Source organism: Paenibacillus sp. FSL R5-0470 (genome assembly GCF_037975205.1).
GTDB lineage: Bacteria > Bacillota > Bacilli > Paenibacillales > Paenibacillaceae > Paenibacillus_AQ.
The window spans coordinates 4,786,167-4,843,837 of the sequence record NZ_CP150238.1 but is presented as its reverse complement, the minus strand read 5'-3'; the positions used below and the strand labels follow the sequence as shown (position 1 = coordinate 4,843,837).

The following is a 57,671-nucleotide window of genomic DNA, read 5'->3' as shown; positions in this document are numbered from 1 at the left end:
CATCCTTTAGCTTTGTTCTCATGAAACTGGTCTCGTTATTTGTTCTCGTATGCGGAACATATTTTGTAATCCAGAAGCAAATGACCTACGGTGAATTTATTGCTTTTGTGATGTTGTCCAATGTATTTTTAGGACCATTACAACAGATTAACTCGGTCATTGAGACCTATCCCAAAGGCATTGCAGGTTTCAAACGTTATCTCGAACTGCTGGAGACGGAGCCGGATGTTGATGATGCGATTGACGCTAAGACAGTTCATGATCTTAAGGGGAATATAACCTTCCATGATGTGGCTTTCGCCTACAGCGATAAAGAGAACGTACTCCAAAATGTGAATCTATCGATTCAAGCAGGAGAGACCGTTGCTCTGGTCGGTCCATCTGGTGCGGGTAAGACAACGCTTTGCAGTCTACTACCTCGCTTCTATGATGTAAGTGAGGGTAACATTAGCATTGATGGAATTGATATTCGTTCCATGAAGCTTGAATCTCTTCGTTCACACATCGGGATTGTACAGCAAGATGTATTTCTGTTTGACGGAACCATCCGTGAGAATATCGCTTACGGGCGGTTGGGTGCCTCCGATGAAGAAATCTGGGAGGCAGCACGGCGCGCCCAATTGGAAGAGCTGATCAAATCCCAGCCTGCTGGACTGGATACTATGATCGGGGAGCGGGGCGTTAAGCTCTCTGGAGGTCAGAAGCAGCGGCTGTCCATTGCCCGGATGTTCCTGAAGAATCCAACGATTCTCATTCTAGACGAAGCCACATCGGCGTTGGATACCGAGACGGAGTCCGCAATTCAGGAAGCACTTGCAGAGTTGTCACAAGGTCGTACGACGCTTGTTATTGCTCATCGATTGGCAACGATCAAGAATGCCGACCGTATTGTTGTTGTTGCGGAAGGTGGTATCGCTGAACAAGGCAGACATGAAGAACTGTTACAGACTACCGGAATATACAGTCGACTACATGAGGCACAATTTGGAGCGTAAGAAGCTAAGGGCATCAATAGAATATACTTTTGGAGGGACATAATGAACAATCAACTGGAATTATACGATGTAACGATTATTGGCGGCGGACCTGCTGGGATGTATACAGCTTTTTATAGTGGAATGAGAGACCTCAAGACGAAGTTGATTGAAGCGAAGGATGAGCTCGGAGGAAGAATGCTTATTTATCCTGAAAAAATGATCTGGGACGTAGGCGGAGTAACGCCGACTCTCTGTCATCAGCTGATCGGGCAGCTCAAGGAGCAGGCGCAGACCTTTGAACCCACCATTGTGCTGGGACAGCAAATCATGAATCAAGAGAGACAGGAAGACGGGACATATATCTTAACCTCGTCTACCGGGGAACAACACTGGACACGAACCGTTATTCTGGCAATTGGCTACGGAATCCTACAAATGGCTAAGCTCGAAATCGAAGGTGCGGATCGCTATGAGGTGACGAATCTTCATTATACCGTTCAGGAGCTAGAGCCATTCCGTGGCAAAAGAGTGCTGATCTCCGGCGGAGGAGACTCTGCAGTAGATTGGGCAAATGAACTGGAGTCCATTGCAGCAAGTGTAACGATTGTGCACCGTCGTGAACAGTTTGGAGGTCATGAGAAAAATATTGTGCGGATGAAGGAATCTTCGGTCAATGTCCGCGTGCCCTATGCAGTAAGCCAATTACACAGCAGTAATGGGGAAACGATAGATCAGGTGACGATCAACCACATAGAGACAGGTGAATCAGAGCAATTTGAAGTGGATGCAGTGATCGTAAACCATGGTCTTAAGAGCGATTTTGGTCCGTTAAAAGAGTGGGGCCTTGATATGGGCGAATGGTGTGCGAATGTATCTGATAAGCTGGAGACCAATCTCCCAGGCATATTTGCAGCTGGTGACTTTGTGGATTATACAAGTAAGGTACGTTTAATTGCCGGTGCTTTCACGGATGCAGTTCTGGCGCTTAATAGTGCCAAGCTGTTCATAGATCCAACTGCGGCTAAAGTTGCTTATGTGTCTTCTCACAATGAGCGGTTCAAAGAGAAGAATAAGGCGCTTGGTGTCGTTGACGACCATTAATAGCGGTAAATTCTTAAGGAATAGGTTTGATTTTAATGTTGTGCGTATAGGGCTTCTTATCCATTTCGAGCGGAGAGAAGCCTTATGCGCCTTCTTTATATTTCAAGGTTTAATAGCCTGATGATCTGGAAGGGAGCAGGAATGAAGCTATCTAATAATAACCTGGTACACAGAATTTATATGTTAAAAGAGGCTGGGAAACGCCAATGCGGCGGTGGTCACATCAGTAATCTCCAGATGGCCCAGTCCCCACTCTTCCTGACACCAAAAGAAGCTACCGTTCTAATAACCATTGAAGGAGAGACAGTAGCTCTTAAAATAGGTGAAATTCTTTTTTTAAGTGCAGGTACGATTTATCATATTAATGCTCCATTAGAGACCGTTATCTCTGTTCTAGCAATCTCCTATGAGGTATATGGGCTAAGCAATAGCACTGAGCAAGAATTGGTTTATGGACTTTGCCGTGAATTTTTTCCGGTCAATGGGATTTTACCAGTACGTACGACGAATAAAATAACCCGCTTATTCAGCGAATTGGAAGATGTTGCTGCCAATAATTTAGAAGTACAGGCAGATAGAATTCAATCCTTGCTGTATCAGCTGCATCAACTGGTCGTAGAGGCTGACACTGAAGCAGACATTACGGATAGTTCATATTTCAGAATGCTCTCTTATATTCACCAGAACATCCAAAAGGAGATTACGCGAGAGATGATGTCTAGAATGATGGGATTTAATCCTCGCTATTTCTCAGTATGGTTCCGCAAGCAGACGGGGTGGAGCTTCACCGAATATGTAGCTCATTTAAGAGTGAATAAAGCGAAAAAATATTTGATGTCCAGCCAAGCAACAATCCAGCAAATTTCTCAAAAAGTAGGCTATTCAGATGGACTATATCTGAGTCGGAAATTCAAGCAAATCACCGGGATGACTCCAACAGATTTCCGTTTGCGTCCCAAACCGAAGCGGATAGTAGCGTTGCAATTTTTCGGGGATTTACTTGCGCTGGGAGTGAAGCCTGTCGCGGTTGAAAAAGATGTGATGAACTACTCATTGCTTTTACAGCCGGAACTGGCGGATGTACGATCGTTTGAGTTGCAGGGATGTCCGGCGGAAGCGGACTTGTCTGGACTGGAAGCTGATATAGTCATTGCACCGACCTATCTGAGCCCCCGTCAGCTTAAATGGATGGAAAAGTTGGGTCCACTAGTTACGGTGGAATGTGATGAAATGGACCGCTTAGAACAGATTCGTTTATTCGGCAGACTGCTGGGAGAAGAGGAGAGGGCAGAAGCATGGATAAGACACTATCATTTGAAAATAGATTTGGCCAAGCAGCGCTTGTCCTCACTAATTGAATCTGGTGAAACGGTAGCGGTGTATGAGATTAGGCAAGATAACAGTATTTATATCTGGAATCATACAGCCCGAGGTGTGTACAATCTGTATCCAATGCTAGGGTTAGCTCCGCCGGACAAGGTAAGGTCAGATGTTCTGGAGCGGAATGATCATCTATGCATCTCACTATCGGAATTGCCAATATACGCGGCTGACCATATGTTTGTGGTTGTATCAGGACGAGAGGACTGGATGTCGAGAACACGTAAACGCATTAGCAAGAGTGTGGTTTGGCGCAATCTTCCAGCATTCAGGAATGAACGCATATATTACCTCAAGCTTGAGGAATTTTGGGGCAGCGAAGGGCTTGCACTCGAACGTCAGTTGGAGATACAGACAGATTTGTTAATCGGCCATAAGTTAAGCTGACAATCGTCCATAGCCAAATTGATGTATTAGCGTGTATATATGTTTTCCCACGGAGACGTTATATTAAACATGGATCTAAATGATATTGATTATCAATATCACAATAATATAAAGTCTCAAGGGGGATTTACATTGTACAGAGTAATATCGTTAGGAAAAACAAGTATGATAGCCGTTGTACTTACGCTGGTGCTAATGTTGAGCGCATGCGGACAAGCTGCTAATCAGGGGAATGCTCCAGCTAGCACGTCTGCTGAAGTGGCTAAAAGCACTAATGATTCTGTAGTTGCCAGCACGGAGCCGGCTGCTGATGCAGAGTACTGGACATACGAAAGCGATAAAGGTCCGGTGCAGATCCCACGCAATCCACAAAGAATTGTAATTCCGGTACAAGACTTTATCGGTGATCTTCTGACGCTGGGGGTGACGCCCATTGCCGTAGCTGGGAATGACATCTTGAATCATCCATATTTCAAAGAGGCGCTTACAGGTGTAGAAGTAGTGGGTGATGACATGACGGTGTCCCTGGAGAAAATAACGAGCCTGGAACCGGATTTGATTATCACTTATCAGGAAGATACCTATGAGCAAATCTCCAAGATTGCTCCGACTGTCTTTATTCCTTGGGGCAAATACGATTATAAGGAACGATTGATCGAGATCGGGAAAATCTTGAACAAGGAGCAGCAGGCTGTAAAATGGGTGGCGGATTTCAATCAGAAGCTGGAAGCGAAGAAAGCGGAATTGGCCGATCTGATCGCAGCTGATAAAAAGGTGGCAATCTTTGAAATTGCCGGTAAAGAGCTGTATCTATACGGTTCGTCATATGGGCGTGGTGGAGAGATTATATACAACGGATTGGGGCTGCATGCACCTGATCTTGTCGAAGAGGTAGCCTTTAAGGAAGGCTGGGCTTCCCTTTCTCTCGAAACGCTGCCCGAGTATCTAGAAGAAGCTGATTATATATTCCAAGGCTTCAGCCGTGGTGTGGAGCAGGATAAACTGGACATTCTGGACAGCGTCTTCTGGCAAAGTCTACCTGCTGTTAAGGCGGGTCATGTGTTCACTTACGATCTCAAAACTTATTATCTCTCTGATGCTTATGCGCTGGACAAGCAGCTGGATGAGATAGTCACGTTGTTGAAGTCTCTACAATAAGTTAAATTTGAAGCGTGAGAAGGGATGTCCGCTTAGCCGCTATGGCTTCGGACATCCCTTTTTCTCATGCATTATTTATTATTTATTAGCCAATCGGCCAGCTCTTCGGTCTGGGTTAATACCGCGATAGGGTCATAATACCAGGAACGTTCTTCTTTCCAAACATAGAGGTGTCCATTTTTGACTGCAGGAAGGTTGCCCCAAAATGAATCAGCCTTGTAATCAGCTTCTGTAAGGTTATTTGAGGTTAAGATAATATAATCTCCGGCATATTTAGTTAACGCTTCTTTAGAAATTTCCGCCCATTGTTTCTCCATAATCTCCGCTGCTACTTCTGTAGGCGGCTTGCGACCAAGCGCTTGATAGATGGGCTGTCCGCCTCGGCCAAAGTTATCGCCATAGACCCAGATGGATTTTCCACCGTCTTCCATGATGGAGAAGGTTGCATCTGCCGGGAGGACCTTGTCCACTTTTGCTTTAGCTTCGGCTATCCGTTTGTCATAATCTGCAAGCCAATTCTTTGCTTCTTGTTCCTTTCCAAGGAGTTCTCCGAAATAGGTTAATTCTGCATGAGCATCTTTTAAATCCCCGTAAGGCACAATGATGGTAGGAGCAATTTTGCTAAGCGTTTCATAGCTTTCTGCTTGTCCCGAAATAATCAAGTCAGGATTTAGTGCGATGATTTTTTCAGGTGACATTTTACCGTACGCCCCTGTGTCTGTAACACCGGTAAGAGCCTCCTTATAATACATATTCTCTAAGGTCAAGCCTGGAGCTCCTATAGGAATGGTATCAAGAGCTATTAGACTTCCCAAGTATTCCTCAGCGACAATTCGTTTAGGATGAACAGGGATTTCAACATCACCTTTTACGGTACTTACTGTCTTGACAGTAGGGGTTTCAGCACTTTCTGCTTCTTGATTAGTTTCGGTTGGTGCTTGTGTTGCTGCTGTTGTATTACTGGTACCACCTGTATTCTCCACCGTAGTATTGGAATTTCCACAAGCTGATAAGACTAGAATTAACGTCAGCATGAAGGGAAATAGAAGCCAATGATTCTGTTTCGAAGTATTCTTTTGTAGATTATGCAATTTGTTGTTCCTCCTATGGTAATTGATTATCATTCTCAATAAGAACTTTACAATCTTCTCTGATTATTTACTATGGACGAATATGATCTTCGTTTGTGCATATTTATGATGTCATCACTTGCAGCAATTCTTTAAGCTGTGCTTGAGAAGACAGCGGATCAAATCCATAGAACATGTCACCCTGGTTCAGGATGTATACCCGATTGTTACGGACTGCATCTAACTGCTTCCAATCACGAGAATGCAGAAGGTGAGAGAGGCGTTTTCTTCCCTCAGAAGATGATGGGATGCTAGTGATAATAATATAGTCTGCAGGATAGGTTCCGATTTCCTCAATAGATGACACTAGATACCCTGAATCCATTATTCCGTTCTCCATAATGATGGATGGTGGCTTGAATCCAAGATCTCCGTACAAAATCTGACACCCCCTACCGTAACTGCTACTGAAACAATAAGCTGCTCGGGAACTAAGCTCCCAAACGATAGCTGTCCCTCTTTCCGATCCTATCGAATGATTCAGTTTCTTATTGGCAGTATGGCAGAGCCCATCGTAATGACCTAACCATTCTTCTGCTCGCTGTCGCCGGTTGACTACATCAGCGATCAAACCAAATTGCTCTCGCCAGCTCATTTGCATAAAGGGTAATTCAATGACCGGAGCAACTGGAGTCAGTATCTTATTCTCAGGAATATTGTAGCTGATAATGATATCCGGCTCTGCTAAAGCTATCGAATCAAATAGAAGGGAAGAGTTACCTTCGTTCATCGTAAGTTGTTTGGAGGCTGGCACTTGCTCTAAGCTCCGATGCCAATCCGAATAAACACCGAGTTGAGGCATAATTTCCAGTACCCGTAGGATAGCTGTGTGATTGTAGTTTAAAGCAACAATTTTTTTGTTCTTATTCTGATAGGCTGTAGGTGAAAGACCCACAAGCTGCTTGAATTTACGGCTCAGATAAGTTCCTTCTTCATAACCAACCTCATGCGCCAGTGTTGTTAGATTTGGGGAACTGGTGAGGATTCGCTGCTGTGCTCTGCGGATTCTTAACAGTGTAATATAAGCGCTGAAAGTTTGGCCCATAATTTTACGAAAGGTACGTGAGAAGTGTTCAGGGCTTACCCCAGCTAACGTAGCCATCTGCTCCCGAGTAATATCTTCGTTGTAATGAGCTTCTATGTATTCAAACACATTTTCAATCCAGCTTCCTGACGTCTCCTTTTTTGCAGCCAATTCATGATGAAGATCCACGATGAATTGAGTGAATAATTGCTGGACCTTAAACGGTTTCCGATCATCAGGTTCTATCCAAGCACTGTAAAGCTCACCAGACAATGCGATCAATTGTGTGGAGGCGTGGTGTGAGGCTGGGCTACTATTTAGAAAATAATGCTCCTGCCTATGGTTGGGCATACTGGTGTACTCTATCCACATCCCCTGTAACTGTTGCTCATTCTCTAGCTTCAAATTTGAAGTTGCAGCAAAGATCATGATGCTTCCGGATTCGAGGTTATGAAGTTCGCCATCTATCTCAAGCTGACCTTTACCTTCCCAGACAAACATAATACAGGAATTCGTAGCTGGGATGTTATCGGTTGCGTAGTGGGAAAGACTTGTTAGGCTACTAATCTTAACAGGCATATAAAAAGGATGGGAATGATGTGGCATCCCGCCGGATTGGATGGGCATGGTAGAAGTCGCTCCCTTTTTTCAGTGATAATCATTCTCAATTATAGTATACCAGTCTTTCTTTCTATTGACTATAACGGCTCTTATGATAGTGTTTAGAATAATCCGCTAACGAATATTTTTAGGTATGAAAGGAATGGGGATTTCATGACAACTTGGAATTTACAAGGAACCGTAAGTCACTTGTTGATATGTAATGGTAGCAGCTGCAAGAAACATAAAGGTGAAGAGGTAGCTGAAGCGATAGAAGATGAGATTGAAAAGCAAGGTGCACAGAGTCTTATACATACGACGGTAACCCGTTGTAATGGTAGATGTTCAGATTCCTGCGTCGTGATCGCATACCCTGAAGGCGTGTGGTATAAAGAGATCACACCTAAATCAGCGAAATCGCTAGTACGGAAGCATTTACAGGGCGAGAGACTTGAAGATCATCTGCTGTACACATATGATGGTCAGCTGATGGCTGCAAATGACAAGGGAGCTAAAGGGAAGAAGAAAAAATAGCTGTCCACTGATCGAAGGTTCGCAGCTAAGTGAAATCTAAGTAGAAATGATTGAAGTACCGTCAATGCGCTGGCGGTATTTTTTTGTCTTTTCAGGAAAGCAACTTCGTTTCTTTTTGTTTAGTAGAGGATTATGATTGAATGAAAGGAAGATCTGGGGGGAATAGACATGTTTAAGAGGTTTACAGTGGATGATCATGCAGAAACGGCGCAGTTGTTTGCGGAATCTTTTTGTGAATTACATGAAGAAACTTTTCATACATATATGATGCTTGCGACTGAAGAATACAGTACTACGATTGCAGAATTCATGGCGTAGCAGATGCCAAAAACCCGGATTCTAACAAAGTATATCAATCGATTGGTTTTGTGAAGGCGGGCAGAATTGCAGATATCAAATTTGACTTGCGCCCCTAACGTTGACTATGCTATTAAAAAGTGAATAAAATAACACTTCATATAAGGTGGCGCATGGGGGAGAGGGTTCGATGGAGAGGCTGCAGGTGTGGCCGGGAAAGTTTAAGAAGTTTTTTCTGAACAATAAATTTGTGGTAACCTTACTTATTTTATTGTTAACTGGGGTAACTATCCTGGTGTTCTCAAAGATACCGTTTATTTTTACGCCTATATCTGTATTGCTGCACACGGTGGCTGCACCATTGTTACTATCCGGCATCGCTTATTACTTGCTGAATCCGTTAGTAGACCTAATGGGAAAAAGATTCAGGATGAAACGTGTGTATGCAATCATCATTCTTTATCTGTTAATTGCGGGTATTATTACGTTGATTCTGGTGATGGTGATTCCGATTCTTCGAACGCAATTATCTGGTTTGATTGACGATTTTCCAAGGTATAGTGACTTGATCCAGGAACGATTTATGAATCTGACGGGAAGCGAATTCTTTGGTCAGGTTCAAGATAGTATAGGAACTAACCTAAGTGAAATCACCAGTAAAATTACGGCTTGGGGCACTTCTTTTCTGAATAATGCGCTAACAGGTGTAGGAAGCTTCGTCGGAGCCGTTACGGAGATTGTGCTGGCGGTGGTGACGACACCGTTTATTCTATTCTACTTGCTTCGTGATGGAAAAAGATTGCCAGATTACATTTTGAAATTTGTACCTACCGCGCTGCAGCCGCAGACTCGGATGGTAATGTCGGAGATGAACGCCCAGGTATCTTCCTATATTAGAGGGCAAATTATAGTAAGCTGCTGCATTGGTGCGCTGCTCTATATTGGCTACTTGATTATTGGTCTGGAGTATTCACTTGTCCTTGCCATTGCTGCTGCATGTACAGCAGTTGTTCCCTATTTGGGTCCGGCAATTGCTATTACACCAGCCTTAATTGTGGCCATGGTCACTTCGCCATTTATGCTGCTGAAGATGATCATCGTTTGGACGGCTGTACAGCTGATTGAAGGGAAGTTTATCTCTCCGCAGATTATGGGCAAGACACTGAAGATTCATCCGATCACGATCATTTTTGTGATTATTTTTGCCGGCAAAATGTTCGGCGTTCTTGGCATTATCCTTGCAGTTCCTGGTTACGCGGTGCTCAAGGTTGTATTTACACATATTTTTCAATGGTTCCGGTTCCAGTCCGGATTGTATAAGCAGTTTGAAGAGAATAAGGAATAATGTGGAAGGGTGAAATGTAATGGTAGGACCGATAGCAGTAACCTCTTACGGTAAGCTTCAAGGACGAGAGGAGGATGGCGTGAACGTTTGGCGTGGAATCCCTTTTGCCGCTCCACCAGTTGGAGAGCTTCGATTTCGTGCGCCGCAGCCACCAGAAGCTTGGAGCGGAATTAGAGATGCTTCTGAATTTGGTCCAGTTAGCCATCAGCCAGCGGATACGAGAGGTACGCGTTTCGGTGGCTTAACACCTCGTCATTCTGAAGATTGTTTATATTTAAATGTATGGTCACCTGCATCCCCAGGCGAGGCACTTCCTGTAATGTTCTGGATCCACGGGGGTACATTTGTGACTGGTGCTGGAAGTCAGCCACAGTTTGATGGCACTAGTTTCGCGAAGAACGGTAATGTAATCTTGGTGACGATTAATTATCGACTGGGACCGTTTGGTTTTATGCATCTGTCTTCGCTTGGTGATGGATTTGCGTCTAATCAAGGCTTGCTGGATCAAATTGCCGCGCTGGAATGGGTAAAGCTTAATATTGCCGCCTTTGGAGGCGACCCTCAGCGAGTTACAGTATTTGGAGAATCAGCTGGCAGCATGAGTATCGCTGCCCTTCTGGCTATGCCTGCTGCAAAGGGATTATTTGCTGGAGCGATCATGCAAAGTGGGGCTGCTCAAACCTTGCCAAATCAACAAGGAAAAGATATTGCTGTAGCATTACTTACTGAACTAGGCATTTCTCCCGATGGAGATACTAGCCTACTTAATACGTTCTCAGCGGAACAAATTATAGAAGCAGCCACAAGAATGACCATTAAATTAACGGGTGGTTCAATAGGCATGTTATTTCAGCCTGTCATTGATGGGGATACGCTTCCTGTAGATCCTGCACAGGCTGTGGCAGAAGGATCGGCCCAGGGGATTCCTTTGTTGATTGGAACCAATCGAGATGAGGGAAATTTATTTTTTAGGGGAGAAACACCAGGTGCAGACTTTGATGAATCGCTCAAGGCGCTGGAGCAGATGATGGGAACTGGAAGTCTGGCGGAGGTTGCCAGCCACTATTCTTCTACATGGGAAGGCCAGGCGGAGATTCTAACGGATCTATATTTCTGGGGAACCTCTATATCCTTAGCTGAGAATCAATTGGCCTATGCGCCTGTGTGGATGTATCGTTTTGATGGGACGGTCCCTGGCCATCCATTGTTAAACAAAGCTGTACATGGTGCGGAAATTGTCTATGCTTTTAACAATTTGTCTCATGTAACTCGCTTGGGTGCGGAAATTACACCGGCGATGCAAAAATTGGCTGAAAGTATGCATACGGCATGGATTGCCTTTGCTCATCGAGGAAACCCAGCTACATCTGAGCTATTATGGCCTGAGTATAATCTGGAGGAACGTCCTACACTGATCTTTGATGAAGAGATGCGAGTAACTCAAGATCCCGATTCAGAGAAACGCAAGAGAATTGTCTCTATTCTGGTTTGAGAAGTCTGAGGAGATGAACGGGGATGAAGGTCCAAGGATTTAATCATGTGACGGTAAATGTGAGTGATTTATCACGTTCATTGAATTTTTATACTGGTATTTTGGGTCTTCAGCTAATACACAAAGGCAATACAGATGCCTATCTGGAATGGGGAAGCGCATGGATTTGCCTCATTGAAAAGCCAGAATACACTGAATTAATGGGCAGTGTAATTGGGATAGACCACGTTGCTTTTAGTATAGCGGAAGAACATTTCGAGGAGGCTGTACAGGTACTCCGTACCCACGAAGTACGAATCATTAGAGGACCTGTTAAAAGGGGAGTAGGCTGGACCGTCAACTTTCTCGATCCAGATGGGATTCAGTTAGAGCTACACACTTCTAATCTAAGAGAACGAATGAGTGTTTGGAATAACAAACAAGAATAAAATAGAAAGGGGAGCTTCTTAGCCAATTGGCTAAGAAGCTCCCCTTTTTTCTATCGACCTAAATATTCCTTAATCCCTAGAACTACTGCTTCGGCTATCCTATTCTGAACATCTACCGTAAAGAGTAATGCTTCGTCCTTGGTATTACTTAAGTAACCACATTCTAATAAAATGGCTGGCATTTTAGTTTCTCTTGTTACATGATAATTTGCTTGACGAACCCCTCGATCCTGAAGACCTGTAGCAACAGTAAGATATTTATGAACGGTTTGCGCGAATAATAAACTATCTTTACGTGTGTAATAGGTCTCTGTACCACTAGGATTGCTCTTACTGCCCACTGGGATACTATTGGCATGAACAGAGATAAACAAATCTGCTTTCACCTTATTGGCGAGGTTGGATCTGTCCTGCAGGGTCGGGTATGTATCATCACTTCGAGTGAGCACAACCTCAATATTTGGCTCTTTCTTTAGTAATTCTGCAATTTTTAGTGCTGTTGGCAAGGTGAAATCCTTCTCTTTGCGGTTACTTCCTGTGCCAGGATCTTTCCCACCATGTCCTGCATCAATAACGATTATCTTCTTGTCTGTGTTGCCAGTAGAAGGTGGAGGCGTTGTGACCGGTACTTCAGGTACAGTGGTTGCAGGAGGCGTTGTGCTTGTCCCATTTAGATCCACTATAATAAGTCCATCGTTAGCATTCGTTACACTGTAGTTATTCGCGCTGTTCAGATCAATCACAATCCGGATCGTAGAGGGAGAACTACTGAATAATGAATAACGAATGGTTGAGACGTTAGGATATTCGGTAATCGTCAACTGCCCACTTTGGTTTTTTCCGACAGAAAGGTTCTGATGAAAGCTGTCGCCAAAGCTGGTATTCGGTAAATCTACGACAATTCGGTCTTTATCTGTCATTGTGAATACATTTGGTGTTACACTGCCGTTCATCGCGATGATGAGCTTGTTATCGATGAAGCTAAGATTTGTGACTGCTGCCGTCGAGGTGTTTCCATCAGTTGTTGTGTTACCATTCGATCCATTATCAGAGGGTGCGGTTACAGATGTGTCTGGAACTGTAATTTCTGGTTCGCTTCCGCCAATCTCTGGTACTGGAGAAGTTAAGTATACCGTTTTGGTCACATTATCCCAACCGACAGTAGTTCCTGTCTGTTCACCAACAAATCTCAAAGGAACGAGGGTCGTGTTGCCACTGAGAAAAGGAGGGTTGTCCAGTTTTACCTGTTTCCCCGAAGCCTCTGCCATCGCATTATTCACGATAAGCTTTAATGTCGTTCCCTTTTGCTCAATGGTTGCAGTCTTGGTCACATTATCCCATTTCACGGTATAACCAAGCTGCTCCGTAACGAGGCGAAGTGGAACCATCACGCTTCCATTTACAATTTGAACTTGTGCTTCTTTTGAAATCTTAAGATCATTGCCGTCTAGATTGATGTGTGTCTCTGCAGAGCCGGCATAACCAGTTCCTGGATGAACCAGCACCAACAAAAGCAGCAGTAACGCCAAAAAACCAAACTTCTTCATCTGCAATCCCTACCATCCCCGTTTCTTGGTTTCTAGCAATTCTTACTTTTTCTTCCTATGATGCAGTTTCGGCTTATATAAATCTTAAACGACAATAGTTTCCAAAAGTTGCGCTCTTTTAGAGTGAAAAAGGAAAAATTTCGGTATAAAAAGCGAAAAGAGAGCTTTCCCAAACATTTGGGTTAGCTCTCTTTCCCTAACAATATTTTATTGCAAAGAAGTATAACCCGTTTTTTCTACCAATTCCTGACCTTGAGCAGATTGCATCCAATCTAGAAAGGGCTGAATATTGGGGTTGTCACTTCCAGCAGTCACAGCATAAAATTCTGTAGCCAAAGGGTACTGTCCACTGCGAATACTCTCTTTGTCGGGCTTAACACCATCGATGGCGAGTAGTGCAATTTCCCCACTTTGATTCATTTCTGAGGCGTAAAATAAGAAGCTGTACCCGAGTGCATTTTTATAATTGCGATAACTGGAGGTTTGTTTAATAATTCCGCTCATAATATCCGCCACGTCTTCCTTAGGAGGTGTCATGAGTGTAGTGTCTCCCATAAACTTTTGCAGCATCGTCTGGCTCCCACTATCCTCTGGGCGTTGAAAAGCGCGAATACGGTTATTAGCTCCGCCTACATCTTTCCAATTGGTGATCTTGCCTGCGTAGATATCTTTAAGCTGGGCGGTGGAAAGTCCAGTTACTTCATTTCGTTTATTCACAAAAAATACGAAAGCCTCGCGGCCGATGGGTGTGAGCTTCAGCTCGACGCCTTTTCGCTTCGCATGTTTCTGTTGGGCAAGAGAAGGAGCAGCGACAAAGATAATATCAGTTTCACCTTCGATTAGTCTTTTGTAAGCTTCCGGTGTGCTACTGCAAATCACTTGACTTGTTTGAAAATCATATGGATTATAACTTGCCGCAGGATAAGCAGATTGCACGAAAGCTGAATACAGTGGGTATAGTGCGGTAGCGCCATCCAATTTTGGTAAGTTGTTATCGATATGATATGAAGAAGGTTTATCCAAATTCACTGCTTTGGTATTCTCAGCAAAAGGTTCGTATTGTACCAAATTAACTTCCCGATCATCGACCGTGGCAATGCTGTTGATATATGCTTGTTTGATCTCATATCCTGCGGTTACGAGCACACTAAGTCCGAGGATGGATAGCAATATAATATTGCTTGTTTTTCGGGACAACACATTAAATATAAGGAGTACAACATAAATAGCTATCACAACAGATAAAATCGCCACAAGTGGAGTATAAAACATTAGTCCCCCGAAAAGCGCGGTAATTATCGAACCTATGAATCCTAAAAAAGCTATGACTCCGACAGCAAAAAAGGAGAACAATAACTTCGTCCAGAATGACTCCTTCATCCAAAATGATTCCTTCATAACAACCTCCTTAGAAAAATTCCTAAACTATGGAAAAATAAACATAATTTCATTATACAGATTTTTTTGGATGAGACAGTAGAACAATAACGAATAAAATATGTAAGAAAAGCTGTGATACATGAAAATTTTATGTATATTTTCATAAAGTACTGGACGAATGGCAAGAAGAGGTTTATTCTGAGATTGTGAAAAAAACAACGGAATACAAGATTCTCGGGGTAGGGTGAAATTCCCAACCGGCGGTAATGTTCAAAGCGAACTGAGCCCGCGACTCACTTGTTCTGCTTGCAGAGAAGTGACTGATCTGGTGTGAATCCAGAGCCGACGGTAAAGTCCGGATGGGAGAGGATCATAAGATAAAGGCGCTAGGAGTCTATCCTGTACGTCTTTATTGATAATGCCCCCGAATCGACCTTTTATGGTGATTCGGGGGTTTTTGGTCTCTTATCGAGGGTTTGTATCGACAAGGAGAATGGAATTATGAGTAATGTAACAGCTTCATCATCAGCTAATAAGGTAAGCAGCACGTCGCCGTTACGCAGTGGGTTTTGGCTCGTTGTGTTCGGTGCAGCACTATGGGGCGTTGATCCGCTCTTTCGTATTATCCTCTTAAAATCTTTGACCTCATCGCAAATTGTTCTTTTGGAGCATGTGGTGCTTTTCTTGGCTGCTTCCCCTGTTCTTTGGCGTCACCGGGCGGAGCTAAAAGGTATTGGATTTCGCCAGATTGGAGCTTTGCTAATTGTTTCCTGGGGAGGTTCTGCCGGGGCGACAATTCTATTTACGATGGCACTCTCCAGTGGGGATTTAAATGCTGTGCTGTTGCTGCAAAAGCTTCAGCCGATATTCGCTATCGGTCTTGCAGCCTTAATTCTTAAAGAACGTCTGCCTAAAAATTTCGGAATCCTCATTATTGTGGCACTGGTAGGAACCTATCTCCTGACCTTTGGCTGGAGTATTCCATTCGGACATGTGAACAACTTTATCGGTGTTAGCAGTCTGATGGCCTTAGGAGCGGCCGCATTGTGGGGTGGCTCAACAGTAATGGGACGTTATCTGCTTGGGTCTATGAAATATGAGACAGTGACTTCCCTAAGATTTATATTGGCGCTGCCGTTGCTTTTCGTTATCACCACATTAGAAGGTGCTCCTTGGCAGATTAATGGTGGGTTTGGTGCATCTGCTGCCATAGCCATTAATTTGTTGCTGCAGGCTCTGCTGCCAGGACTACTCAGTATGCTGATGTATTACAAAGGACTAAGCACTACTAAAGCTTCCTTCGCTACATTGGCTGAACTAAGCTTTCCTATGACGGGAGTAATCATTAACTGGATCGTATTCCAGCAGCTCGTCACGCTACCGCAAATTATCGGGTTCGCGTTGATCTGGACCGCTTTATTCTTCATATCGAGTCAACAATCTAAAGCACAAACGCTCTGAACAGACTCTGATTGTATAGATTGAACTAAATAAAGTATAAAGGGATGACTGGAATGCCTAGCGGCTTTCGGATCATCCCTTTTTGTATGTCTCTACAATACATTAGACTGCAAAAACTGCAGAAATGTTTCGTACGTAGCATATAGCGCAATAATTTAAGCCTTTACAATAGAGAAGACGATAACAGTGCTTGAACAAGCTATCACCTGTCTACCTCATTTTGCAGGCAGAAATTATCTATGCGTTAATGAAGATTATTTGTACAATAGAGGCTATGACATTTGAGTCGGAGTGTGAAGGAAAGTGTATAGATATAATTTATTTACCAAAATCGTAAGTATCATGGTCATCATGCTGATTCCTATTACGATCCTCTATTTCTATTCCAATAAGACGACCACGGATGTGCTACGTACGGAGTTAAATACTTCGAACAGCAATCAGCTCAGTTTTTTTCAGAATCAAGTAGAGAGTAATATGGAGCTGTTGTCCTCCTGGCCGATCCTGCTCATTCATGATCCTGATATTTTGAGCTTGAAGGATACTTATTTGAAGGGAACACATTTGAACCTGGATGCGATTAACCTGATTAAGCGGATTCAGACCAAAATCAGTATTCAGGAAAGCTCCTCCAACTGGAAGAGTAAGTTGTACCTCTATTCACCGTCCATCCACCGAATGGTGTCAGAGAATGATGCTATACCGTATTCGGATGAGGATTTGAAGCGGGAAGTTAAGTCAGGCTGGCATGTAGAAAAGATCGTTGAGCAAGATGGCGACCATTTTGTGTTCTCTTGGTTTTCTTTTACCCCCTTCATGTCAGAGTTCACTCCTGAAAAGGTCAATACGATTATGAAAGTGGAGTTTGACAGCCGAAACATTGAAGATATGCTGGATAAATTCAAAAGTGATGGCAGGAGAGATCCTTTTTATTATAAACAGGGTACTGGACTTATCTTTAACCGTAGTGCTGACAAGCTGCTAGCTAATGAATTGGTAAAAAGGCTGGAGCAAGAGCAGCTGAAGCAAAGTGAAAATCGTACAGTGAACATTAATGGTGAGTCCTACAGTGTAAACATAGTCTATTCGGATAAAATGGGCTGGTATTTGATCGACTATATGCCGCTGTCAGAAATACTACATCCGATCCAAACCTCCAATCGCTTATTTTATTTTGCTATTGGTGCATTGTTATTAATGAGCTGTCTCGTAGCCTATCTACTATATGTTCAGGTGCAGGTCCCCGTTCGATTATTGGTTGGAGGCTTCCAGAGATTGAAGCAAGGAGACTACTCTGCTCGGGTGGAGATCAAAGGTAAGAATGAGTTCAGCTTCCTGTCCGGAAGGTTTAATAGCATGGTGGAACAGATTCAGAAGCTGATTGAGAATGTGTTAATGGAAAAGATCCATGTCCGAGAAGCTAGATTAAAGCAGCTTCAATCCCAGATCAATCCGCATTTCTTTTATAATTGTTTCTCATTTATTACGAGTATGGCGAAGCTCGATAATATGGGTGCTGTCGTCGGTATGTCGCATAATTTATCCCGGTATTACAGATATACGACCCGCCAAGAACGCGATCTTGTCGCTTTATCTGAAGAAACGGAATTTGTGACTCACTATCTGGAGATCCAAAAAATGAGGATGAGCAGACTTCAATATGATGTTCATATCCCGCCGCAAATGCGGAAAAGAGATCTTCCTCCGTTGGTTCTTCAGCCTTTGGTCGAGAATGCGGTTATCCATGGGATTGAACCTGTCTCTAAAGAGGGGCTGGTGCGAATTACGGGCACATGCAACGGAAGAGTTATGACATTAACGGTTGAGGATGACGGAAAAGGCATGACCCCGGAGGAAATTATCGTATTGGAAAATAAGCTAGGCAAAGCGATGGATGAAGAAATGGGCTGCGGGCTTTGGAATGTGCATCAGAGAATGCGGCTGCGTTTTGGTGAGGATGCAGGATTGACGATTGCACCATCATCACTCGGAGGATTGCAGGTTAAACTTCAGTGGTTGTTACCGCTAACTGACAATAATATGGATGACATCTAGGAGGGTATATGATGATAGAGATATTGTTAGTCGATGATGAGCCTTATGTAACAGAAAGTCTGGCCCGCACGATTCCGTGGGACGAGATTGGCGTAAAGCAAGTGCATCAGGCGGCATCGGGTGCCGAGGCTCTGGAAATATTGGAACAGCAGGACATAGATATCATGGTTACTGATATTTCAATGCCTGGAATGTCCGGTTTGCAATTAATTGAAACGGTGAGCGAGAGATGGCCGGATATCCGGTCGATTCTGCTGACAGGTTTTTCTGATTTTCAGTACGCTAAGAAGGCGATTCAGCTACAGGCTTTTGATTATATTTTGAAGCCAGTAAGTGATGAGGAATTTATCAATAGTATCTCCGGAGCGATTGAGTCTCTAAAAGACGAATGGGAGGCACATGATAAATATCATTTGCTACTCTATAATCGCAAAGCCGATTACAGTGTTTTACGGGCCAACTTGATGCATGAGTTACTACTTGGTAGAGTGCTGTCTGAGCGGACACTTGCATTAAAGCTTAAGGAATATGAAATCTCTTTCGAATCAGATGTTGAAGCGGCGATGTTATTGATTCAGCTGGGTAAACATTATGCCGCAATGGATCATCATTCAGTTTCCCTAATGGAATATGCCATCGGCAATATTGCCGAGGAGCTCTTTAAGGAGCAGTTCCATGTCTGGTTTTGCAAAGCACCCCATGATTGTTTAATTTTGCTTGTGGAACTGAAGCCAGTCATCCAGCGAGAGTTAGAGAAGTCGAATAATTACGATGCTGCGAGACAACAAATCCTTAAGTCAGCGATCGCTAACTTCAGAATTAGTGTGAGTAACTACCTGAAGGGTGAGATATCGCTTATCGTAACGGAGTGGTTTGCTTTTCCCGAAGGGATGACGGCTGCCTATCGAAGTGGCTTAAGTTCAATGTATTTGACAACACATAATGAAACAGGATCGGTACTTTATCTGGGGGATCGTCATCTTCAGGAGATGATGAGCATCAAATCACTCGAAAGCCTTTATCGTCCGCCAACGCTCATTCATTTGCTGGAATCTAAGCAATGGGATACAGCCCGCCAGAAGATAGCTGATGTGTTCCGAGATATGGAGAATGCACGCTTTTCAAGTGAGCATCTGTATGAAGTCTTTCTGTCCATTACTAATGCATTCATGTACATTGCTCACAAAGGGGGGCAGTTCATCTCACAAATCGACCAATATGCGTTCGATCCGATGTTGACTCAGAGCATCATTGTTTCTTTTGACAAACTGAAGGACTGGGCGTTCGATATGCTAAACAAGCTTCAGAAGGAACTCTCAGAAAGTGATCAGAACACGAAAAGTTACATTATTAAGCAGGTACATGAGCTGGTAGGGAACCATTCTGGGCATGATCTGTCGGTCAAGACGATAGCGGATCATGTGTATCTGCACCCCGTATACTTATCTAAAATATATAAGGCAGAGACAGGGGAAGGGCTCGGAGACTATATTATCCGCATGCGGATGGAACGTGCACTTTATTTACTTAAGAATACGAATAAAAAAATCTACGAAATCACTACCGAACTCGGATATCAGAATCCGCAATATTTCAGCAAAATGTTCAAAAAGCATTACAATATGACACCAAATGAGTTTCGTGACGGATAGAGAGGTTGAGAAAGGTGCAGAAACCTTGTTTAAATGACGTATTCGACATCATTTCTGTTCCCTATAATTAAGTCATAACCAACACTTAAGGAATCTAAGGGGGAACAAAATGAGCGCGATGAAGAGAAAAAAATGGCTGCCGCTCCTGTGTATGAGTATGCTTTTAGTAGGGAGTCTCGCAGGTTGTTCAGGCAATAATGCTGCTGATGGAAAGAATACAGCCGGTGATACGACTACCAATACAACATCTAATTCTGAAAACGCCTACAAGGATAAATATGATCCTGAGGTAACCATTACTACGGTATGGGGTGTTGACCCTGAGCTTAAATTCAAGAACGGGGAAAGCATTGAGAATAACGTAGCTACGAAGTGGACAAAAGAAAAGTTCGGCATCAATATTAAATCACTTTGGTCCATTACAGATACGAATGGTGCTTTTGGAACCAAGCTACGCCTGTCGATGTCATCTGGTCAGGAAATGCCCGATGTTGTAACGATCGGTACGGGTGATAGCACGATTGCTCAGGATTTGATCGATTCCGGTATGTATGCTGAAGTGGGAACACTGTTTGATAAATACGCTTCAGCTACTTGGAAAGAAGCCATGGCACAGGATCCGAACGTATGGAACCAATACAGCCGTGATGGCAAAAGAATGGGTCTGCCTGTTCTCGATTACGCGTACAACCATGATTACATTCTTTGGATCCGCCAAGATTGGCTGGACAAGCTAAATATGCAAGCACCTAAAACGATAGATGAGCTGGAAAAAGTTATGGATGCATTCAAGAATCAGAACCCTGATGGCTTGGCACCAGACAAGGTAACTCCGCTTAGTATCGGCTTTAAGACATCGATGAACACTTGGATGGGCGATCCTTCCTGGATCTTCGGTGCTTATGGAACGCTTCCGCAGCAATGGAATCTTGATGCTGATGGTAAATTGGAATACGGCTCTGTAAATGCAGGTATGAAGCAAGGGCTGGAAAAAATGAAGGAATGGCTCGCAAAAGGTTACATTCCTCAAGAAGCAGCGCTTTGGGATGAGAACAAAACAGCTGAGCCGGCAGTGGCGGGTACAGCAGGTATTCTCCCAGGACCTTACTGGATGAGCGGTTGGCCGCTTCAAGATACTGTGAAGAATGCTCCGGATGCTGTATGGGCTCCAATTGAAATTCCAGCGGGACCAGATGGTAAAGTTATGCGTCATGGAACACAGTTCACCAACGGTGTAACTCTGATTAGCACTAAGATGAAAAATCCAGAAGCATTCTTCACCTATCAAAACTATCTGTTCGATAACTTCGCTGATCCTAAGCCTGGTAGCGAGCTGGATAATGGCCTCTTCGCAGGATATGACTATGAACTAGATGCAAACGGTAAGATGATTGAAAATGATAAAATTGCTGGTGGTTATGTGAACAGCGTTCGTTATATGCTGGTTCGTGACGGTGCCCGGATTCCGGATGCCCAAATGAAAGCCCTTCTTAATCTTGCGGATGGTGCTGAACCAACCACTCGTTTGGAGAAGGATGTAGCTGTGAACTATGGTAAGGATACCCCTGCAGCTGCAAAGGTTCTGCTGGCACAAGAGGATAAATCCTTCAAAAATATGTTCACTGGTCCTACTACTGAAACTATGAAATCGAAGATGGATTATCTGAACAAAATCGAGAACCAAACGTTTAATGAGATCATCTATGGCAACAAGCCACTAGAAGCTTTCGATACCTTCGTAGCGACCTGGAAATCAGGCGGCGGCGACCAAATCACTAAAGAAGTAAATGAATGGTATGACAGTGTAAAGTAATGCTCTGTGAAGGGTATAAGTAGCACAATTAGGGACTGTTTCCTCAGCTGTATATTTAGCTGTGGGAACGGTCTGTTTTTGCGTTAGCGGTTATCCGAATTTGTATAAATTTGCTTCTGTTTCTATACGGTAAAGAGATTGGTTTTGTACCATATATATTGGTTTTGCTCGCTATTTGGGGAATCCTGTCGTTGCTATAATTTGAGTATGGTTACAGAAGAACTTGACACGATATGGGGGACCAAGGATGAGAACACTTAAAAAAACATGGCCATTTCACTTAATGTTGCTGCCGGCGATGATATTCCTGATCATCTTCAGTTTTATACCGATGGGCGGAATTGTGATGGCGTTTCAAGATTATAAGCCATGGCTAAAAATTTCGGGATCAGCGTGGGTTGGATTAGATAATTTCCGCTATCTATTTGAACGTAATGACAGCATGCAGGTCATTTGGAACACATTGATTATTGCCGTTCTGAAGATGATCTTCAATCTGGCTGTGCCATTTGTTTTCGCCATTCTTTTGAATGAGATTCGCAAGGTTTATATACAGCGTACAATTCAGACATTGGTTTATTTACCTCACTTCTTGTCTTGGGTCATCCTTGGCGGGATCTTGCTAGATTTGCTTGCAACAGATGGCTTCGTCAATCAGATCCTCGGGAGTATGGGGATTAAACCCATCTTTTTCTTAGGAGATAATAACTGGTTCAGGTTCACGGTCATTCTCACAGATGTATGGAAGGAATTTGGTTATAACACGATCGTCTTCCTGGCTGCTCTAGCAGGAATTAACCCTTCATTATATGAAGCTGCTGAAATAGATGGTGCAACCCGCTGGAAACAGACACGTTTTATCACAATGCCTTCTCTACTGCCAATGGTTGTTGTGGTAGGTACTCTGGCTCTCGGAAATGTATTGAATGCAGGGTTTGACCAGATCTTTAACCTCTACAATCCGCTGGTCTATCAGAAAGGCGATATTATCGACACCTTCGTATACCGGACAGCTATTCTGAATGGTGAGATGGGCTTTGGTACAGCAATCGGACTGTTCAAGTCAGCCATTAGTATGGTCCTAATCCTTGTATCATACAGTCTGGCTAAAAAATGGGCAGGATATCGCATTTTCTAAACTACCAATGGAAGAGGGAGACCTATGTATTACAAAACTAGAGGTTATCGTATTTTCAACATATTCAATACTTGTTTTCTGATCATACTCGCACTCATGTGTATTGTTCCTCTGATTCACGTATTAGCTGTATCTTTCAGTGCCAAGTCTGCGGCTGATGCCAATCTGGTGGGCTTGTGGCCAAAGCAGTTCTCTCTGGAAGCTTATAAAAAGACAATGAATAATCCGATATTCCTACACTCTATATGGGTATCCGTACAAAGAACTGTACTCGGAACCGGACTTACGCTTCTGATTACTTTTCTGGCAGCTTATCCGCTATCTAAGGAAAACTCAGCCTTCAAAGGCCGGAATGTTTATTCCTGGTTGTTCGTGTTCAGCATGGTGTTTAATGGTGGTCTGATTCCATTCTATATTGTTATTCAAAAGATTGGCTTAATGGATTCCTTCTGGGTACTCGTTCTGCCAGGTGCGGTGAATACATTCTTGGTAATTCTGATGCTGAACTTCTTCCGCGGTATTCCTAAAGATTTGGAGGAAGCTTCGCTAATTGACGGCGCAGGACATTTCCGTACCTTGTTCAGCATTTACTTACCGATTTCATTACCATCGATTGCGACGATTGCACTGTTTAGTATGGTGTTCCACTGGAACTCCTGGTTCGATGGACTATTGTACTTGAACAATTCCAAGCAGTTTCCGCTGGCGACCTTTCTGCAGACCGTTATCATTCAACGGGATATGAGCTCCATGAGCATTAATCCGAAGGAGATGGAATTAATCTCGCAGACAACGGTTAGAGCCGCGCAAATCTTTATCGGGGCTGCTCCTATTCTAATCGTATATCCATTCTTGCAGAAGTATTTTGTTAAAGGAATGACACTTGGTTCTGTAAAGGAGTAGGGATGATGATAACGACATTTATCAATGGAATGGACATCTCGTTTTTGGATGAAATAGAGCAGGGTGGAGGCAAATTCCATAGTCGCTCTGTTCAGACTGCTGAGGAAGGTGAGGATTTACTCCACATCCTTAAGGACAATGGAGTAAATGCCATACGGCTGCGGATTTGGAATGACCCTCCAGGTGTCTTTTGCAATTTGGAACGGACGCTGGTTATGGCAAAGCGGATCAAAGAAGCAGGGCTGGATTTTCTACTGGATTTTCATTATTCAGATAAATGGGCGGATCCAGCTAACCAATGGAAGCCAAAAGCTTGGGAGGCACTTGACTTCAGTGGTTTGACATCCGCCGTGTATGAGTATACACGCGAGACCCTTGAAGCTTTACAGTCCCAAGGCACACTGCCCGATATGGTGCAGATCGGTAATGAAATTACGCCAGGCATGTTATGGGGAGAAGGCAAGGTTGATGGAGATTGTGATACTCCGGAGCAGTGGGAGCAGTTCACTACGCTAGTTAAAGCAGGTATAGCGGGTGCGAAATCCGTCGATTCTGACTTGTCCATCATGATCCATATTGACCGGGGTGCTGATCATCCGGCGAGCCGTAATTTTTTTGATCGTTTCTTAGAACATGGTGTAAATTATGATGTTATCGGATTATCATTCTACTCTTGGTGGCATGGTACTTTGGACGACTTACAGCTTAACCTGAACGAATTAGCGCTGCGTTATAACAAGGATATCATTGTGGTGGAAACAGCCTATCCATGGACACTGAATGCACCTGAAGGATTTCCAGTAATTGTGAATGAGGAAGCCCAGCTCCATGAAGGTTATCCAGCCACAGTAGAGGGTCAAACTAAGTATATGAAGGATTTCATAAACGTAATTGAGAATACACCTGACGGAAAAGGAATCGGCTTTTATTACTGGGAGCCTGCTTGGATTCCTTCGCAAAAGGAATGGTCTGTTGGGCATGAGAATGGTTGGTCCAATTTAGCCCTGTTTGATTTTGAAGGCAAGAAACTGGATTCGCTCCATTTCTAAAGATTATTAGAAAAGAAGACAGCCAATGGTTAAGCACCGTGGCTGTCTTCTTTTTTAATTCAAAAAGGCATCTAAAGCCACCGTAGGCTTACCAGAAGAATCAAAGGCACCTTTTGTGTAAGCGTACCATGTACCGTAACTCTCCGGTTCCCAATAGAACACGCCAAGCCCTTTGCCGCCACTTACCGATTTTGTTTTGCTAATGATGTCGGTAAGAAAAGCTTTCGCCGTTGTTGGAGCACTAACGTCCATGCCGACCTCTGAAATGATCACCTCTTTACCATACCGGGCAACCATATCATTCATATTCGTTAATGTCTGAGCGTTCAGTGTAGACCAGTTGCTTGTAGTGGGATATAGTGACATGCCGATCACATCATAGTTGGCACCGTTAGACTTCAGACCGTCAAACATCCAGCGGAATAAGGAATTGTCGTAGCCGTTAGAGAGGTGGACGATGACTTTTGAACTACTACTGACCGCTTTTACTGCACTATATCCTGAATTGATCAACGCGGCAAAATTACTCATACTTACAGAAGCTTTTCCATCCTCCCAAAGCATTCCATTATTCGTCTCGTTCCCTACCTGTACCCATTCCGGCGTAACACCGCTAGCTTTGAGTGTATTCATAACATCATACGTGTGGTCATATACCGCTGTCTTTAGAGCTGTAAAGTTCTTGCTGGTCCAGGCAGCAGGTTTCTTCTGATTGCCGGGATCTGCCCATGTATCACTGTAATGAAAGTCAATCATGATTCGGAAACCCATGTTCTTGGCCCGAACGGCCTGTTTCACAACATCGGCTTTGTTAGAGAAATTAATGGAAGGGTTAACCCAGACCCGTAGTCTAATGGAGTTCATTCCGTGATCTTTGAGGATTTGCAGTAGGTCTTGTTTCACACCGTTATCATTGTAAAAAGACCAATTATAGTACTCCATCTCCGATAGCCAGCCTACATCAGCCCCTTTTGCAAAAGTCGTAGCAGCTTCCGCTGGTTTGTTATTCCCAAAGTTGAAACACATACTAAACACGAGAGACAGGTAAAAGAACAATTTGAACGTAGTTTTTGAGTTCTGTTTGTTCATGATCATAACCTCCGGATTAGGATTTTAACAACAGGCGCCCTTAGTTTAGCGATGTTTGTATCCGTTTACATAAAACTCCTCCCTTTCTCTTTTATAACAAGATTGTAAGGTGGGGTAAGCATTCCCGATACCAATAAAAATTCAACATTTCAGCTTCTTTGGAAATTGATTCAGAGCTACAAGAGTAAAAATAAGGCTTTACTCCCATACTACCGTTATCTTGCACCGGAGCTACTTGACCACAACCTTTAGGAGGAATGCGGATGAAACAACATTCTGCTCCCGCCATCTATATACAGCTTAAGAACCGGGTGACGGTGCCCAAAGGTAAAGGTGTCACATTGGGTGATATTGCATTTTTGATCGCGGAGCCAGAGCTGAAAGAGTCGCTGGAATCTATTCTGCTAATGAAGCCAGAGCAAAGTGACGGCAATCTGATTTTGATTGATCTTCTGATGGTTATTCCCCGCATTTATGAGCTTTTGCCGGAAGCGGACATTGAGCCGATCGGCGAAGGGAGAACGATTGTTCAGATTGAAGGTCCAGTGGAGAGGCGGAAGCCTTCAGTAGCGATGTTTGTCTTAGTGTGGCTGCTGCTGTTCTTTGGGTCTGCGCTGACCATCATGAATTTCCATGCGGATGTAAACATGCAGGAGGTTCAAATCCGAATCGTGGAGATGATTACCGGTCATCGGGATGAGCATCCGGTTGTATTTCAGATTGCGTATTCTGTAGGAATCGGCTTTGGGATGGTCATTTTTTTCAACCATTTATTTAAGAAAAAGTGGAATGAAGAGCCTACACCGCTAGAAGTGGAAATGTACCTGTATCAGAAAAATATCGACCAATACGTCATTAATGAGGAGTATAGCAAAATGAGGCGCCGTGGAGAAAATCAACCAGAGAACGTGGAGGACGGAAGATGACGGCACCTATAACACTAGGGTTGAATTTGCTGCTGGGTATTGCAGGGGGGATCGCTGTAGGTGGTGGTGTGATCGCTTTATTTGTGGTTCTCGACATGGTGCCCCGTCTGGCTCAATTAACTTCTTCTTACGATAAAGTACATTGGTACGAGGGTGCGATGGTAGCTGGATCATTGCTAGGAACCGTAAGTGATTTTTGGAATTGGAAAATATCCTCAGGTCCTTTAGTTGAACTTGGTATAGGACTTTTTGACGGGATTTTTGTCGGGATGCTCGCTGCAGCATTGACCGAGGTATTAAATGTGCTGCCGATACTCGCTAAACGCTTGAACATGACACATTATTTGTTCGGGCTGTTAATGGCGATGGTAAGCGGGAAGGTCGCGGGTTCTTTGTTCGACTGGTTTGTATACCGACAGTAAATGGGGGTTATGGAATGAGCAAATTTATTCACAGCGGTGATTCTGTGCCAGAAGAGGATCATCAGGAAGAAAACGCTGCGGCTGCCGCAGCAATGAAGAATACCGCAGAGGATCTAGTTGATGATCATACCGAGATTAACGGAGCTTCTATGACCAGTGAAGACGCAGATCCGGCGGAAAATACTACAGCAGCTGATCCGAGTCAAGAACAGCAGGATGCAGAAGCATCTGCGGAGCTAGGGGCAGAAGAGCAGAGTACCGAAGCGTCAGCACAGCCCGATTCCGGGCAACAGGATGCAGAAGCACCTGCGGAGCTAGGGGCAGAAGAGCAGAGCACCGAAGCGTCAGCACAGCCGAATTCCGGGCAACAGGATGCAGAAGCAGCTGCGGAGCTAGGGGCAGAAGAGCAAAGCGCAGAAGTATCAGCTCAGCCGGATTCCGGGCAGCAGGATGCAGAAGCATCTACGGAGCTAGGGGCAGAAGAGCAAAGCGCTGAAGCTGCACAACCGGATTCCGGGCAGCAGGATGCAGAGGCGTCAGATGAGCTCGGGAATCAGGAACAGAATGAGCCTAGTAAAGGATTTTTTGCCAGGTTATTCGGCTTAGATTCAGACTCGGAATCCGAAGATGAGGCGCAAGATCAGAATACCCAACAAGCAGGCGGATCAGAGTCCGCAACAGAGTCCGGGGAAGAATCTCAAGCCAAAGTGACGCCAAAGTCCAAACTATCTAAAAAGCAAGCGCAACAAGAGTCACAAGACAGCAATAAAAAGGGAAGCAGCAAGCTACAGAAGAAACGAGATCGCGAGCACTCCAACTCATTAAAAGAATCCGTCATTTACTGGCAAGGTAATGATGAAATCCCAATGTCCTTGCAAGATACGAAACAAACACTTACTGAGGTAATGGGACTGGGCACAAGCTTTGATGTAACGTTCAGACAGATGTCCTTTGGCGGACATAAGACAGCTCTACTCTGTTTAAGTGGTTTTACCAACACAGATGTGACCGATGATATTCTAAAACGTCTGACCTATCTCACCTCTGAGAATCTGTCTACGGGTGTGCTGTCTAGCTTTATGAATGAATATGTCCCTCACATCCAGGTGGAAGAGGGGAATTCTTTAAGTGAAAGTATCGAGAAGGTACTTGAAGGCTTGAGCGTGCTATTCGTCGAAGGTGAGAACAAAGTTATCATCATGGATACTCGTTCTTACCCTAGTCGCAGTCCAGCCGAGCCTTCGATTGATCGGGTGGTGCGCGGTGCGCGCGACGGTTTTACAGAGACTTTACTGAGCAATATCTCGCTTGTCAGAAGACGGGTTCGAGATCCAGGCCTGAAATATGAGCTATTTCGGGTTGGACGACGGACACAAACAGATGTATGCGTGGCTTACATTGATGATATCGTTGATAAAACACAGGTTATGTCTGTTATCGACAAAATCAAAAGCATTGATATTGATGGTATTCCTCTGGCAGATAAACAATTAGAGGAGGCGATTATCGGCGGTGGATGGAATCCATATCCTATGGTGCGTTATTCTGAACGCCCCGACGTCGTAGCTTCAAATTTATTGGAGGGTCGGGTAATACTGTTTGTAGATACCTCACCAATTGTTATTGTTCTTCCGACTACTTTTTTTGATCTTTGTCAGCATGCAGAGGAGAATCGTCAGACTCCTTTTATGGGAACGTACTTGCGGTGGGTTCGTTTCATCGGTATATTTGCGTCCATGTTCCTGCTGCCGCTATGGATGTTGCTTGTCATTCATCCTGAACTAAAGCCGGCTATGCTGGATTTCATTGGACCTCAAAAGACCGCCAGAATTCCAATACTCGCCCAGTTTCTAATTGTGGAGCTTGGGGTTGATTTACTGCGGATGGCTGCAGTACACACACCAACGCCTTTAGGTTCAGCGATGGGTCTGATTGCAGCTATATTGATTGGCGATATAGCGGTTCAGAGTGGTTTGTTTGTAAACGAGGTAGTTCTGTATATGGCTGTAGCCTCCATCGGTATGTTTGCAACCCCGAGTTATGAGCTGGGTCTTGCGAATCGAATAGTCAGGCTTGTGTTGCTAATTGCCGTAGCGGCATTCCAGGTGCCAGGATTTATGATTGGAACGACGCTACTGACTATTTTCCTAACTACTCACCGCTCCTATAACTCGTCTTATATGTGGCCGTTTATACCTTTTAATGCAAAGGCAATGAGTGAAATTCTAGTGCGTAAGCCAGTCTTAAGCTCGAAGACAAGGCCGTCTTTCAACAAAACTAGAGACAATACAAGGGTGCCGCCTACTCAAAAGAATGATTAACAATCGTAGGAAAATACAAAACTACTGCAAATTAGTCCATTCAATGGAGTTCCCACTGTCTGTTATACTGAATACACTAAAGACAGGGTGGAACCTTGATATTCCACAGAAATTGGAGGACTAAAGAATGTTTCTACACGGTACTAGCCGAATTAACGATGCTGGGCATTTGGAGATCGGCGGATGTGATGTAACTGAATTGAAGGCGGAATATGGAACCCCGCTATATATATTGGACGAGCAATTGGTGAGACAACGTTGCCGTGAATATATGGATGCTTTTAAATCCTCTGGACTTGGGTTCCAAGTAGCTTACGCAAGTAAGGCGTTCTCAGTAATGGCTATGGTTCGTTTGGCTGATGAAGAAGGCTTGTCGCTTGATGTTGTATCTGATGGCGAACTTTATACTGCTTTGCAAGCTGGCTTTCCTGCAGAACGCATTCATTTTCATGGCAACAATAAGACTTCTGAAGAGATCGAAATGGCGATTGATGCCGGGATCGGCTGCTTTGTAGTCGATAATCTGGTAGAGCTTAATCTTTTGCAGTCGATTGCATCACGTAAAGAAGTTAAGGTTAACATCTTGTTACGTGTGACACCAGGTGTCGAAGCTCATACGCATGAGTATATAACAACAGGCCAGACCGATTCCAAATTTGGATTTGATATCGGTAATGGATCAGCTTATGAAGCAGTTAAAGCGGCAGTCAGCAAAAAGAATTTAGTGCTGCTTGGCGTACATTCCCATATTGGTTCTCAAATTTTTGAAACGGATGGATTCCAGCTTGCTGTTGAACGTGTAGCGAGTTTTGCTCGTAGTGTTAAAGAAGGTTTGGAAGTGGACTTCCGTGTAGTAAACCTAGGTGGAGGTTTCGGTATTCGTTATGTTGAGGGGGATACCCCATTACATGTTTCTGAATATGTAACTGCAATTACGGATGCCGTGAAGACTCATTTTGCTGGAATCTATAATGCTTTGCCTGAAATTTGGGTGGAGCCGGGCCGTAGTATTGTTGGAGATGCAGGTACTACACTTTATACAGTAGGTACGAACAAGGATATCCCAGGCGTGCGTAAGTACGTTGCCGTCGACGGTGGGATGACTGATAATCCACGTCCTGCATTGTACCAATCTAAATATGAGGCATTACTTGCTAATCGTGCGAATGAAGAGGCTACAGAAACTGTATCCATCGCTGGTAAATGCTGCGAGAGCGGAGACATGCTGATCTGGGATGTAGAGCTGCCTGAGGCTGAAAGCGGCGATCTGTTGGCTGTAGCCTGCACAGGCGCTTACAATTACTCCATGGCGAGTAACTACAACCGGCTTCGTCGTCCGGCTTTAGTGTTCGTTCAGAACGGACACAGCGATCTTGTAGTGCGTCGCGAAAGCTATAATGATCTTATTGCCAACGATATTGTTCCTGAGCGTATCGCTAAACAAGCTGCTGTTGCTAAGTAACAGCCGTTAATGTTATGTAGGGAAAACTGGTAAGGCATAAAGAGCAAGCAGGAATTACTCCTGCTTGCTTTGCTTTGTGCGTAGTTTCATAGTAATATAATTGAGGTATTCTAAATTTGTTAATTTTGAAAGGGGTCATTTACATATGGCAAAGCAAGCGAAAATTACTCTTGAAAATGGCGGCGTAGTGCTGATTGACTTGTTCGATCAAGATGCACCAAACACTGTAGCTAACTTTGAAAAGCTAGCAAAAGATGGTTTCTACAATGGATTGACATTCCACCGTGTTATCCCTGGTTTTGTAGCTCAAGGCGGATGTCCTAACGGAACTGGATCTGGTGGTCCAGGATACACAATCAACTGCGAAATCAACCCAAACAAACACGAGCGCGGAACACTTGCTATGGCACATGCGGGTAAGAACACAGGCGGAAGCCAGTTCTACATCTGCTATGCACCACAACCACACTTGGATGGAGTTCACACTGTATTCGGTAAAGTAGTTGAAGGTATGGATCTTGTTGATACTTTCAAAGGACGCGACAAAATGACTTCGGTAGAAATCATCGAAGCTTAAGAATTCTTAATTTAAAAAGGCTAGTCTCCGGATTATCGGAGGCTGGCCTTTTCTTATTTAATAAGGAATCCGGCTTATTCGTTTACGTCTCGATTTACGCTGCTCTGGCACCCAGAAGAATACCAAATACATGAGCAGAAACACAATGAAGGCAAACAACTCTTCAACAAGCAGGTAATAAGGATAAGGCCCGAAATAATCCAATACAGAATAAGTGCTGGGCTTATGAGATAAGAACATGTAGTTAGATCCTAGGATGTAATTGGCGATCCACACACAAGCGGCCACAATGTTTAGTCCAAGCATGGTGAACAGGAGAGATTTCCAAGTGGGCTTATAGCCCTCAATCCAGGTCATATAAAGTGAAGCGAGAACAATACCACCATGTGCTATAAAGAACAGTAGAAATCGGAAATGAGGGAATGGATAGACCAGATTCGGTGTGAGTAAAGCAATGAATGCTCCACCAATCCCAGCAAAATACAGAAAGGAATATAGTGCTCGGCTGCGAGTGATCAGCATGATAACGGATAGTAGTAAAGTAATTCCGCATAGTTCGAGCGGGAGTGAGCTGCTGGATTGCCATACGCCTTGAGAGAGGTACCATATTTGAAGTCCTGTTTCTGAGAACAAAAGAATAATAATCAGCAGCAAGCGCACACTTTGCCGAAGTCTCACATCAGTCCGAATCTCGAATCTTAAACTGTAAAACAGTATACAGACCAATGTAATGATAGACAGAGCAATCCAATGTGAAGGGGAGAACATAATGAAATCCTCCGTACGCTGTCGATCAAAATAAGATGAAAGATGCATGAACCAACCTCCTTCGTACCTAAAAAGCACTTCAAAAAACAACTTTGTAAATTTTTGATATTTTCTGTTTCTGAACATCCATAAAATGGTTATATATGTATGCATTCTGTCAGCTAACCCACAAAAGGATGGCTTTTCATTATTTTAACATAAGATGGGGCAATGGGCGCGGAATTACATAAGAAGCATTCGAGCATGAGGAATGGCAGAGATTACGCTTCAAGAGGAGATACAAACATAGAAAAATCAAATTGGAAAAGGAATTGGAGGCTTTAGGATAATGTTAAAAAAAAGAATAAGTGTGATGCTCGTTATTCTGATGCTTGTAGCGCAATATGCCTATGGCATCGGGTTCACTCCACAAGTACAAGCAGCGGCAATCGATCAAGAGCGGAATATCATCACCAGTGTCTCTATGGCTGTATATGGTGAAGACGGGCAGACGGTTACGGATAGCGTCTATGAGCAAGAAGCTAATGTAACATTAGATTATACGTGGTCTCTTCCTAAAGCTCATCCGTACAAGCAAGGTGACACCTTTACCTTTCAGCTTCCAGAGCAGTTTCAGCTTTTTAATGATATTAGCGGCTTGTTGGTCTCAGAGGATGGAGATGTAGGAACTTTTACAGTTGAGCAGTTATCACACCAAGTAACAATGACCTTTAACGACTACATAGAAACGCATGATGATGTGCAAGGAACGCTTCGGATCAACACTAAGTTTGATAAACAAACAATCTCAGGAAGTACTGTTCAGCAGATTTTATTTCCGGTGAGCGGTGGTGTTCAGACGGTTACTGTGAATTTTAAACCGAATGTAGGATCGACCATTGAGAAGAGGGGGATTCCTCAGGGTTTTAATGCAGACCATATTCTATGGTCTGTTGACATAAATAAATCATTAAAAACTGTTGGAAATGCAGTCGTAACGGACCCTATACCAACAGGTTTGTCACTTAGCACTCCGGTTACTGTGAGTGTGTATCAACTGAGTATCCAGTTGGACGGTTCGGTAACACAAGGTGCACTACTCGATACCAGTAAATATTCTACAGAGTTCATTGGAGGATCGTTAAATGTTCGTTTCACTGATCCTGCGATTTCGAGTGCTTACCGTATTGAATACTCCACAGCTATTACTGATGAGCATCGGCTAAGCTTCACGAATACAGCGACTTTTACAGGAGATGGGCAAGTTCCTGCAAGTTCCTCTGCTACTGTTCAAGTAGAACGAGGAGGAAGTTTGAACAAGTACTCTAGCGGATATGACTGGAGCAATCAAATCATTTCCTGGGCAATCGAATATAACTATAATAAAAAAACGATTCCGCAAGGAAATGCTGTACTAAAGGATTTGTTTGATGATTCTCAAGCGTTAGTAGCCAATTCGATAAAAGTATACACGGTGCAACTGGATTCAGCGGGTACAGCAACATTGAGTAATCTTTTGACCAAGGATATTGATTACACTGTAGTTGCAGCTTCAGACGTGAAGAAGTCAGGGTTCACCTTGCAATTTAAACAAGATGTAACATCTGCTTATCGAATCGAGTATAAGACCAAAGCTGTAAAACGTGTGTTTGAAGATATTATAATCACTAATACAGTTACGGACAGTACCTATACTGGAGAAGCTACACGCTTAATACGGCCAGCCATTTTGTATAAGAACTTATCAGGCGTAGATTATCAGAATAAAACGGTTGGATGGAAAGTCACATTAAACAGTGATAACTATCCAATGGGTCAGGTTGAAGTTACGGAGTCATTCCCGTTTGGCGGACTGAAGTTTATTCCGGAATCACTCGTAATTAGAAATTCTAATGGGAATGTATTGAATCCTTCCAAATATAGTTTGGTTTACAATGCTCCTGTTCAGGCTAATAAAGGATTCAAGGTTGTCTTTAATTCGCAGATTACTGGTCTTTATACAATTAGCTATACAACGGAATTTAATAAGGATTGGATTTGGTCTAATACTGAAAATTTCAATAACAAGGTTAGGATGGACTGGTTAGACACGTCCGAAATTCCTCGCACAACAGAAGCAGAAGGGCTATTTATTCCAAGAACCGAAGCGAAAAGCAATGGTATGAAGTTTGGTTCTTATAATGCTTCAACTAAAGAATTAGCTTGGACATTAGGGGTCAATTATAATAGCAAAACGGTTGCAGAGCCAGAAGTCGTGGATATTTTGAAATCGGGTCAAACCCTGGTTCCTGGATCGCTGAAAGTATACACCATGAATGTTGCTAAGAATGGAGACCCAACGAAAGGTGTCGAGGTAAACAGTAGCAAATACACTTACAGTGTTAATGGTAATAATGAGCTGAAGCTCTCTTTTACAGATGCTATTCAATCCGCTTATTATATAGAATTTCATACAAGTCTTGAAGGTAAAGTCATTGGCACTTCTATTGATAATAAAGCCAGCCTCTATGATGGAACAAAAAAGGTATCCAAGGATTTGAACGCTACCGTAAAGATTCCTTATGGAGATGAATATCTCTTGAAAAATGGTGTTCAGAATGGCGAAAAAATCGATTGGAGCATTCAAATTAATCGTAGTCAGTCTACTGTGAAGAATGCGTTAATCAACGATACTCCTAGCGCTAATCAGATTCTGCTGCAGGATTCATTCCATCTGTATCCTACAAGCGTAGCTGAAAACGGGGATGTAACAAAAAGCGGACCTGAATTGATTCAGGGTATCGATTACAGCTTAGAAATAAAAACGGATGTAGACGGCAAGCAGTCGTTTGCTTTAAGCTTCGGCAAGGAGATTAGTAAACCTTATATTCTCGACTATCAATCCCTGATTATGGCGAATACAGGAGACAAAGTAATTAATACTGTTCGTTTCAGTGGTTTTAATGTTATCGAAATAAGCAAAGATTCTTCTAAAGAAATTATCGTCGGTGTGTCGAGTGGATCAGGATCAGGCAGCGGGGTTAGAGGTTCCTTGATGATCAAGAAGCTGGATGCAGAGGACAACTTGAAGACGCTGGCAGATGCAACTTTTGCACTCTATCGCCTTAACGGCTCAGACAGGGTATTTATTAATAGCTTAACCACAGATTCCGCTGGTACAGCAACATTCAATAAATTATGGTTGGGTAACTACGTATTGATTGAGACGACAGCTCCTAGTGGCTATGTACTTGATCCTACAGAGCATCCAGTGTCCATTCATTCCTCATCAACGAATCAATTCGTAATTACGAATCATAAAGCAGTTGAGCCTACGCCTACTGCAACGCCAGAACCAACTATAGTCCCAACCGCAACACCATCAGCTTCATCGGAACCGACGGCTACTCCGTCAACAGAGCCGACATCAGAACCTGCGTCTACACCAACCTCAGGAGCCCCAGGAGGTCCGTTGACACCTACACCTACGAGTTCGCAGGTGCCAGGAGTAATCATCAATGATCCGGCAGTACCTGCTGGCCCTGGGAATACGAGCGATCTGGAATCCGCGACATCAGAAGAAGTAGGAACTCCTGATTTAGTTATTACAGATGAAAATGTTCCTTTGGGTGAAGTCGACATTGTTGATGAGGAAGTTCCGAAAGGTACAGTCAACAACAGCACTTCAAGTGCCCCTCAGCTTCCAAAGACGGGAGAAAGTAGCCCTGCGCCGCTCTACATGACAGGTATTGGATTAATAGCCATAGGCTATATTCTAAACCGTGTGTTTAGACGTGGAGGAAACTTAAAGTAAGTGAATAAGTATGAATTGAAATTGAACTGAATGAAGCACCCGGCGTGATTATAGTCGGGTGCTTTTGTTTGTGTTTAGAACCTATTCACTCGCAGGGAAGGAAGTCTCGAATTCGGTTTGTTTACGTGAGCTTTTGGCTGAAATTGTTCCACCGTGGAGCTCTGTGATGCTCTTGGCAATCGCGAGTCCTAAGCCGCTTCCGCCAGTCTCCCTGGAACGTGACTTATCTACACGATAAAATCGCTTGAATAAGTGGGGGAGGTCCGTGGCAGGGATCGGGTTACCGTAATTCGTGCATGTAGCAATCACACTGTCATCTTTTCTATAAACGGAAATATCTAGAATCTTACCTTCTTTACCGTATCTAACCGCATTGGTAAATAGATTCTCATATAATCGTACTAACTCGTCCGCATCACCATGGATAATCAAAGGGCCCATATCCGTATGAATACGGCAGGTCATATCCGCTTGCTCCAATACGGGAGCGAATTCCTCGACAAGCTTTTTGAGCAGCTTGCCGAGATCTAAAGGCTCCATATTAAGGGGAAGCCCGTTGCTGCTAACACGTGTATATTCAAATAAATCGTCGAGCAGCTTTTTAAGAGTCAGGGACTTCTCATAGGCGATATTCACATAATAACGCAGCTCAACCTCGTTCTTATAACGATCCTTCTCCACATATTCCAGGAATCCCAGTACAGAAGTTAGAGGGGTTCGAAGATCATGGGATACACCAGTGATTAGGTCGTTTTTGGCTTTCGCTGCTGCTCGTTCTTCATCTATAGCGGATTTTAGCTTGCCCGCCATGAGGTTCATATTTTCGGCGAGTTTACCGAGTTCATCCGTTCCTGTTACTGGTACCTTGAAAGATAAGTTGCCGTCAGCAATCGCTTGAACCCCGCTTGAAATGTTATGAAGATGGCTTGTTGTATTTCTGGATAGCTTCAGGATGAAAAAAAATAAATAAAGGAACCCCAATAAGAATCACTATAGGAGTAGAACCGATGTTATTGGTCACCCAGCGGATGAGTTTAACGCCCCAGAAGGAATGAGAAGGATTGAGCCATAGCAAAAGGGATGTCCCATAATAGCCGACCAATAAAATTGCTGCTGTAAGAGTTAGACTCGTTAGGCTAAAGCCAACTATTTTCCAAGATAAGGTATCGAATCTTTTAAAGTTCAACTAGAAGAACCTCCTTTTTCCAGTTTGTAGCCAACGCCCTATACCGTCTTTAAATACAGTAGTTTTCTCGGCTTAGCTTCAATTTTTTCTCTGATTTTTCGAATGTGTAGCATGAGTGTATTACTGAGTCCAGTGATTTTATCTAGTTCCTGACCCTTGGCAGATAACATAATAATCGGGAATTTTTGTGTTTCTCGAATTTTTATACAGGCCTCTATACCGTCCGTACTACAAGAAGTATACAATATTCTCGATTGAAATCCTTATTTGAAGGCCGGCGAAGATCGATGGGAAACAGTTTGTTTAGCTCTTTGAAAAACTTAAAGCTATCATAAAGCCTTCCACATACCAAAGATGAGACAGGCGATCTTCCCAATGGCGGCATGTAAAAGTAAAAAGTAAACTTAATAGTTTCTTAACAAGCCTTAAGATTTGGGAAGCGGCTATGCTATAATAATTTCAAATTCAATAGGTTGGAGGAGAATTGGAAGATGTGGAAAGAGTTTAAAGCTTTTGCCCTGAAAGGAAATGTACTAGATTTAGCCATTGCTGTCGTTATCGGAGCAGCTTTTGGTAAGATTGTGACTTCATTAGTATCTGACATCATTATGCCAATTGTTGGCTTGATAACAGGTGGTATAGATCTGAAGGATCGGGCTCTAAGTGTTATGGTTATGCATAATGAACTGCTTATCCCTTATGGGCAATTTTTGCAGGCGGTAGTTGATTTCTTTATTATTTCCTTCTCAATCTTTATGGTGATTAAACTGGCTAATAAATTCCAGCGCAAAGAAGCCGTTAAAGTTGAAGTGGTGGAGACGCCAGCACCCCCAGAAGATATCGTGTTGCTAACGGAAATTCGTGATTTGTTGAAACAACAAGAACGCGGATTGTAATTGGAAAAAGAAAAAGAAAAAGCGCCTGAAGATACAGTCCAGGCGCTTTTTCTTTTGTTATGTAAATGTATGGAATGGGTTTTAACTGTACATTTGCAGGCTATATATAACCATGTCGTTTCTTCTAGTAATCACCATACCTCTCAGAATTAAGTTACAAATTTTAAGTAAATATATAAAACGCACTTGCATTTCGAAGGTGTAAGTGATAATTTTGTTAGTAAGGAAAACTTGAACCTCAATTAAATAAAGGATCAATCCTTCAGGGCAGGGTGTAATTCCCTACCGGCGGTGATGCTGTTGTAGAGTGCTTATTTATTAAGTTTATCTACCACACTTAGTCCGCTACCCGGCTCGCGTTGTTGACGCGAACGGTGGACCCGGTGAAATTCCGGGACCGACAGTATAGTCTGGATGGAAGAAGGAGAGGTTAACCGCTTGTCTGTAATAGACAGGTGGACTGCAGTGTTTTCATTTATTATGTGCGATATTTCACAATTGCCGTCGTTTGACGGTTATTTACGCACACTTTTATTTGGACTGCCGATAAACTCTCGCATAACCCATCTTTACTCCTCCTGGAGAATGAGATGGGTTTTTCTGTTTTTACGCATCAGATAGACAGTAAGTGGATAGGAGGAACGAGATGGATAATATGAATGACGAGTTTTATATGTCGTTAGCGCTGGATATGGCAGAACGTGCCCAAGGACAGACGGGAATTAACCCTGTAGTTGGCTGTGTTGTTGTAAAGAATGGAGCGATGATTGGACTTGGAACTCATTTGCAGCGCGGAACAGGTCATGCTGAGGTTCATGCCTTGAATATGGCGGCTGGCCAAGCACAGGGCAGCACTGCCTACGTAACACTGGAACCATGCAGTCACTATGGCAAGACTCCGCCCTGCAGCCAAAGGCTGATCGACGAGGGAGTAGCCAGAGTGGTAGTCGCTTGTGAAGATCCTAACCCTCAGGTTGCGGGTCGCGGCGTTCAAATGCTGCGTGAGCATGGCATTGAAGTAGAAGTAGGGTTGCTGCGTGAACGTGCGCTGCGGTTGAATGAGCGTTTTATCAAGTATATTTTAACAAAACAGCCTTTTGTTACGCTCAAGAGTGCCAGCACGCTGGATGGTAACCTAGCTACCAAATCTGGAGACAGTAAATGGATTTCAAATGGTGAAGCGCGGGAGATCGTACATACGCTGCGGCATCGGCATCAGGGAATAATGGTCGGTGTGAACACAGTGATTGCAGATAATCCTTCACTGACGACAAGAACGGAAGTGCCGGGTATTCATCCGATACGGATTGTGATTGATTCTGGACTACGTATTCCTTTGGATTCAGCAGTTGTAAGTGACGGTCTAGCGCCTACTATCATCGTGACAACTGAAGCCGCAGATGATGAAAAGAAAGCAGCACTTCTTCAAGCGGGGGTGCAAATCATTGTTAGCGGAGCAGGACCACGGGTGGATTTGAAGGCTGCTATGGTAACACTCGGTGAAATGGAAATCGGATCGATTTTACTTGAAGGTGGAGGCACGCTAAATGGTGCGATGCTGGAGAGTGGGCTCGTTGATCGAGTGATTCTCTTTTTCGCTCCAAAGATTGTTGGCGGTGGTGCTGAAGCGAAAGGGACGTTCGTATTTCCTGGTATAGAGCTAATGAAGGATGCGATTTCTCTGGAGGGATTGGAAGTAAAAGTGCTCGGAGATAATGTATGTATCAGCGGTACTCCGGTACGCTAAAGTGAATGGTTACAAAACTTAATCGTGTGCTTCCGGAGCAAGTTTTGTTCGGAGAGATAGCGGAGAAGTGTTACTCACACAAAACTCCTAGGAGGGAAAGCATGTTCACTGGATTAGTCGAAGAAGTTGGCACTCTGAGAAGTGTCTCTACCGGTGGAGAAATGATGGTGCTGGACATTGCCGCTTCCGTCATCATGGATGATTTGAAGATTGGTGATAGCGTATCGGTTAATGGCGTCTGTCTTACAGCGACAACTTTAGGCGAGAACTATTTTACAGTGGATGTCATGCCTCAGACCTATCGAAACAGTAATCTGAAGGAGCTACGTCCTGGCAGTCGGATGAATCTGGAGCGAGCAATGGCAGCCGGTGGTCGATTTGGAGGTCATATTGTTCAGGGACATGTAGATGGCACTGCTGTCATCAAAAGTGTAAAGCGTGATCAAAATGCAGTAGTCTATGAGATTGCGCCGGATCGCAAATCGCTGTTTAAATATATCATCCCTAAAGGGTCGATCACGATTGATGGCATTAGCTTAACAGTAGTAAAGACGACGGCTTCATCGCTTACTGTATCCATTATTCCGCATACGTTAGGGGAAACTGTGCTAACTTATAAGCGGGCAGGAGATAGTGTGAATATTGAGTGTGATGTCCTGGGCAAATATGTAGATCATCTTCTTCATTATGGCTCAGCTGCACAGGATGAAGAAAGTGATAGCAGTTCCGGGATTAGTCGTGATTTCTTGGCGGCAAACGGATTTGTTTAAATAATGAGTAAGCTTACGAAGAAGGGAATAATCCTTCGTAAAGCTATTAGGAGGATAGGATCATGAGCGAACAATCGAAGAAGGATAGTGTCTTGGATCCGATTGAAGAAGCGATATATGATTTAATGCGCGGCAAAGTCATCATCGTGGTGGATGATGAAGATCGTGAGAATGAAGGGGATTTTATAGCTCTTGCTGAACGGGCGACACCAGAAGTCATCAATTTTATGATCACTGAGGGACGTGGTTTGGTCTGCATGCCAATTACCGCTGAGCGTGCGGAAGAGCTTGAACTACAGGCTATGGTCAGTCACAATACAGATAATCACGGCACAGCCTTTACTGTATCGGTTGACCATATAGATACAACTACTGGTATATCAGCAGGGGAAAGATCCTTGACTGTAAAGGCCATGATTGACCCTAAAGCGAAGCCGTCTGATTTCCGTAGACCTGGCCATATGTTCCCGCTGATTGCGAAAAAAGGTGGCGTACTGCGCCGTTCCGGACATACAGAGGCTGCTGTTGATTTAGCCCGTATGTGTGGTGCATATCCAGCCAGTGTGATTTGTGAAATCATCAAAGAAGATGGCTCGATGGCCCGGTTGCCTGATCTGGTTGAGATTGCTAAGAAGCATGATCTTAAGTTGATCAGCATCAAAGACCTCATTCACTATCGGAACGAGAAGGAACAGCTCGTCAATCGCGAGGTGTCTGTACGTCTGCCTACCGATTTCGGTGAGTTTCAGACCATCGCCTATACAAATGAAGTGGATGATAAAGAACATGTAGCATTGGTGAAGGGCGATATTTCCGGTGATGAGCCAGTGTTAGTACGAGTACATTCCGAATGCTTGACGGGTGACGTATTCCACTCCCATCGCTGCGATTGTGGTCCCCAGTTTGAAGCAGCGCTTCGGCAGATCGAAGCTGCTGGTAGAGGTGTGTTGCTCTATATGCGTCAAGAAGGCAGAGGCATTGGTCTTATTAATAAGCTTAAAGCCTACAAGCTTCAAGAAGAAGGACTCGATACTGTAGATGCCAATCTAAAGCTTGGTTTTCCAGCAGATTTGCGTGATTACGGGATTGGAGCACAAATTCTGAAGGATCTAGGTATAAGTCAAATTCGTCTCTTAACGAACAATCCTCGAAAGATCAAAGGGTTGGAAGGTTATGGATTGGAAGTTGTTGAGCGAGTGCCAATCCAAATGCCGGAGAATAAAGATAATACTAATTATCTCCATACGAAGCAGGCGAAACTTGGGCATTTGCTGTCTTTTGACGACATTGAACAAAATGAGGATTCGAAAGTATAATCACACACAATAAAAAACGAAGGGTAGATGAATGATATGCCGAAATATTTAGAAGGACATTTAGTTTCCGAGGGGTTAAAATACGGAGTCGTAGTAGGACGTTTTAATGAATTTATTACTAGCAAGCTTTTGTCAGGTGCACTTGATGCATTTAAACGCCATGGTGCTAACGATGATGAAGTAGATGTTGCTTGGGTTCCAGGCGTGTTTGAAATTCCGTTAATCGCTCAAAAAATGGCGGAAAGCGGTAAATACGACGCTGTAATCACTTTAGGAACTGTTATCCGTGGCTCTACAACGCACTATGATTATGTATGTAATGAAGTTGCAAAAGGGGTAGCTGCGATCAATCTTAAAACTGGCGTGCCGACGATTTTTGGCGTAGTAACTACTGAGAATATTGAACAGGCCATTGAGCGTTCAGGAACCAAAGCAGGGAATAAAGGCTGGGATGCTGCGACTGCTGCGATTGAAATGGCGAATCTTAACAAACTGTTTAAGTAAGACAGCTATTGACGAATCAGTCGAATTCGTGCTTATTTATAGTATAAGAAGAAAGCATGGATTATAGAGCCCTTTCTACTTGTGTAGCGTCCTTTAGGGCGCTGCACTTTACTTTTTTTGGCGGGAGGATGCTTCGTGACTGTATTGTACAAGCTGGAAACGTTTGAAGGTCCGCTGGATCTGCTTTTGCATTTAATTGATAAGGCGGAAATCGACATCCAGGACATTCCGGTCGCCGAGATCACCGAACAGTATATGGAATACCTGCGAAGTATGCAGGAGCTTGAACTGGATATTACGAGTGAATTTCTCGTGATGGCCGCAACCCTATTATCTATAAAGAGCAAGCTATTGCTGCCCAAACCACCGGTCATTGAGATCGATGATTTTGAATATTACGAAGAAGATGAATTTGATCCACGAGCTGAACTTGTTCAGCGACTGATTGAGTATCGTAAATTCAAGAGTATTGCTGTTCATTTAATGGATATGGAGAGCGAGCGGAGCTTGATTTTTACGAAGGAGCCGGAGGATCTGGGTCCATACGTGCCTGAAGAGATTGACCATACGCTAAAAGGACTACATACTTCCGACCTTATAGCTGCTTTCCGTAAAGCACTTAGTAAGGCGGCAAGAAGGTCATCTTACCAGCGGATCACCCGGGACGAAATATCGGTAAAAGATCGTATACGTGATGTATCGGATGCGCTGCAGCGCAGAGGGAAGGGCGGTAGGCTCCATTTCTCAGCACTGCTTCACGATGAAATGGCGCGGCACGAAATCGTAGTTACTTTTCTTGCGATTCTGGAACTGATGAAAATGAAGGCGATTTTTTGCTATCAAGAGAAATTGTTTGAGGACATCGTAATGGAGTGGAGAGGAGGAGAACACTTCAATGGATTACAAAACGCTGAAATCGATTATTGAGGGCCTGTTGTTTCTATCAGGTGATGAAGGGATCTCCGTACGGCAAGTAGCCGAGATTACAGAGCAGCGGCCAGAGCTTGCAGCTGGAGCATTAGAAGAACTGAAAGAGGATTATGTAACGCAGGAGCGGGGGTTACAGGTAGTCCAAATCGCCGGGAATTATCGGCTGGCTACCTTGCCTGAGCATGCCCATTATTTCGAGCGATTAGCTTATTCCCCTTCAAGATCAACCTTGTCACAGGCTGCATTAGAGACATTGGCGATCGTGGCCTATCGTCAGCCCATTACACGGGTGGAGATCGAAGAGATTCGAGGCGTGAAATCCGAACGTGCAATTCATACGCTGAATAATAAGGATTTGATCCATGAGGTTGGCCGTGCCGAGGCTGTAGGACGCCCAATTTTGTATGGGACTACTAAATCATTCTTGGAGAGCTTTGGCCTCGCAAGTCTGAATGAGCTGCCTGAACCATCAAACTTCGAATCCACTGATAATTTGGAAGAGGAGACGCAGCTACTGTTCAATAAGCTGGATACTCAAATGACGTTCGAGGATATTGAGCAACCATAGTTTTTTTGTTATTTCGCAATGATTTGTATTGCTGGGACTGCCCATAAACCATTCATATGGTTTATGGGCAGTCTCTATTTTTTTGTAAAGCCACTTTTTTTAACCAAACCCCGAATTTTTTCCAGATTAAATTGCCATACTAAACCAAAGGTTCCCATTATTAAGGTTTCTTGGAGGTAAATACGTGACGTTATGGCTTGGAATACCCCTCGGATTGCTGGTACTGGCAATGATCCTGGTTCTGTCTTCATCTATCGATTTCCGCATCCGGTGCTATAAACATGACAAAAATGATCTGATCGAGTTAGATGTTAAGACACTTTTTGGTCTGATCAAACTCCACTATGAACTGCCTCGATTGGTCTTTAAGGGATTGGAGCAAGGCGTGCTTGGGAAGTTTAAAGAGACGGGTACCGCGACTACAGGTGTTGACACTGTAAAGGAAGAACAATTCGATAAAGAAAGAATTGAGCGCTGGCGGGACAATGTACAGCTAGCAGTGAAATCCACACGTGGATTGAAGAAGTGGTTCAAGGAAACTGTATCACATGTCAAAATATCAAAGCTCGACTGGTCCACAGACTTCTCACTAGGTGATGCGGCAGACACTGCTATAGTATCAGGAGCCGTCTGGGGATTGAAATGGAGCATCGTTGGATTTATTTCGCAGAGGGTCAAATTGAAACACAATCCACGAGTATTTGTGAAACCTGTTTTTCAAGATGAGCATTCTTTTTCAATGGAGTTCGTATGTGAGGGTAAATTGTCCGTTTCCTATGCTGTATACGCATCATTGCAGCTTCTTCTTCGTGTCTTGAGGGAGGCGGGGGGAATCAGTAAGTGGAGAAAAATACTAAAACGGATGCGTAGGGAGTCTCATGGGCAAAGTTTAGAATGAAAGTTACATACAAATGCGTGGATGTGGGGATGATAAGCGCTGTAGAAGCAAGAGAAATCGTACTCAATTAAAGGAGGAAACAATATGAGCGACCATCCTATTCAGGGTCTAATGCAAACAGCGATGGAAAATATCAAGGGTATGGTAGATGTTAATACGATTGTTGGAGATCCAGTACAAACACCTGACGGCAGTATTATTCTGCCGATTAGTAAGGTGGCCTTTGGGTTTGCTGCAGGGGGTAGTGATTATCGAGTAGAGGATTCTATAAGTGGATCAAGCTCCCAAGGCGGTGTCAAAATGCTTCCTTTTGGTGGCGGTAGTGGGGGCGGTGTCTCCATCAGACCGATCGCTTTTCTAGTGGTTGGTAAAGATGGGGTAAACATTGTGCCACTCGACAATCAAACGCATTTGTTCGAAAAAATTATCGATGCTACGCCTGGGCTCATCGACAAAATCCAGACCATGTTCCAAAGCAGCAGTACTTCAGGTCAAGCTGGGTCAACTGCTACACAAGCACCACAAGCACAAGCACCACAAGCACAAGCACCACAAGCACCTGCTAAACCCGATCCAAGTACATCCCAATCTTCAACACATTAGGTACACATAATTGTTCAAATAGCCTCGGGGATATCGCCTTACATCAGGCGGTGTCCCTTTTTGTGTGGAGAGGACATACCCTAAGGCTGGTCCGCATACACTTGTACAACATAAGCATGAAATGAATGACTTTACTTAAGAACCGATAAGAATCCGGAGGATAAATATGAAGACAATAACCCGTAAATTTCCAATCGCCTTATTACTGAGCATTTTGCTGCTGTTTCTGACACCGCTAACTTTGATTCATGCGGAGAACAGCTCCATATCTACGCATGCAAGGGCAGCGGCGCTGATTGATGTGGAATCCGGGCGTATTTTGTATAGCAGTCGAGGAGATGAGCCGATGCTTATTGCCAGCCTGACTAAAATAATGACCGCCCTCGTCGCAATTGAGAATGGTGATTTAGCATCCAAAGTCAAAGTTGGTAAAAATGCTTTCGCCAAAGAAGGCTCCTCAATTTATTTACAGCAAGGTGAAGAGATGACGCTGGAAAATATGCTGTATGGTCTAATGCTGCGCTCTGGGAATGATGCGGCAACAGCGATCGCTGAACATATCGGCGGTTCTGAAGAAGGGTTTGTATACCTGATGAACAATAAGGCTGAAGAGCTCGGATTAAAAAATACTCATTTTGCTAATCCGCATGGTCTAGATGCTGAAGGCCATTATTCGAGTGCTAACGACTTAGCTGTGCTGACGGCGTATGCTCTTCATAATCCTGTATTTAAACAAATTGTGAAGACACAGGAGAAAACTGCGGACAATCCAAATGAGAAATGGGATTACAAGTGGAGAAACAAAAATAAAATGCTGTACTTATATGAGGGCGCAGATGGTGTGAAGACTGGATATACCAAAAAAGCGCTACGCTGCCTTGTCAGCTCAGCGACCAGAAACGGCCAGCAGCTTGTCGCAGTGACCATAAATGATGGGGATGACTGGAATGATCATGCCTCACTGCTAAACTTCGGGTTTAATCATTATCCACTAAAAACAATGATCGAACGCGGGGATCCCGTTAGTGGTTATGCTTTCGTGACAGCCAAAAAATTTGCCTATCCGCTCGGACAAGGCGAGCAGGATAGAGTGACTACTAAACTTGTCTTGAATCAGATCCCTGCAACGTCAGCCAAAGCTGCAAGATCAAACTTTGGATTACAAGGGGTTCTCGTTCTTGACCTAGGTGGCAAGGAGATAGGCCGGGTTCCAGTATATACACGAGAGTCCTTACCACCTGAGGAATCCGCTTATACTAAAAAATACAGTACAACGCAAGCACACACTTATCCTGCTGATAATTGGTTTCAGGCTATAGGGAGTGCACTGAAGGCGTTATTTAAATTGGGTGAAAGTTCCAAGTAAGCAGATAGCTGAATAATGAAGAGGGAGGCGTATCCATGATTAACGGGATCTGGCTAGGAATGATCATCATCGGTTTTCTGTTCGCCGCCGTTAACGGCAGAATGGATGAATTTACAGCCGCCGTATTCGACGGAGCCAAGAGTGGGGTTACAGTAAGTTTCGGCTTAATAAGTGTGCTTGTATTCTGGCTAGGAATCATGCGGATCGCAGAGGATGCTGGTTTGCTTAAAAAAATAGCCAAGATTCTTGGGCCAATCGTAGCCTTCCTCTTTCCAGATGTGCCGAAGGGCCATCCTGCAATCGGATATATTCTCTCCAACATGAGCGCTAATTTGCTTGGACTTGGCAATGCGGCTACACCTATGGGGATCAAGGCGATGCAGGAGCTGCAGAAGCTCAACCCGGATAAAGAAACGGCCACACCAGCTATGTGTACCTTACTGGCGCTTAACACAGCAAGCATTACGCTAATTCCCGCGACACTAATTGCGATCCGATTGAATTACAATTCGGCAGATCCTGCGGGAATAGTAGGCACAACCCTCGCCGCAACGGCTGTGGCGACTCTTGCGGCTATAGTTGCTGACCGGTTTTTCCGAAGGATGACATTGCTGCGCAAACCTCCAAAGCCGCCGTCAGCAAAGTCTGGTTCTGCTCCATTGGCCAAGACGTCGCTGCCTAATTCTTCATTGAAAGGGTGAGCATGACTTGTACCAGTTAATCAGTCTCCTATCGGCATGGGCGATTCCGGTCATGATTACGTTCATCCCGCTCTATGCTTTTACGCGTAAAGTGCCGGTGTATGAGTCATTTGTTGAAGGGGCGAAGGATGGATTTGGAACGGCAATCGCGATTATTCCTCATCTTGTGGGAATGCTTGTGGCGATCAGCGTCTTTCGCGCATCGGGCGCACTCGACTTCCTAATGGGATTCATATCTCCTGCTCTGCGGGGACTTGGCGTACCTCCAGAAGTACTGCCGCTCGGCCTTCTGCGGCCCCTCACTGGGACAGGCTCGCTTGCTTATACCACGGATCTGATTCGCGTTCATGGTCCGGATTCTCTAATCGGCATGATTGCCTCCACCATACAAGGCAGCACGGACACAACGCTCTATGTATTAACGGTTTATTTTGGAGCCGTTGGTGTGCGTAACGGACGTTATGCACTTAAGGTAGGTCTATTCTCCGATGTTGTTGGCTTCGTCGCCGCGATCGCGGTCTGCCTCCTGCTTTTTGGGTAGGAGGCGTCACCCCCTTTCCTTCCTCGACATATGCTATTGCAGCAATGTGGAGGGAGGCAATCCGCTATGAACTACAAAGGTTTTATTCTGCATCAGTCTCGCTGTACTTCCATTAATGGCAAAGGCTTTGATTTCTGGGTTGGTGTGGACGGAGCCATTTATGCAGCACCACTGCTGACCGATCCGGAGTATATTCACATTTGCTTGGAAGGTGATTTCAGCAGGGAAGATGGCATTCCTCCATTATCTGGAAGGAAGGAACAGCTATTTGCCACAGGTAAACTCATTTTAGAACTGGTAGAGCGCTACCAAATCTCCCCTTTAATCATCGAACCCCACAATAATTACTGCCCAGGCGCATTTTTTCCATGGAATGAACTTGTGATTTATCCCTCTGATGGTTATCATTAATCTGAGGTGACTAGTCGAAAATGGAAAGATTACAGAAAATTTTGGCGCAGGCAGGTGTGGCGTCCAGACGTAAGTGCGAAGAAATGATTTTGGCCGGTAAAGTGGAAGTCAACGGGGAACTCGTAACTACGCTTGGCACGAAGGTGGACCCCGCAACAGATATTATTAAAGTCTCCGGTAGACTGATCCGGGGCGAGAACAAAATCTATATTATGTTCAACAAACCTAAAGGAGTCATTACAAGTGCTTCCGATCCAAAGGGTCGCAAGGTTGTAACAGACTACCTTAAAGGAATTACAGAACGGGTTTACCCTGTAGGCCGTCTGGATTATGATACGGAAGGACTGCTGCTGTTAACGAATGATGGAGATTTCGCTAACTTGCTTACCCATCCTAAGCATCATGTACCTAAGACGTATCACGCTACGGTCAAGGGTATTCCGCACGGTACTGCACTGGACAAGCTAAAGGCTGGGATCAAGCTGGAAGATGGTATGACAGCGCCTGCCGAAGTAGAGTACAAAGATATTGATGAAGCGAATAAAGAAGCAGTAATCAGCATTACGATTCACGAGGGACGTAACCGTCAGGTACGACGCATGTTTGATGCGATTTCACACCCCGTTCTCCGTCTGAAGCGGATTTCATTCGGGGATATTATGCTGCAAAATCTTAAACGTGGATCTTACCGTCATTTGACTAAAGATGAAATTAACCATCTGCAGCAAATTGCCAAAGCAGGATTGCTCAAAGAAAGAACTCCACGTAAAGAGTCATAAAGACACACAATATTCACAATTAAACCCCCTAATACTGTGACGAAATTCGCTATAATGTTCATAGGATGTTCACACCTTACAACATAAGTATGAGTTGCGTCACAGAAGGGGGCTTTACATGTGGGTAAAGCGAGAAAACCAATTCAAATCGTAATTCTGTTTCTAATCGTTCTAGTGGGTGGTTATGCAATTGGTTCCTCTGTATTTGGTGGAAGCGGAAAACCAGAGGAAGGTAGTAAAGCGCCTGCCATTGATTTGCTGGGTCTTGATGGACTTGGGCATACGTTAGACGAGTATAAGGGTAAGGCTATTGTGCTGAATTTCTGGGGCTCATGGTGCACGCCATGTGTAAAAGAAATGCCGGCTCTCCAAGCACAATGGGAAAAATGGAAGGACAAAGATGTAGTTGTTATTGGAATCAACGTAGGTGAAGATCAGATGACTGTCGAGAATTTTGTGAAGCAAGTCAATATTGATTTTCCGATTTTGATGGACACGGGACGAGACGCTGTACGAAGTTATGGTATTTCTCCACTCCCCACTACTTTTTTTATTAATGCAAAGGGTAAAATTGACAGCATTCATATTGGCCAGCTTGATTTAGATTCACTAGATGATCAAATTGGGAAGCTGGTGGATTGATGAGTGAACGCGAGGCTTTTATAACCAATACCAAATGTGAATGTGGCCATCAGAACCCTGTAGGCACTGTTCTATGTGAAGCATGCGGAAAGCCGCTTGGCAAAGAATCGGACTGGGGCGAGAATCTGGAAATGCGTTATGATGGTGTAGCCCGTCGTTCGCAGCGTGTTAATCCAAGCATTATTGATCGAGTTTGGAACTTTTTTTCATCTGTCAAAATAGCGATATATCTAATCGTTTTGACACTGTTAGGCTCTATGCTGGGAACCATTTTCCCTCAGGAGAGTACTTTCCTTAATATTGATGCATCGAGTTATTATAAGCAGGAGTACGGAACAGCTGGGGACATCTACTATAAGCTTGGACTTTCACATACATACGAATCCTGGTGGTTTGTGACTCTACTCGTAATGATTGGTGCTTCACTAGTCATTTGTAGTTTGGACAGAGTACTTCCGCTATATAAGGCATTAACTAGGCAGAAGATTCGGAAACATCGTCAGTTCTTAACTCGGCAAAAGGCTGTGCTAGTTACTGAAGTGCAAGAAGAACCAGAAGCTTGGGTTGCTCGGGTGGTTCAGCCTATGCGTAAAAAGGGCTATCGAGTCAAGACGGATGGAGGAGCTCTGCTGGCAGAAAAACACCGCTTCAGCCGCTGGGGGCCTTACGTAATACATATTGGTTTGATTATTTTTTTACTTGCTGTACTGGCAAGAGGATTGCCGGGTCTCAACATGGATCAGCATCTTGCTTTCCCGCAAGGGGAAATTACACAGATTCCGGATACTACCTACTATTTAAAAAACGAGAAATTCACCGTAGAGTTCTACACCGATGAAGAGATGCCAGAGGAGTTTCGAGGCAAAAAGATCCTTCCAAAATTATTCCAAACTAAAGCAGTGCTATATAAATGTACCGCGGATTGCGCAGATCCTACTAAGGAACCGCAGCTTACTGAGGTGACAACGCATAATATCCAAGTAAACTCACCTTTGGATTATAAAGGATTGAAAGCGTATCAGTTTGATTATGATCTAACACCTGTGCTGCGTTCTGTACAGCCAGTGCTTAAGAATTCCACCACTGGGGAGTCGTACGGTAAATTCAAACTGGATATGAAGAATCCGCAGCGTACAATTACAGCGGGACCCTATACGATGACTTTAAAAGAGAAGTATATGGATTTTGGACTGAATGAGGATGGTCAGCCGATATCTAAGTCGCCTTATCCGAATGCACCAGCATTCTTATTCTTGATTCAAGGACCGAATTTGCCAGCGGAAGGGCAGCAGTACTTCTATTTTCCTAAGCAGGTAGATAAGTCTCAGTTTCAGCAGGTGGCTATTAACGATAAGCTTGGTGGCAGCAATAGATTTCTTGAGCTTGAAGTGGACAACATGAGCGATGTTGATTTTTCGGAATCGACTACATACTTGAATATACGTATTGATCGTGCAATGCCTTTTGTATGGTTAGGTGCAGCAATCGTGATGCTGGGTTTAATCCTTGGATTTTACTGGCAGCATAGACGCATCTGGCTTACCGTTGTAAACGGAGAGCTAATACTCGGAGGACATACGAACAAGAATTGGTTCGGTTTCCGTCGTGAGATCGTTTCTATTTTAGAAAAAGTAGATATGGTAGTCGATGAAAAATCAATAGATAATGGAGGAGGCCTTACATGAGCTTGCTCGATATCAGCAGTGCCGTCTTTATTGCCGCATTCTTATTATACAGCGGGTCGTTTATGTTATTCACTATCGCTATCATGGGTCGCAAGTGGTCGGGCCGCAAGCCAGAGGAACATACTGCTCGATGGGGTAAAATAGCTTTTATTGTTTCTTCTATAGGTCTTATCTTTCATCTTATTTATTTCTTTACACGTTGGTTTGGTGCAGGACATATTCCAGTCAGCAATATGTATGAGTTCATGACTTTCTTATCCATGATGGTTATGGTAGCCTTTACAGTGATGTACGCGATCTATCGCAAAGTTATTCTCGGTCTGTTTGCAGTTCCAATTAGCATTATTGTGATGGCGTACGCAGCTGTATTTCCTCAGGAGGTTCAGCCGTTAATTCCATCCCTGCAATCGAACTATCTCAAGATTCACGTAACACTGGCAGCACTAGGTGAATCCTTTTTCGCGGTAGGTTTTGCGGCAGGGCTGATGTATCTGCTACGGACTGTTAATTTTTCCAGTAAAGAGAAGGCGGATCGTAAGCAACAGAGACTGATTGAATTTACTCTCTTTTCAATCATTGTTATAATTGGGTTTCTGGGTTCAGTTTTTGCTTTCCGCGGAGCAGGTTATGAGACTGTTTTTGTCCGTCCCAACGTTACGATTGACAGCGCAGGGCAGGAAAATAGTACAATAGAGAAAGTGAGTTATCGAATGCCGCCGATTGTGGCTCCTCACAATAGCGAAATTGAAAGCTTCCAGTCGTTTCTTGGCATGAAAGAACCTCTCTTTGAAGCTCCTTCATGGATGAATGGTGTGAATGCTGGCCGGAAGTTTAATACTGTAATCTGGTCGATTCTTTCCGGATTACTCCTTTACGGAATTCTTCGCTTGATCGTACGCAAGCCACTAGGCGCAGCGATTCACCCGGTTATGGAGGGGATTGATGAAGGCGATCTAGATGAGATAACGTATAGGGCGATAGCCATTGGCTTTCCTATTTTCACATTAGGCGCTTTGATTTTTGCAATGATATGGGCGCAAATAGCCTGGGGAAGATTCTGGGGATGGGACCCCAAAGAAGTCTGGGCACTCGTTACTTGGCTTTTCTATAGTGCTTATCTTCATTTACGATTGGCTCGTGGATGGCAAGGGCGAAAATCTGCCTGGCTTGCCGTTCTAGGCTTTTTGGTCGTAATGTTTACCTTAGTTGGCGTTAATCTAGTCATCGCCGGACTTCATTCTTATGCGGGGACGGACTGAGCATAGTTTACCTGCTAACACAGCACAATGGATTTAAGGTTACGTTCTACTGTATTTGATGAAGGGGTTGTTGTGAAATGGCAGATCATTTAAACAGAATTCTGGTAGTGGATGATGAGGAACGCATTCGCCGCCTGCTAAAGATGTATCTTGAAAAAGAAGGTTATGAAATCGACGAAGCTGAAGATGGCGAAATCGCTCTTCGCAAAGCAACAGCAAATGACTACGGTCTAATTTTGCTGGATGTTATGCTGCCTGGCATTGATGGAATGGAAGTGCTGACCCGACTCAGAGGGGTCAAATCGACACCTGTCTTAATGCTTACAGCTAAAGGCGAAGAGATTAATCGTGTACAGGGCTTTGAAATGGGCGCGGATGATTATGTCGTGAAGCCATTTAGTCCTCGCGAAGTGATTTATCGCGTGAAGGCCATTATGCGCCGTTCTTCAGCAACAGCATTTTTGTCCAAAGAGAGCAACTCCAGTAATAACATTGTATTCACTCATCTTATAATTGAGCATGACGCACACCGAGTAACTGCTGGCGGTGAAGAAGTGAGTCTGACACCGAAAGAATACGAACTTCTGCATTATTTGGCGATTTCACCGGATAAAGTGTTCTCTCGTGAAGAACTGCTTAAAGATGTTTGGAATTATGAGTTTTTCGGAGATTTGCGTACAGTCGATACCCATGTTAAACGTCTTCGTGAAAAACTGAATAAGGTATCACCGGAATCCGCGGCGATGATTACAACTGTATGGGGTGTAGGCTACAAACTTGAGGTACCTAAATAAGTGAACTTCTGGAGAAGTCTTGTCGGCAAGCTGTGGGTCACGATCATCTGCCTGGTCGCTGTCGTGCTTATTACACTCGGGTTGTTTCTACTTCCCTATATCGACAGCAACTTTGCTAATTCCGGCGATATCAAACGTTTATTTATGTATACGTGCATGATCGGATTTTCTTTGACGACATTCTTCGCGTTGTTCTTGTTTACCAAGATCACTCAACCGATGCAACGTGTCATCGAGGCTGCAAACAACATTCGACGTGGTGAATACGGAACAAGGCTGACGCTGGTCACAAGTGACGAGATTGGCCAATTGGCGACTTCCTTCAACCATATGGCTGAGGAGTTGGAAGAGAATATTCGCAGTCTGCACCATGAGAAGGGTCATCTATCCAGTGTATTACGCAGCATGAGTGATGCTGTAATCACCTTTGACATCGAAGGCCAGATTATTCTGACCAATCCGCACGGTCAATCGCTACTTGAGAGCTGGAGCGATTTAGAGTGGGAACAAGAGAGTGACATTGAACCTCATACGGAAACGGCTGAGATTAATGTTCCACCTCCCCTGCGTCCTTTATTTTTGAGCACGTTGAAGCAAGGCGGCGATGAGCGTTCTAATGTACATGTCCGGCAGGGCGTGTGGTCCGTCCATATGGCACCTTTATATTCTGAGGGTAGCATTCGTGGAGTGGTTGCTGTTCTGCGTGATGTGACTGAAGAAGTACGACTCGAAAAAATGCGCCGTGACTTCGTGGCAAACGTCTCTCATGAGATTCGGACGCCATTATCGATGATGCAAGGTTATAGTGAGGCTTTACTTGACGGCATGGCTTCTTCACCAGAGGAAAGCAGTGAACTGATTCAAGTCATTCATGATGAATCGCTCCGTATGGGACGTCTTGTAAAGGATCTGCTCGACCTTGCGCGAATGGAAGCTGGACATACGGATATGTTGAAGGCAGAAGTAGATGTGAACGAACTGCTGGAACGAGTGTATCGCAAATTTTCCGTACGTGCAAAAGAGCGTGATATTCATCTGCAGCTAAATAAAGAGAGCGATGTCCTTGTTCTTAAGGCAGCGGATGAAGATAAGCTTGAGCAGGTCTTAACCAATTTGCTCGATAATGCTTTTCGTCATACGCAGGGTGGCAAGAAGATCACAGTTCATACAGGAACTTGTGTCTTAGAAGGGCGTCGCTATTTTGAAATTAAAATTCAGGATGAAGGCGTCGGCATTCCGCAGGAAGATCTGCCTTATATATTTGATCGTTTCTACAAAGCCGATAAGGCACGTGTACGGGGAGAATCAGGTGGAACGGGACTCGGGCTTGCGATTGTTAAAAATATTGTTGAGTCGCATCACGGAACCATTTCAGCTTCCAGTAAGTTGGGCGAAAGTACAACCTTTACCCTGAGACTTCCTGTCGAAAAACAGTAATTCCAAACACAATGTGTGATAGCGCCTCTGACAGCAGAGGTGCTTTTTGTTGAAACAAACACATTAATCTTGTTCATCGTGGAACATATCTCATTGTTTATGCTTGGGAGGCCATCAAATGATTTTATCTTTAGACCAAGGGACTACCAGTTCACGAGCCATAGTGTTCGATGAGGACGCTAGAATCGTCTCACAAGGGCAATATGAGGTTAAACAATCTTTCCCACACCCTGGCTGGGTGGAGCATGACCCAGAGCAAATTTGGGCGTCACAGCTTGCAGCTGCAAGAGATGCGATTACTCAGGGCGGGATAACGCCTCAGGAAATATATTCCATTGGAATTACAAATCAGAGGGAAACGGCCCTGATCTGGGATAGAGCAACAGGCAAGCCGATTTATCCTGCGATTGTGTGGCAGGACAGACGTACTGCAGAGCTGTGTGAAGAGATCAAGAGTAAGGGGTTAGAGGGACTCATTGCTAGCAAGACGGGACTCGTTGTGGATGCTTATTTTTCTGCAACAAAATTCTCCTGGATTCTTGATCATGTAGAAGGCGCACGAGAGCGGGCGAATAATGGCGAGCTACTAGCTGGGACAGTAGACAGCTGGCTAATCTGGAAGCTTACTGGCGGGGCTGTACATGCTACTGATGTAACTAATGCATCGCGTACGATGCTATATAATCTACATGAGCGCTGCTGGGACGAAGAGCTAATGAAGGAGCTTCGTGTACCACGCTCCATCCTGCCAGAAGTGAGGATGTCCGGTAGTGAATTTGGAGCAGCAGACGCGCAGTGGTTCGGGACAGAAATACCTATTCACTCTGTATTGGGGGATCAACAAGCTGCTTTGTTTGGACATACTTGTCTTGAACCCGGCAGTGCCAAAAACACATATGGAACTGGATGCTTTATTCTGATGAATACAGGTACAGAAGCTGTAGTCTCCAGTCATGGGTTGTTGACTACTGTAGCTTGGGGAATGGGGGATGAACTCTATTATGCACTCGAGGGCAGTGTGTTTGTAGCTGGAGCGGCTGTACAATGGCTTCAGGAGGGGTTAGGACTCATAACGGAGCCGGCATGCTCGGAAGACAAAGCACGGGAAGTAGAGGACAGTGAAGGGGTTGTCGTCGTACCTGCTTTTACTGGACTAGGTGCCCCTTATTGGGATATGTATGCACGTGGAGCAGTTTTCGGTCTAACTAGAGGAACCACCTCGGGGCATTTGGTAAGAGCAACGTTAGAGTCATTAGCATTTCAGTCTAGAGATGTAATTGGGGCGATGGAAAAAGATGCAGGCATGCCATTGACCGGACTTCGTGTAGATGGTGGAGCGGTTCGTAATGATTTGCTGATGCAGTTCCAGTCTGATATCCTCGGTAGTGAAGTTACTCGAACTACATATGCGGAGACGACTGCGCTGGGAGCAGCACTTCTGGCTGGATTAACCTCAGGAGTCTGGACAAGAGAGCAGCTAGAAAGCTTTAACAAAGCTGAGAGGGTCTTTTCACCTGTAATGGGTATAGAAGAGAGTGAAAGACGTTACAACGCCTGGAAAGACGCTGTAGCGCGTACCATGGGCTGGGAAAAACATGAAAGATATCAGTGATCAGGGAGATGCATATGTCTATGTTTAATGGAACAGAATCTGATCTACCGAGTGGACTATCTAAGCCTGCACTTAGAGCACTTCATGGTGCTGGGTATACACAGATTCACCAAATCAGTATGCTCACTGAGTCAGAGCTTCTGCAGCTCCATGGGATGGGACCAAAAGGGATTGATGTACTACGGCGTGCGCTCACTGAAAAGGGGTTATCCTTTGCCAGCGAGTCCTAAAGAACAGATCAACCTAAAAAGCGGCAAGCTAAGGATACTCCTTGGCCTGCCGCTTTTTAGGTTGTAACGCTTAATATTCAATAACAAATGCTACGTTTTGCCATCCAGCGCCCACTGTCCAGAACAGAACTTTATCTCCGCGTTCGATCTTTCCTGTAGTAATAGCTTTGTGTAGAGCGATAAACGGGCTACTGGTTGAGGTGTATCCGAATTCATCACCTATGTAAACCGCAACCTCACGATCAATACCCACTTTTTCACAAACACCAACGATATTAGGCAGTGAAAGCTGTGAGAAACAGGCCGCTTTAATAGATTCAGGCGCTATGTTGTTATCAGATAGAAGCGTGCGAATCGATTCAGAAGCAGCATCTACGCAAATGGAATCATCAAATGGAATGAATTTCACATTGAATTCTCCAGCCGCGACGCCTTTTCTACCCAGATTAGCCAAGCCTTCAGCCGGGAACATGGAGTTGCCATAAACGCATGTGTCTGTTTGATAGACAGAATCAATGAAGCCTACCGCATTATCATCGCGCACAAGAAGGACTGCCGCAGCTGCATCACCGAAGTTAGCATAATAGACAGGATCATTCTTATCTGCA

General features: G+C 44.1%; 52 protein-coding genes, 1 pseudogene and 2 riboswitches (2 of these 55 cut by a window edge). Of the genes and pseudogenes, 43 read left to right on the top strand and 10 right to left on the bottom strand.

The window, feature by feature from the left end:
- The 4 genes from MKY99_RS21485 to MKY99_RS21470 all read left to right on the top strand — a co-directional run.
- Window positions 1-995, top strand: the 3' portion of a protein-coding gene (locus tag MKY99_RS21485) for an ABC transporter ATP-binding protein (RefSeq protein WP_042190332.1). Its footprint begins 721 nt before the window's first position; the window shows 995 of its 1,716 coding nt (coding positions 722-1,716); its start codon lies beyond the left edge, outside the window; it ends in the stop codon at window positions 993-995.
- A 42-nt stretch (window positions 996-1,037) separates the two neighbouring features.
- Window positions 1,038-2,078 (top strand): NAD(P)/FAD-dependent oxidoreductase, encoded by a 1,041-nt coding sequence (locus tag MKY99_RS21480; RefSeq protein ID WP_042190330.1) that lies wholly within the window; start codon window positions 1,038-1,040, stop codon window positions 2,076-2,078.
- Window positions 2,079-2,219: 141 nt separating this feature from the next.
- On the top strand, window positions 2,220-3,845 hold the full coding sequence (locus tag MKY99_RS21475; RefSeq protein ID WP_339266247.1) for a helix-turn-helix domain-containing protein: 1,626 nt from the start codon (window positions 2,220-2,222) through the stop codon (window positions 3,843-3,845).
- Between the two features lie 132 nt (window positions 3,846-3,977).
- Entirely contained in the window at window positions 3,978-5,003 is a 1,026-nt protein-coding gene (locus tag MKY99_RS21470) for an iron-hydroxamate ABC transporter substrate-binding protein (RefSeq protein WP_339266245.1), read from the top strand.
- 71 nt (window positions 5,004-5,074) lie between these two features.
- On the opposite strand, the gene MKY99_RS21465 is transcribed toward MKY99_RS21470, so the two are convergent.
- Together MKY99_RS21465 and MKY99_RS21460 are read right to left on the bottom strand one after the other, a co-directional pair.
- Window positions 5,075-6,094 (bottom strand): ABC transporter substrate-binding protein, encoded by a 1,020-nt coding sequence (locus tag MKY99_RS21465; protein ID WP_339266244.1) that lies wholly within the window; start codon window positions 6,092-6,094, stop codon window positions 5,075-5,077.
- 103 nt (window positions 6,095-6,197) lie between these two features.
- Window positions 6,198-7,784 carry an AraC family transcriptional regulator gene (locus MKY99_RS21460; RefSeq protein ID WP_339266242.1) on the bottom strand — a complete coding sequence of 529 codons (1,587 nt, stop codon included), beginning with the start codon at window positions 7,782-7,784 and terminating at the stop codon, window positions 6,198-6,200.
- A 147-nt stretch (window positions 7,785-7,931) separates the two neighbouring features.
- On the opposite strand from MKY99_RS21460, the gene MKY99_RS21455 reads away from it, so the two are divergent.
- The 5 genes from MKY99_RS21455 (at window position 7,932) to MKY99_RS21435 (ending at window position 11,853) form a co-directional block, all read left to right on the top strand.
- Window positions 7,932-8,291 (top strand): (2Fe-2S) ferredoxin domain-containing protein, encoded by a 360-nt coding sequence (locus MKY99_RS21455; protein ID WP_042190321.1) that lies wholly within the window; start codon window positions 7,932-7,934, stop codon window positions 8,289-8,291.
- Window positions 8,292-8,459: 168 nt separating this feature from the next.
- Complete coding sequence (locus MKY99_RS21450) at window positions 8,460-8,609, top strand: hypothetical protein (protein ID WP_188114656.1); 150 nt, start codon at window positions 8,460-8,462, stop codon at window positions 8,607-8,609.
- A gap of 169 nt (window positions 8,610-8,778) precedes the next feature.
- Window positions 8,779-9,933, top strand: coding sequence for an AI-2E family transporter (locus tag MKY99_RS21445; protein ID WP_339266240.1), 1,155 nt, complete (start codon window positions 8,779-8,781; stop codon window positions 9,931-9,933).
- Window positions 9,934-9,952: 19 nt separating this feature from the next.
- Window positions 9,953-11,425 (top strand): carboxylesterase/lipase family protein, encoded by a 1,473-nt coding sequence (locus MKY99_RS21440; RefSeq protein ID WP_339266239.1) that lies wholly within the window; start codon window positions 9,953-9,955, stop codon window positions 11,423-11,425.
- Between the two features lie 23 nt (window positions 11,426-11,448).
- On the top strand, window positions 11,449-11,853 hold the full coding sequence (locus MKY99_RS21435) for a VOC family protein (RefSeq protein ID WP_339266237.1): 405 nt from the start codon (window positions 11,449-11,451) through the stop codon (window positions 11,851-11,853).
- A gap of 50 nt (window positions 11,854-11,903) precedes the next feature.
- Here the strand turns inward: MKY99_RS21435 and MKY99_RS21430 are convergent, their stop codons facing one another.
- Both MKY99_RS21430 and MKY99_RS21425 read right to left on the bottom strand, forming a co-directional pair.
- Complete coding sequence (locus MKY99_RS21430; protein WP_076284653.1) at window positions 11,904-13,400, bottom strand: N-acetylmuramoyl-L-alanine amidase family protein; 1,497 nt, start codon at window positions 13,398-13,400, stop codon at window positions 11,904-11,906.
- Window positions 13,401-13,607: 207 nt separating this feature from the next.
- A complete protein-coding gene (locus MKY99_RS21425) occupies window positions 13,608-14,798 on the bottom strand; it encodes a substrate-binding domain-containing protein (protein ID WP_339266235.1) in 1,191 nt (396 codons plus the stop codon).
- 208 nt (window positions 14,799-15,006) lie between these two features.
- Window positions 15,007-15,155, top strand: a riboswitch (FMN riboswitch).
- Window positions 15,156-15,281: 126 nt separating this feature from the next.
- Between MKY99_RS21425 and MKY99_RS21420 the strand changes: the two genes are divergently transcribed.
- The 7 genes from MKY99_RS21420 to MKY99_RS21390 all read left to right on the top strand — a co-directional run bounded on the left by MKY99_RS21420 (window position 15,282) and on the right by MKY99_RS21390 (window position 24,851).
- Window positions 15,282-16,241, top strand: a complete 960-nt coding sequence (locus tag MKY99_RS21420) for a DMT family transporter (protein WP_076299551.1) — start codon at window positions 15,282-15,284, stop codon at window positions 16,239-16,241.
- 303 nt (window positions 16,242-16,544) lie between these two features.
- Entirely contained in the window at window positions 16,545-18,296 is a 1,752-nt protein-coding gene (locus tag MKY99_RS21415) for a histidine kinase (protein ID WP_339266233.1), read from the top strand.
- A gap of 11 nt (window positions 18,297-18,307) precedes the next feature.
- A complete protein-coding gene (locus MKY99_RS21410; RefSeq protein ID WP_042190308.1) occupies window positions 18,308-19,948 on the top strand; it encodes a response regulator in 1,641 nt (546 codons plus the stop codon).
- Window positions 19,949-20,057: 109 nt separating this feature from the next.
- Window positions 20,058-21,761, top strand: coding sequence for a sugar ABC transporter (locus tag MKY99_RS21405; protein WP_339266231.1), 1,704 nt, complete (start codon window positions 20,058-20,060; stop codon window positions 21,759-21,761).
- Window positions 21,762-22,008: 247 nt separating this feature from the next.
- Complete coding sequence (locus MKY99_RS21400; RefSeq protein ID WP_042129685.1) at window positions 22,009-22,899, top strand: ABC transporter permease subunit; 891 nt, start codon at window positions 22,009-22,011, stop codon at window positions 22,897-22,899.
- 24 nt (window positions 22,900-22,923) lie between these two features.
- Window positions 22,924-23,802 (top strand): carbohydrate ABC transporter permease, encoded by an 879-nt coding sequence (locus MKY99_RS21395; protein WP_042190304.1) that lies wholly within the window; start codon window positions 22,924-22,926, stop codon window positions 23,800-23,802.
- A gap of 2 nt (window positions 23,803-23,804) precedes the next feature.
- Window positions 23,805-24,851, top strand: a complete 1,047-nt coding sequence (locus tag MKY99_RS21390) for an arabinogalactan endo-1,4-beta-galactosidase (RefSeq protein ID WP_339266228.1) — start codon at window positions 23,805-23,807, stop codon at window positions 24,849-24,851.
- Between the two features lie 54 nt (window positions 24,852-24,905).
- Here the strand turns inward: MKY99_RS21390 and MKY99_RS21385 are convergent, their stop codons facing one another.
- Window positions 24,906-25,940 carry a glycosyl hydrolase 53 family protein gene (locus tag MKY99_RS21385; RefSeq protein ID WP_339266227.1) on the bottom strand — a complete coding sequence of 345 codons (1,035 nt, stop codon included), beginning with the start codon at window positions 25,938-25,940 and terminating at the stop codon, window positions 24,906-24,908.
- Between the two features lie 263 nt (window positions 25,941-26,203).
- Here MKY99_RS21385 and MKY99_RS21380 point away from each other — a divergent pair, with 263 nt between their 5' ends.
- The 5 genes from MKY99_RS21380 to MKY99_RS21360 all read left to right on the top strand — a co-directional run bounded on the left by MKY99_RS21380 (window position 26,204) and on the right by MKY99_RS21360 (window position 31,648).
- The gene (locus MKY99_RS21380; RefSeq protein WP_339266226.1) at window positions 26,204-26,866 is read left to right on the top strand and encodes a stage V sporulation protein AA; all 663 of its coding nucleotides are present in this window, start codon (window positions 26,204-26,206) and stop codon (window positions 26,864-26,866) included.
- Window positions 26,863-27,288: a stage V sporulation protein AB gene (locus MKY99_RS21375; RefSeq protein ID WP_339242777.1), complete on the top strand. Its 426-nt coding sequence runs from the start codon at window positions 26,863-26,865 to the stop codon at window positions 27,286-27,288. Before MKY99_RS21380 ends, MKY99_RS21375 begins: the two co-directional genes overlap by 4 nt.
- 707 nt (window positions 27,289-27,995) lie before the next feature.
- Window positions 27,996-29,609, top strand: a complete 1,614-nt coding sequence (locus MKY99_RS21370) for a spore germination protein (RefSeq protein ID WP_339271738.1) — start codon at window positions 27,996-27,998, stop codon at window positions 29,607-29,609.
- Between the two features lie 127 nt (window positions 29,610-29,736).
- Window positions 29,737-31,071, top strand: coding sequence for a diaminopimelate decarboxylase (gene lysA, locus MKY99_RS21365; RefSeq protein ID WP_076284538.1), 1,335 nt, complete (start codon window positions 29,737-29,739; stop codon window positions 31,069-31,071).
- 145 nt (window positions 31,072-31,216) lie between these two features.
- Complete coding sequence (locus tag MKY99_RS21360; RefSeq protein ID WP_042190291.1) at window positions 31,217-31,648, top strand: peptidylprolyl isomerase; 432 nt, start codon at window positions 31,217-31,219, stop codon at window positions 31,646-31,648.
- Window positions 31,649-31,705: 57 nt separating this feature from the next.
- Here the strand turns inward: MKY99_RS21360 and MKY99_RS21355 are convergent, their stop codons facing one another.
- On the bottom strand, window positions 31,706-32,464 hold the full coding sequence (locus MKY99_RS21355) for a TIGR02206 family membrane protein (protein WP_076299557.1): 759 nt from the start codon (window positions 32,462-32,464) through the stop codon (window positions 31,706-31,708).
- A 280-nt stretch (window positions 32,465-32,744) separates the two neighbouring features.
- Here MKY99_RS21355 and MKY99_RS21350 point away from each other — a divergent pair, with 280 nt between their 5' ends.
- On the top strand, window positions 32,745-36,188 hold the full coding sequence (locus MKY99_RS21350) for a collagen binding domain-containing protein (RefSeq protein WP_339266223.1): 3,444 nt from the start codon (window positions 32,745-32,747) through the stop codon (window positions 36,186-36,188).
- 81 nt (window positions 36,189-36,269) lie between these two features.
- On the opposite strand, the gene MKY99_RS21345 is transcribed toward MKY99_RS21350, so the two are convergent.
- The 3 genes and pseudogenes from MKY99_RS21345 to MKY99_RS21335 all read right to left on the bottom strand — a co-directional run.
- A complete protein-coding gene (locus MKY99_RS21345; RefSeq protein WP_339271736.1) occupies window positions 36,270-36,998 on the bottom strand; it encodes a HAMP domain-containing sensor histidine kinase in 729 nt (242 codons plus the stop codon).
- A gap of 103 nt (window positions 36,999-37,101) precedes the next feature.
- Window positions 37,102-37,374, bottom strand: coding sequence for a hypothetical protein (locus MKY99_RS21340; RefSeq protein ID WP_339266222.1), 273 nt, complete (start codon window positions 37,372-37,374; stop codon window positions 37,102-37,104).
- Window positions 37,375-37,412: 38 nt separating this feature from the next.
- Window positions 37,413-37,598: pseudogene (locus tag MKY99_RS21335) on the bottom strand (DNA-binding response regulator); the annotation flags it as partial.
- A 267-nt stretch (window positions 37,599-37,865) separates the two neighbouring features.
- Here MKY99_RS21335 and mscL point away from each other — a divergent pair.
- The 21 genes from mscL (at window position 37,866) to MKY99_RS21230 (ending at window position 57,063) form a co-directional block, all read left to right on the top strand.
- Entirely contained in the window at window positions 37,866-38,270 is a 405-nt protein-coding gene (gene mscL / locus MKY99_RS21330) for a large-conductance mechanosensitive channel protein MscL (protein ID WP_339266220.1), read from the top strand.
- Between the two features lie 254 nt (window positions 38,271-38,524).
- A riboswitch (FMN riboswitch) is annotated at window positions 38,525-38,700 on the top strand.
- Between the two features lie 216 nt (window positions 38,701-38,916).
- Window positions 38,917-40,017, top strand: a complete 1,101-nt coding sequence (gene ribD / locus MKY99_RS21325; RefSeq protein ID WP_042190282.1) for a bifunctional diaminohydroxyphosphoribosylaminopyrimidine deaminase/5-amino-6-(5-phosphoribosylamino)uracil reductase RibD — start codon at window positions 38,917-38,919, stop codon at window positions 40,015-40,017.
- Window positions 40,018-40,118: 101 nt separating this feature from the next.
- Entirely contained in the window at window positions 40,119-40,787 is a 669-nt protein-coding gene (gene ribE, locus MKY99_RS21320) for a riboflavin synthase (RefSeq protein ID WP_339266218.1), read from the top strand.
- A gap of 62 nt (window positions 40,788-40,849) precedes the next feature.
- Entirely contained in the window at window positions 40,850-42,103 is a 1,254-nt protein-coding gene (locus MKY99_RS21315) for a bifunctional 3,4-dihydroxy-2-butanone-4-phosphate synthase/GTP cyclohydrolase II (RefSeq protein ID WP_076284543.1), read from the top strand.
- A gap of 36 nt (window positions 42,104-42,139) precedes the next feature.
- Window positions 42,140-42,607: a 6,7-dimethyl-8-ribityllumazine synthase gene (gene ribE / locus MKY99_RS21310; protein WP_042194286.1), complete on the top strand. Its 468-nt coding sequence runs from the start codon at window positions 42,140-42,142 to the stop codon at window positions 42,605-42,607.
- Between the two features lie 135 nt (window positions 42,608-42,742).
- Window positions 42,743-43,534 carry a segregation/condensation protein A gene (locus MKY99_RS21305; protein WP_042190275.1) on the top strand — a complete coding sequence of 264 codons (792 nt, stop codon included), beginning with the start codon at window positions 42,743-42,745 and terminating at the stop codon, window positions 43,532-43,534.
- Window positions 43,503-44,105: an SMC-Scp complex subunit ScpB gene (gene scpB / locus MKY99_RS21300; RefSeq protein ID WP_042190273.1), complete on the top strand. Its 603-nt coding sequence runs from the start codon at window positions 43,503-43,505 to the stop codon at window positions 44,103-44,105. The genes MKY99_RS21305 and scpB overlap by 32 nt, the downstream gene beginning before the upstream one ends.
- A gap of 184 nt (window positions 44,106-44,289) precedes the next feature.
- Entirely contained in the window at window positions 44,290-45,003 is a 714-nt protein-coding gene (locus tag MKY99_RS21295; protein ID WP_042190271.1) for a DUF2953 domain-containing protein, read from the top strand.
- An 84-nt stretch (window positions 45,004-45,087) separates the two neighbouring features.
- Window positions 45,088-45,606: a GerW family sporulation protein gene (ytfJ, locus tag MKY99_RS21290; RefSeq protein WP_339266215.1), complete on the top strand. Its 519-nt coding sequence runs from the start codon at window positions 45,088-45,090 to the stop codon at window positions 45,604-45,606.
- Between the two features lie 166 nt (window positions 45,607-45,772).
- Window positions 45,773-46,972, top strand: a complete 1,200-nt coding sequence (locus MKY99_RS21285) for a D-alanyl-D-alanine carboxypeptidase family protein (protein ID WP_339266213.1) — start codon at window positions 45,773-45,775, stop codon at window positions 46,970-46,972.
- Window positions 46,973-47,007: 35 nt separating this feature from the next.
- Window positions 47,008-47,673 (top strand): nucleoside recognition domain-containing protein, encoded by a 666-nt coding sequence (locus tag MKY99_RS21280; protein ID WP_076284546.1) that lies wholly within the window; start codon window positions 47,008-47,010, stop codon window positions 47,671-47,673.
- A gap of 7 nt (window positions 47,674-47,680) precedes the next feature.
- On the top strand, window positions 47,681-48,214 hold the full coding sequence (locus MKY99_RS21275) for a spore maturation protein (protein ID WP_143759457.1): 534 nt from the start codon (window positions 47,681-47,683) through the stop codon (window positions 48,212-48,214).
- 66 nt (window positions 48,215-48,280) lie between these two features.
- Entirely contained in the window at window positions 48,281-48,625 is a 345-nt protein-coding gene (locus MKY99_RS21270) for a hypothetical protein (protein ID WP_042190263.1), read from the top strand.
- A gap of 20 nt (window positions 48,626-48,645) precedes the next feature.
- Window positions 48,646-49,404, top strand: coding sequence for a pseudouridine synthase (locus MKY99_RS21265; RefSeq protein WP_036676166.1), 759 nt, complete (start codon window positions 48,646-48,648; stop codon window positions 49,402-49,404).
- Between the two features lie 120 nt (window positions 49,405-49,524).
- Complete coding sequence (locus MKY99_RS21260; RefSeq protein WP_042190261.1) at window positions 49,525-50,046, top strand: redoxin domain-containing protein; 522 nt, start codon at window positions 49,525-49,527, stop codon at window positions 50,044-50,046.
- Window positions 50,046-51,731, top strand: coding sequence for a cytochrome c biogenesis protein ResB (locus MKY99_RS21255; RefSeq protein WP_076284548.1), 1,686 nt, complete (start codon window positions 50,046-50,048; stop codon window positions 51,729-51,731). Before MKY99_RS21260 ends, MKY99_RS21255 begins: the two co-directional genes overlap by 1 nt.
- Window positions 51,728-52,990 carry a cytochrome c biogenesis protein CcsA gene (gene ccsA / locus MKY99_RS21250; protein WP_042190256.1) on the top strand — a complete coding sequence of 421 codons (1,263 nt, stop codon included), beginning with the start codon at window positions 51,728-51,730 and terminating at the stop codon, window positions 52,988-52,990. Before MKY99_RS21255 ends, ccsA begins: the two co-directional genes overlap by 4 nt.
- A gap of 77 nt (window positions 52,991-53,067) precedes the next feature.
- Window positions 53,068-53,784 (top strand): response regulator transcription factor, encoded by a 717-nt coding sequence (locus MKY99_RS21245; RefSeq protein WP_036676174.1) that lies wholly within the window; start codon window positions 53,068-53,070, stop codon window positions 53,782-53,784.
- Window positions 53,785-55,221 carry an ATP-binding protein gene (locus MKY99_RS21240; protein WP_339266211.1) on the top strand — a complete coding sequence of 479 codons (1,437 nt, stop codon included), beginning with the start codon at window positions 53,785-53,787 and terminating at the stop codon, window positions 55,219-55,221. It abuts the gene before it with no gap.
- Window positions 55,222-55,339: 118 nt separating this feature from the next.
- On the top strand, window positions 55,340-56,833 hold the full coding sequence (gene glpK / locus MKY99_RS21235; RefSeq protein WP_339266210.1) for a glycerol kinase GlpK: 1,494 nt from the start codon (window positions 55,340-55,342) through the stop codon (window positions 56,831-56,833).
- 14 nt (window positions 56,834-56,847) lie between these two features.
- Window positions 56,848-57,063: a DNA-binding protein gene (locus MKY99_RS21230; protein WP_179086697.1), complete on the top strand. Its 216-nt coding sequence runs from the start codon at window positions 56,848-56,850 to the stop codon at window positions 57,061-57,063.
- 70 nt (window positions 57,064-57,133) lie between these two features.
- On the opposite strand, the gene MKY99_RS21225 is transcribed toward MKY99_RS21230, so the two are convergent.
- On the bottom strand, window positions 57,134-57,671 hold the 3' portion of the coding sequence (locus MKY99_RS21225) for a 3-oxoacyl-[acyl-carrier-protein] synthase III C-terminal domain-containing protein (RefSeq protein ID WP_339266208.1). Its footprint extends 455 nt past the window's final position; only the last 538 of its 993 coding nucleotides appear in the window; its start codon lies off the right edge, out of view — the gene reads right to left on this strand; the stop codon is at window positions 57,134-57,136.

What these genes read in the sequence shown, in the direction of transcription:
- MKY99_RS21355 (WP_076299557.1), bottom strand. Translation starts at nt 32,464, where the DNA reads ATGCATCTTTCATCTTATTTTGATCGACAGCGTACGGAGGATTTCATT.
- MKY99_RS21475 (WP_339266247.1), top strand. Translation starts at nt 2,220, where the DNA reads ATGAAGCTATCTAATAATAACCTGGTACACAGAATTTATATGTTAAAA.
- MKY99_RS21280 (WP_076284546.1), top strand. Translation starts at nt 47,008, where the DNA reads ATGATTAACGGGATCTGGCTAGGAATGATCATCATCGGTTTTCTGTTC.
- MKY99_RS21265 (WP_036676166.1), top strand. Translation starts at nt 48,646, where the DNA reads ATGGAAAGATTACAGAAAATTTTGGCGCAGGCAGGTGTGGCGTCCAGA.
- MKY99_RS21285 (WP_339266213.1), top strand. Translation starts at nt 45,773, where the DNA reads ATGAAGACAATAACCCGTAAATTTCCAATCGCCTTATTACTGAGCATT.
- MKY99_RS21430 (WP_076284653.1), bottom strand. Translation starts at nt 13,400, where the DNA reads ATGAAGAAGTTTGGTTTTTTGGCGTTACTGCTGCTTTTGTTGGTGCTG.
- ccsA (WP_042190256.1), top strand. Translation starts at nt 51,728, where the DNA reads ATGAGCTTGCTCGATATCAGCAGTGCCGTCTTTATTGCCGCATTCTTA.
- MKY99_RS21270 (WP_042190263.1), top strand. Translation starts at nt 48,281, where the DNA reads ATGAACTACAAAGGTTTTATTCTGCATCAGTCTCGCTGTACTTCCATT.
- MKY99_RS21245 (WP_036676174.1), top strand. Translation starts at nt 53,068, where the DNA reads ATGGCAGATCATTTAAACAGAATTCTGGTAGTGGATGATGAGGAACGC.
- MKY99_RS21395 (WP_042190304.1), top strand. Translation starts at nt 22,924, where the DNA reads ATGTATTACAAAACTAGAGGTTATCGTATTTTCAACATATTCAATACT.
- lysA (WP_076284538.1), top strand. Translation starts at nt 29,737, where the DNA reads ATGTTTCTACACGGTACTAGCCGAATTAACGATGCTGGGCATTTGGAG.
- scpB (WP_042190273.1), top strand. Translation starts at nt 43,503, where the DNA reads ATGGATTACAAAACGCTGAAATCGATTATTGAGGGCCTGTTGTTTCTA.
- MKY99_RS21390 (WP_339266228.1), top strand. Translation starts at nt 23,805, where the DNA reads ATGATGATAACGACATTTATCAATGGAATGGACATCTCGTTTTTGGAT.
- MKY99_RS21455 (WP_042190321.1), top strand. Translation starts at nt 7,932, where the DNA reads ATGACAACTTGGAATTTACAAGGAACCGTAAGTCACTTGTTGATATGT.
- MKY99_RS21350 (WP_339266223.1), top strand. Translation starts at nt 32,745, where the DNA reads ATGTTAAAAAAAAGAATAAGTGTGATGCTCGTTATTCTGATGCTTGTA.
- MKY99_RS21420 (WP_076299551.1), top strand. Translation starts at nt 15,282, where the DNA reads ATGAGTAATGTAACAGCTTCATCATCAGCTAATAAGGTAAGCAGCACG.
- MKY99_RS21385 (WP_339266227.1), bottom strand. Translation starts at nt 25,940, where the DNA reads ATGAACAAACAGAACTCAAAAACTACGTTCAAATTGTTCTTTTACCTG.
- mscL (WP_339266220.1), top strand. Translation starts at nt 37,866, where the DNA reads ATGTGGAAAGAGTTTAAAGCTTTTGCCCTGAAAGGAAATGTACTAGAT.
- MKY99_RS21315 (WP_076284543.1), top strand. Translation starts at nt 40,850, where the DNA reads ATGAGCGAACAATCGAAGAAGGATAGTGTCTTGGATCCGATTGAAGAA.
- glpK (WP_339266210.1), top strand. Translation starts at nt 55,340, where the DNA reads ATGATTTTATCTTTAGACCAAGGGACTACCAGTTCACGAGCCATAGTG.
- ytfJ (WP_339266215.1), top strand. Translation starts at nt 45,088, where the DNA reads ATGAGCGACCATCCTATTCAGGGTCTAATGCAAACAGCGATGGAAAAT.
- MKY99_RS21400 (WP_042129685.1), top strand. Translation starts at nt 22,009, where the DNA reads ATGAGAACACTTAAAAAAACATGGCCATTTCACTTAATGTTGCTGCCG.
- ribE (WP_339266218.1), top strand. Translation starts at nt 40,119, where the DNA reads ATGTTCACTGGATTAGTCGAAGAAGTTGGCACTCTGAGAAGTGTCTCT.
- MKY99_RS21425 (WP_339266235.1), bottom strand. Translation starts at nt 14,798, where the DNA reads ATGAAGGAATCATTTTGGATGAAGGAGTCATTCTGGACGAAGTTATTG.
- MKY99_RS21480 (WP_042190330.1), top strand. Translation starts at nt 1,038, where the DNA reads ATGAACAATCAACTGGAATTATACGATGTAACGATTATTGGCGGCGGA.
- MKY99_RS21360 (WP_042190291.1), top strand. Translation starts at nt 31,217, where the DNA reads ATGGCAAAGCAAGCGAAAATTACTCTTGAAAATGGCGGCGTAGTGCTG.
- MKY99_RS21375 (WP_339242777.1), top strand. Translation starts at nt 26,863, where the DNA reads ATGACGGCACCTATAACACTAGGGTTGAATTTGCTGCTGGGTATTGCA.
- MKY99_RS21255 (WP_076284548.1), top strand. Translation starts at nt 50,046, where the DNA reads ATGAGTGAACGCGAGGCTTTTATAACCAATACCAAATGTGAATGTGGC.
- MKY99_RS21460 (WP_339266242.1), bottom strand. Translation starts at nt 7,784, where the DNA reads ATGCCCATCCAATCCGGCGGGATGCCACATCATTCCCATCCTTTTTAT.
- ribD (WP_042190282.1), top strand. Translation starts at nt 38,917, where the DNA reads ATGGATAATATGAATGACGAGTTTTATATGTCGTTAGCGCTGGATATG.
- MKY99_RS21405 (WP_339266231.1), top strand. Translation starts at nt 20,058, where the DNA reads ATGAGCGCGATGAAGAGAAAAAAATGGCTGCCGCTCCTGTGTATGAGT.
- MKY99_RS21410 (WP_042190308.1), top strand. Translation starts at nt 18,308, where the DNA reads ATGATAGAGATATTGTTAGTCGATGATGAGCCTTATGTAACAGAAAGT.
- MKY99_RS21380 (WP_339266226.1), top strand. Translation starts at nt 26,204, where the DNA reads ATGAAACAACATTCTGCTCCCGCCATCTATATACAGCTTAAGAACCGG.
- MKY99_RS21435 (WP_339266237.1), top strand. Translation starts at nt 11,449, where the DNA reads ATGAAGGTCCAAGGATTTAATCATGTGACGGTAAATGTGAGTGATTTA.
- MKY99_RS21345 (WP_339271736.1), bottom strand. Translation starts at nt 36,998, where the DNA reads ATGGCGGGCAAGCTAAAATCCGCTATAGATGAAGAACGAGCAGCAGCG.
- MKY99_RS21230 (WP_179086697.1), top strand. Translation starts at nt 56,848, where the DNA reads ATGTCTATGTTTAATGGAACAGAATCTGATCTACCGAGTGGACTATCT.
- MKY99_RS21450 (WP_188114656.1), top strand. Translation starts at nt 8,460, where the DNA reads ATGTTTAAGAGGTTTACAGTGGATGATCATGCAGAAACGGCGCAGTTG.
- MKY99_RS21440 (WP_339266239.1), top strand. Translation starts at nt 9,953, where the DNA reads ATGGTAGGACCGATAGCAGTAACCTCTTACGGTAAGCTTCAAGGACGA.
- ribE (WP_042194286.1), top strand. Translation starts at nt 42,140, where the DNA reads ATGCCGAAATATTTAGAAGGACATTTAGTTTCCGAGGGGTTAAAATAC.
- MKY99_RS21445 (WP_339266240.1), top strand. Translation starts at nt 8,779, where the DNA reads ATGGAGAGGCTGCAGGTGTGGCCGGGAAAGTTTAAGAAGTTTTTTCTG.